Origin of the sequence: Pseudomonas sp. A-1 (assembly GCF_004801855.1) — a bacterium.
In the GTDB taxonomy this organism is placed as follows: domain Bacteria; phylum Pseudomonadota; class Gammaproteobacteria; order Pseudomonadales; family Pseudomonadaceae; genus Geopseudomonas.
This window is the reverse complement of the sequence record NZ_SSTC01000003.1, coordinates 1-54912: the sequence shown is the minus strand read 5'-3', so window position 1 is coordinate 54912 and position 54912 is coordinate 1. Positions and strand designations below refer to the sequence as shown.

Genomic DNA, 54912 nt, shown 5'->3' with positions numbered 1-54912 from the left:
CTCCTACGGCTATGGCCTGTCGGTGACGGCGATCCAGCTGGCCCATGCCTACGCGACCATCGCCAACCACGGGCGCATGGTGCCGCTGAGCCTGGCGCGCGTCGACCAGCCGGCGGCGGTCAGCCAGGTAATCCCCGACGAGGTGGCCAGGACCATGCAGGGCATGCTGCAGCAGGTGGTCGAGGCCCCGGGTGGCGCCCACCGCGCGCAGGTGCCCGGCTATCACGTGGCCGGCAAGAGCGGCACGGCGCGCAAGAACAGCGTGGGCAGCAAGGGCTACAAGCAGAACGCCTATCGCTCCCTGTTCGCCGGGTTCGCGCCGACCAGCAGCCCGCGCTTCGCCGCCGTCGTGGTGATCGACGAGCCGGGCGGCGAGGGCTACTTCGGTGGCCTGGTTTCCGCGCCGGTCTTCAGCAAGGTGATGGCCGGCACCCTGCGCTTGATGAACATAGCCCCGGACAACCTGCCGCCGCTGCCCGAAGCGCAGCAGGCGGTGGCGGTGCCCGGCAATGGAGGACGCGGCTGATGCCGATGAGTCTGCTGAAGATGTTTCCCCAGGCGCGTCGCGACGCGCTGATCCGCGAACTGAGCCTGGACAGTCGGGCGCTGCGCCCGGGCGACCTGTTTCTCGCCATCCCCGGCCATCACAGCGATGGCCGGGCCTATGTCGCCGACGCCATCGCCCGCGGTGCCGCTGCGGTGGCCTACGAGGCCGAGGGCGCGCTCGACATACCCGACTCCGCGGCGACCGTGCTGATCCCGGTGAAGGGCCTGGCCGGCCAGCTGTCGGCCATCGCCGGGCGTTTCTACGGCGATCCCAGCCGCAGCCTCGACCTGATCGGCGTCACCGGTACCAACGGCAAGACCAGCGTCAGCCAGCTGCTGGCCCAGGCCCTCGACCTGCTCGGCCAGCGCTGCGGCCTGATCGGCACCCTCGGCGTCGGCTTCCACGACGACCTGCAGTGCGGCCGCCATACTACTCCCGATCCGCTTGCCGTGCAGGCCGAGCTGGCGCGCCTCAAGCAGGCCGGCGCCCGGGCGGTGGCCATGGAGGTGTCCTCCCACGGCCTCGACCAGGGCCGGGTCGAGGCGCTGGACTTCGACGTGGCGGTGTTCACCAACCTGTCGCGCGACCACCTTGACTACCATGGCGACATGGCTGCCTACGGCGAGGCCAAGGCGCGGCTGTTCGCCTGGCCGGGCCTGTGCACCCGGGTGATCAACCTCGACGACCTGTTCGGTCGCGAGCTGGCCGCTCGCCCGGCACCGTCGCGGCTGATCAGTTACAGCCAGATCGATCCCGCCGCCACCCTCTACTGCACCGAGGCCGAGTTCGGCGAGGCGGGCGTGCGCGCCCGGCTGATCACCGCCCAGGGCGACGGCCTGCTGGTCAGCCCGCTGCTCGGCCGCTTCAACCTGAGCAACCTGCTGGCGGTGGTCGGTGCGCTGATGGGGCTGAATCACCCGCTGGACGAGATCCTGCGCGTGCTGCCGCAGCTCAAGGGCCCGGTCGGACGCATGCAGCGCCTCGGCGGCGGCGCCGGGCCGCTGGTGGTGGTCGACTATGCGCACACTCCGGATGCCCTGGAGAAGGTCCTCGAGGCCTTGCGCCCGCACACCCGTGGCCGCCTGCTGTGCCTGTTCGGCTGCGGCGGCGACCGCGACCGCGGCAAGCGCCCGCTGATGGCTGCGGCCGTCGAGGGGCTGGCCGACGGCGTCTGGGTCACCGACGACAATCCGCGCAGCGAGGATCCGCAGCGGATCGTCGCCGACATCCGCGCCGGCTTCCGCGAGCCGGAGCGGGTGACCTTCGTCGCCGGGCGCGGCGAGGCGATCCGCCGGCTGATCGCCGGCGCGGCGCCGGACGACGTGATCCTGCTGGCCGGCAAGGGCCACGAGGACTACCAGGAAATCGCCGGGGTGCGCCATTCCTTCTCCGATATCGAACAGGCCGCCGCCGCGCTGGCCGAACGCGAGGTGCAGGATGCTTGAAGCCTGGATGCTGAGCACGGTGCTGGGTGTCCTCAGGGGCCGCCTGGCCGGGCCGGATGCCTTCTTCAACGGGGTGAGCATCGACAGCCGCCGGATCGAGCCGGGCCAGCTGTTCGTCGCCCTGTCCGGCGCGCGCTTCGACGGCCACGACTACCTCGAGCAGGTCGCCGCCAAGAGCGCCGCCGCCGCGCTGGTCGAGCGCGAGCAGGAGGAAGTCGAGCTGCCGCAGCTGGTGGTGGCCGACACCCGCCTGGCTCTCGGTCAGCTCGGCGCGCTGAACCGCGCCGCCTTCCGCGGCCGGGTCGCGGCGGTCACCGGCTCCAGCGGCAAGACCACGGTCAAGGAGATGCTCGCCAGCATCCTGCGTGCCGACCACGGCGGCGACGCCGCCGCGGTGCTGGCCACCCGCGGCAACCTCAACAACGACCTCGGCGTGCCGCTGACCCTGCTCGAGCTGGCGCCGCAGCACCGCAGCGCGGTGATCGAACTGGGCGCCAACCATGTCGGCGAGATCGCCTACACGGTCGGCCTGAGCAGGCCGCAGGTGGCGATCATCACCAACGCCGGCAGCGCCCACGTCGGCGAGTTCGGCGGCCCGGAGAAGATCGTCGAGGCCAAGGGCGAGATCCTCGAGGGCCTGGACGCCGACGGCGTGGCCGTGCTCAACCGCGACGATCCGGCCTTCGAGGTGTGGTCCAGGCGCGCCGCCGGGCGCCAGGTGCTGAGCTTCGCCATGCACGCCGTCGCCGACTTCAGCGCCCGCGAACTGGCCCGCGACGCCCGCGGCTGCCCGGCCTTCACCCTGGTCGGCCCGGCCGGCGAGGTGCGCATCCAGCTCAACCTGCTCGGCGAGCACAACGTGGCCAATGCCCTGGCCGCCGCCGCCGCCGCCCACGCCCTGGGTGTCGGGGGCGCGGCGATCCGCGCCGGGCTGGAGGCCCTGCAGCCAGTCAAGGGGCGTGCCTGCGCGCAGCTCGCTCCGTCTGGAATGCGGGTCATCGACGACAGCTACAACGCCAATCCCGCCGCAATCAAGGCGGCGATTGATATACTGGCGGGCTTTTCCGGACGCACCGTCCTGGTGCTGGGCGACATGGGCGAGTTGGGCGCCTGGGCCGAGGCCGGCCACCGCGAGGTGGGCGCCTATGCCCGTGGCAAGGTCGACGCGCTGTACGCCGTGGGCCCGCTGATGAGCCATGCCGTCGCTGCCTTCGGCGAGGGTGCGCGGCATTTTGCCAGTCAGGCTGAACTGATCGCCGTCCTCGCTGCCGAACAGTCTCCGGAAACCACCCTGTTGATCAAAGGCTCGCGCAGCGCGGCGATGGAAAACGTCGTGGCTGCGTTCTGTGCCTGTGCTGGAGAACACTAAATGCTGCTGCTGTTGGCCGAGTTTCTGCAACAGTTCCACAAGGGCTTCGCGGTCTTTCAGTACCTGACCCTGCGCGGAATCCTCGGCGTGCTCACCGCCCTGGCCCTGGCACTGTGGCTGGGGCCGTGGATGATCAAGACCCTGCGCACCCGCCAGATCGGCCAGGCGGTGCGCGACGACGGCCCGCAGTCGCACCTGTCGAAGAAGGGCACGCCGACCATGGGCGGTGCGCTGATCCTCTCCGCCATCGCCATCAGCACCCTGCTGTGGGCCGACCTGTCCAATCGCTACGTGTGGGTGGTGCTCGGCGTCACCCTGCTGTTCGGCGCCATCGGCTGGGTCGACGATTACCGCAAGGTGATCGAGAAGAACTCGCGTGGTCTGCCGAGCCGCTGGAAGTACTTCTGGCAGTCGGTGTTCGGCCTCGCCGCGGCGGTGTTCCTCTATATGACCGCCGCCACCCCGGTGGAGACCACCCTGTTCCTGCCGCTGCTGAAGAACATCGAGATCCCGCTGGGGATCTTCTTCGTCGTGCTGACCTATTTCGTCATCGTCGGCTCGAGCAATGCGGTCAACCTGACCGACGGCCTCGACGGTCTGGCGATCCTGCCCACCGTGCTGGTCGGCGGCGCGCTGGGCATCTTCTGCTACCTGTCGGGCAACGCCAAGTTCGCCGAATACCTGCTGATTCCCTACGTCGCCGGCTCCGGCGAGCTGATCGTGTTCTGCGGCGCGCTGATCGGCGCCGGCCTCGGCTTCCTGTGGTTCAACACCTACCCGGCGCAGGTGTTCATGGGCGACGTCGGTGCCCTGGCGCTCGGTGCCGCACTGGGGACCATCGCAGTGATCGTCCGCCAGGAAGTGGTGCTGTTCATCATGGGCGGGGTGTTCGTCATGGAGACCCTGTCGGTGGTGATCCAGGTCGCCTCGTTCAAGCTCACCGGACGCCGCGTGTTCCGCATGGCACCGATCCACCACCACTTCGAGCTCAAGGGCTGGCCGGAGCCGCGGGTCATCGTGCGCTTCTGGATCATCACCGTGGTGCTGGTGCTGGTCGGCCTGTCCACCCTGAAGCTGAGGTAAGAGAGATGACGCTGATCGCTTCCGACCAGTTCCGCATCGTTGTCGGCCTCGGCAAGAGCGGCATGTCGCTGGTGCGCTTCCTCGCCCGCCAGGGCGTGCCCTTCGCTGTGGTCGACACCCGTACCAATCCGCCGGAACTGGCCACCCTCGAGGCCGAGTACCCGCAGGTCGAGGTACGCTGCGGCGCGCTGGACGTCGACTTCCTCTGCCGCGCCAGCGAGCTGTACGTCAGCCCCGGCCTGCCGCTGGCCACCGCCGCGCTGCAGGAGGCCCGGGCGCGCGGAGTCAGGCTGTCCGGCGACATCGACCTGTTCGTGCGCCACGCCCGGGCGCCGATCGTCGCCATCACCGGTTCCAACGCCAAGAGCACCGTGACCACCCTGGTCGGTGAGATGGCGCAGGCCGCCGGCAAGAAGGTGGCGGTGGGCGGCAACCTCGGCACCCCGGCGCTGGATCTGCTGGCTGACGACATCGAGCTGTACGTGCTGGAGCTGTCCAGCTTCCAGCTGGAGAGCACCGAGCGGCTGAGCGCCGAGGTGGCCACCTGCCTGAATGTCAGCGACGACCACATGGACCGCTACAGCGGCATGGAAAGCTATCACCTGGCCAAGCACCGCATCTTCCGTGGCGCCCGCCAGGTAGTGGTCAACCGCCAGGACCCGCTGTCGCGGCCGCTGATCGCCGACCAGGTGCCGTGCTGGAGCTTCGGCCTCGGCAAGCCGGACTTCAAGTCGTTCGGCATCCTCGAGGAGAACGGCGAGAAGTACCTCGCCTTCCAGTTCAGCAAGCTGATGCCGGTGCGCGAGCTGAAGATCCGCGGCGCGCACAACCAGGCCAACGCCCTGGCCGCGCTGGCCCTCGGCCATGCCGTCGGCCTGCCGCTGGCGCCGATGCTCGACACCCTGCGCCGCTTCACCGGCCTGGCGCACCGCTGCCAGTGGGTGCGCGAGCGTGACGGGGTGACCTTCTACGACGATTCCAAGGCGACCAACGTCGGTGCCGCGCTGGCGGCCATCGATGGCCTGGGCGCCGAGATCGACGGCAAGCTGCTGCTGATCGCCGGCGGCGACGGCAAGGGCGCCGACTTCAACCCGCTGCGTGCCAGCGTGGCGCGCTACTGCCGGGCGGTGGTGCTGCTCGGCCGCGATGCCGAACTGATCGCTGGCGCGCTGACCGGCAGCGACGAGCAGCCGGTGGTGCCGCTGGTGCGTGTCGCCAGTCTCGACGAGGCGGTGCAGCGCTGCGCCGAACTGGCCGAGGCGGGCGACGCCGTGCTGCTGTCGCCGGCCTGCGCCAGCCTGGACATGTTCAGGAACTTCGAGGAGCGCGGCCGTCTGTTCGCCGCGGCCGCGAGGGAGCTGCCCTGATGCGCGCGCTGCTGCGCCTGAGCCCGTCGCCGCTGCGCAGTCGGCGCGGCGTCGACATGGACTTCCCGCTGCTGGCGGGTTGCCTGGCGCTGCTCGGCCTCGGCTTCGTGATGGTCTCCTCGGCGTCCTCCGAGGTGGCCGGTGCCTTGTCGGGCAACTCGCTGTACTTCATGGTCCGCCAGCTGCTGTTCCTCGCCGTCGGCTGCGCGGCCGCCGGCGTGGTCCTGCTGGTGCCGGTGGCGACCTGGCAGAAGAACGGCGGCAAGCTGCTGATCGCCGCCTTCATCCTGCTGGTGCTGGTGCTGGTGCCGGGCATCGGCCGCGAGGTCAACGGCGCGCGGCGCTGGATCGGCTTCGGCGGCATCAACATCCAGCCTTCGGAGCTGGCCAAGCTGTTCACCGTGATCTACCTGGGCGGCTACCTGGTGCGCCGCCAGGCCGACGTGCACAACAGCTGGAAGGGGCTGCTCATGCCCTTGATCGTGCTCGGCCTGATGGCCGGCCTGCTGCTCTCCGAGCCGGACTTCGGCGCCACCGTGGTGCTGGTCGGCTCCGGCATCACCATGCTGTTCCTCGGCGGCGTCAGCCTGCTGCGCTTCCTGCCGATGGTGATCGGTGTGCTGGCGCTCGGCGTGGTGGTGATGACCAGCCAGGCCTACCGTCTCAAGCGCCTGACCAACTTCATCGACCCCTGGGCCGATCAGTTCGGCGCCGGCTACCAGCTCAGCCAGGCGCTGATCGCCTTCGGCCGCGGCGAGTGGCTGGGCGTCGGTCTGGGCAACAGCGTGCAGAAGCAGTTCTACCTGCCGGAGGCGCACACCGACTTCGTGTTCGCCGTGCTCGCCGAGGAGCTGGGCATGATCGGCGCACTGGCCACCGTGGCGCTGTTCGTGCTGGTCACCCTGCGTGCGCTGCACATCGGCCTGCAGGCGGAAAAGGACCAGCAGTATTTCTCGGCCTACGTGGCCTACGGAGTGGCCATCCAGTGGATCGGCCAGTTCCTGATCAACATCGGCGTGAACGTCGGCCTGCTGCCGACCAAGGGCCTGACCCTGCCGTTCCTCAGCTACGGGGGCAGTTCGCTGGTGGTCTGCTGCGTCAGCCTGGCCCTGCTGCTGCGCATCGACTGGGAGCGGCGCAACCTGCTGGGAAATGCAGAGATGGAGTTTACCGAAGAGGATTTTGCCGAGGAGGAACCGCGCCATGCCCGCTAACGTGCTGATCATGGCCGGCGGCACCGGCGGGCACGTGTTCCCGGCGCTGGCCTGCGCCCGCGAGTTCCAGGCGCGTGGCTACAACGTGCACTGGCTGGGCACCCCGCGTGGCATCGAGAACGAACTGGTGCCGCAGGCCGGCCTGCCGCTGCACCGCATCGAGATGAGCGGCCTGCGTGGCAAGGGCCTGCTGTCGCTGCTCAAGGCGCCGCTGCTGCTGGCCAGGGCGCTGTGGCAGGCGCGCCGCGTGCTGCGCGAGCTGCGCCCGGTCTGCGTGCTGGGCATGGGCGGCTTCGTCACCGGCCCCGGTGGCTGGGCCGCGCGCCTGGCCGGCGTGCCGCTGGTGATCCACGAGCAGAACGCCGTGGCCGGCACCGCCAATCGGGCCCTGGTGCCCTTCGCGGCGCGGGTCTGCGAGGCCTTCCCGGATACCTTCGCCGCCAGCGCCAAGCGCCGCACCACCGGCAATCCGGTGCGCCCGGAGCTGTTCCTCGCCGCCTCCCGGCAGAGCCCGGCCGCGCGCCCGGTGCGCCTGCTGGTGCTGGGCGGCAGCCTGGGCGCCGAGCCGCTCAACAAGCTGCTGCCGGCGGCGCTGGCACAGGTGAAGGCCGAGCTGCGCCCGCAGGTGCGCCACCAGGCTGGCCGGCAGCACGCCGAGGTGACCCGTGCGCGCTACGCCGAGGCCGGCGTCGACGCCGAGGTGCTGCCGTTCATCCGCGACATGGCCGCGGCCTATGCCTGGGCCGACCTGGTGATCTGCCGTGCCGGCGCGCTGACCGTCTGCGAGCTGGCCGCCGCCGGCCTGCCGTCGCTGCTCATTCCGCTGCCGCACGCCATCGACGATCACCAGACGCGCAATGCCGAATATCTGGCCAGGGCCGGTGCCGCCGTGCTCTTGCCGCAACATGCCACTGACGCGGCCGCGCTGGCCGCGCAGCTGACCGAGGTCCTGATGCACAGCGAAAAACTCGAAGCCATGGGCGCTACTGCCCGCCGCCTGGCCAAGCCCGAAGCCACCCGCGAGGTGGTCGATATCTGCCTGGAGGTGGCCCATGGCTGATGCCCTGCGCGGCAACAATCCGGCCGAGGTACGGCGCATGCGCCGCATCCGTCGCATCCACTTCGTCGGCATCGGTGGCGTCGGCATGTGCGGCATCGCCGAGGTGCTGCTCAACCTCGGCTACCAGGTGTCCGGCTCCGACCTCAAGGCCTCGCCGGTGACCGCGCGCCTGGAGAGCTTCGGTGCGCAGATCTTCATCGGCCACCGCGCCGAGAACGTCGAGCAGGCCGACGTGCTGGTGGTGTCCAGCGCCATCAACCCGGCCAACCCGGAAGTCGCCCATGCCCTGGAGCGGCGCATCCCGGTGGTGCCGCGTGCCGAGATGCTCGCCGAGCTGATGCGCTACCGCCACGGCATCGCGGTGGCCGGCACCCACGGCAAGACCACCACCACCAGCCTGATCGCCTCGGTGTTCGCCGCCGCCGGCCTCGATCCGACCTTCGTCATCGGTGGCAAGCTGACCGCTGCCGGCACCAACGCCCAGCTCGGCGCCAGCCGCTATCTGGTGGCCGAGGCCGACGAGAGCGACGCCAGCTTCCTGCACCTGCAGCCGATGGTCTCGGTGGTCACCAACATCGACGCCGACCACATGAGCACCTACGGCGGCGACTTCAACAAGCTGAAGAAGACCTTCGTCGACTTCCTGCACAACCTGCCGTTCTACGGCCTGGCGGTGCTCTGCGTCGACGACCCGGTGGTGCGCGAGATCCTGCCGCAGGTCAGCCGGCCGATCGTCACCTACGGCTTTGACGAGGGCGCCGACCTGCGCGCCATCGACGTGCGCCAGCAGGGCATGCGCACCTACTTCACCGTGCTGCGCAAGGACCGCGAGCCGCTCGCCGTGGTGGTCAACATGCCCGGCCGGCACAACGTGCTCAACGCGCTGGCCACCATCGCCATCGCCACCGACGAGGGCATCGGCGACGACGCCATCCTCGCCGGCCTGTCCGGCTTCCAGGGCGTCGGTCGGCGCTTCCAGGTCTACGGCGAGCTGCCGGCCGAAGGCGGCAGCGTGATGCTGGTCGACGACTACGGCCACCACCCGCGCGAGGTTGCCGCGGTGATCAAGGCGGTGCGCGACGGCTGGCCGGAGCGGCGCCTGGTGATGGTCTATCAGCCGCACCGCTACAGCCGCACCCGCGACCTCTACGACGACTTCGTGCAGGTGCTCGGCGAGGCCAGCGTGCTGCTGCTGATGGAGGTCTACCCGGCCGGCGAGGAGCCGATCCCCGGTGCCGACAGCCGCCAGCTGTGCCACAGCATCCGCCAGCGCGGCGTGCTCGACCCGATCTACGTCGAGCGCGGCACCGACCTGGCGCCGCTGCTCAAGCCGCTGCTGCGCCCAAACGACATCCTGCTCTGCCAGGGCGCCGGCGACATCGGCGGCGTCGCTCCGCAACTGATCAACCATCCGCTGTTCGCTGTGCAAGGTGAGTCGAAATGAGTCAGCCATCCAACCTCGATCTCCAGGCCTTCGGTCGTGTCGCCGTCCTCTACGGTGGCCGCAGCGCCGAGCGCGCGGTATCGCTGAAGTCCGGCGCGGCCGTGCTGGAGGCCCTGCAGGGCGCCGGGGTGGACGCCTTCGGCATCGACGTCGGCAGCGACCTGCTGCAGCGCCTGGCCGGCGAGCGCATCGACCGCGCCTTCATCGTCCTGCATGGCCGCGGCGGCGAGGATGGCAGCATGCAGGGCCTGCTCGAGTGCCTGGAGATCCCCTACACCGGCAGCGGCGTGCTGGCCTCGGCGCTGGCGATGGACAAGCTGCGCACCAAGCAGGTGTGGCAGAGCCTCGGCCTGCCGACGCCGCGCCACGCGGTGCTGGCCTCGGCCGCCGACTGCGAGCGCGCCGCCGTCGAGCTGGGCTTCCCGCTGATCGTCAAGCCGGCCCACGAGGGCTCGAGCATCGGCATGGCGCGGGTGGAGAGCCTGGAGGCGCTGCTGGCCGCCTGGCAGGACGCCCGCCGCTACGACCCGCAGGTGCTGGTCGAGCAGTGGATCAGCGGTCCCGAGTTCACCGTGGCCGTGCTGCGTGGCGAAGTGCTGCCGCCGATCCGCCTGGGCACCACCCACAGCTTCTACGACTACGAGGCCAAGTACCTGGCCGACGATACCCGCTACCAGATCCCCTGCGGCCTGGAGGCGGACAAGGAAGAGGAACTCAAGGCGCTCGTCGCACGCGCCTGCGAAGCGGTCGGCACCCGCGGCTGGGCCCGCGCCGACGTGATGCAGGATGCCGACGGGCAGTTCTGGCTGCTGGAGGTCAACACCGTTCCGGGGATGACCGACCACAGCCTGGTCCCGATGGCCGCACGGGCGGCTGGCCTGGATTTCCAGCAGCTGGTGCTGGAAATCCTCGCCGACAGCCTCGAGGCAAGGAGCTGATCCCATGATCGCGCTGCTGCGTCACCAGCGTCCGGGCCCGGCGGGCCCGCTGCGCAAGCCGGTCCCCCGCGGGGCCAGCCGTCTGGTGGTGCGCGAACCCCTGCGCAAGCGCCTGCCGCGCCCGTCGCTGAGCGGCCTCAAGCGGCTGGCATGGCCGCTGCTGCTGCTCGCTCTGGGCGTGGGAGCCCACGACCTCGGCCAGCGCCTGCTGCCCTACGCCGACCAGCCGATCGCCCGGATCAGCGTGCAGGGCGACCTGCACTACGTCAGCCGGGTGGCGGTGGCCAAGCAGGTGGAGCCCTTCGCCGACGCCCGCTTCTTCAGCGTCGACCTGGAGGCGATGCGCAGCGCGCTGGAGCAGATGCCGTGGATCGCCGAGGCCGAGGTGCGCCGGGTGTGGCCCGATCAGGTGCTGATCCGCCTGGAGGAGCAACTGCCGGTGGCCCGCTGGGGCGACGAGGCGCTGCTCAACCACCAGGGGCAGGCCTTCGCCCCGGGCGAGCTGGCCGGCTACGAGCACCTGCCCAAGCTGTGGGGGCCGCAGCGTGCGCAGCAGCAGATCATGCGCCAGTACCAGTTGCTCAGCCAGCTGCTGCGGCCGCTGGACTTCACCGTGACGCGCCTGGAGCTGCGCGAGCGCGGCAGCTGGTACCTCACCACCGGACAGGGGCTGGAGCTGCTGCTCGGCCGCGACCATGTGGTGGAAAAGATGCGCCGTTTCGTCAGCGTCTACGAAAAGGCCCTGAAAGAACACAACGCGAACATTGCGCGCGTCGATCTGCGCTATCCCAACGGCCTGGCCGTGGCGTGGCGCGAGATGCCGGCGGCGCCGGTCCCCGGCGACAGCGCCGGGGCCCTGCAGTGACTTGAGGAGAGAACTGGATCATGGCAAGCGCGCAGAGCGGCAAGATGATCGTCGGTCTGGATATCGGCACCTCCAAGGTGGTGGCGCTGGTCGGCGAGGTGGCGGCCGATGGCCAGCTGGAAATCGTCGGCGTCGGTACCCATCCGTCGCGGGGGCTGAAGAAGGGGGTGGTGGTCAACATCGAGTCCACCGTACAGGCCATCCAGCACGCCATCGACGAGGCGCAGCAGATGGCAGGCTGCCGCATCCACTCGGCCTTCGTCGGGGTGGCCGGCAGCCACATCCGCAGCCTGAACTCCCACGGCATAGTCGCCATCCGCGACCGCGAGGTGAGCCCGGCCGACATCGAGCGGGTGCTGGATGCCGCCCAGGCGGTGGCCATTCCCGCCGACCAGCGGGTGCTGCACACCCTGGCCCAGGACTACGCCATCGACCATCAGGATGGCGTGCGCGAACCGCTGGGCATGTCCGGCGTGCGTCTGGAGGCCAAGGTGCACGTGGTCACCTGCGCGGTCAACGCGGCGCAGAACATCGAGAAGTGCGTGCGCCGCTGCGGCCTCGAGGTGGATGACATCATCCTCGAACAGCTGGCTTCCTCCGACTCGGTGCTGACCGACGACGAGAAGGAGCTGGGCGTGTGTCTGGTGGACATCGGTGGCGGCACCACCGACATCGCCATCTTCACCGAAGGTGCGATCCGTCACACGGCAGTCATCCCGATCGCCGGCGACCAGGTGACCAACGATATCGCCATGGCCCTGCGTACGCCGACTCAGTATGCTGAAGAAATCAAGATTCGCTACGCCTGCGCCCTGGCCAAGCTGGCCGGCGCCGGGCAGACCATCAAGGTTCCCAGCGTCGGCGAGCGGCCGCCGCGCGAGCTGTCGCGCCAGGCGCTGGCCGAGGTGGTCGAGCCGCGCTACGAGGAACTGTTCTGCCTGGTGCAGGGCGAGCTGCGCCGCAGCGGCTACGCCGACCTGCTCCCGGCCGGGATCGTCCTCACCGGCGGCACCGCCAAGATGGAAGGTGCCGTCGAGCTGGCCGAAGAGGTATTCCACATGCCGGTACGCCTGGGCCTGCCGCAAGGCGTCAAGGGCCTCGAGGATGTCGTGCGCAACCCGGCCTATGCGACCGGGGTCGGGCTGCTGCTGTACGGCCTGCGCAAGCAGGGGACTCCGAGCTATGTCGGCCCGGGCAGCAGCAGTGAAGAGAGCAAACCGCCGGTATTCGTGCGCTTCAAGCGCTGGGTACAGGGCAACTTCTGACAGACGGCCGCGCGAGACGGCAACTGTTTGGGCAGAAAAGGGAAAGGAGAGGGAAAATGTTTGAAATGGTCGATAACGTTCAATCGAACGCGGTAATCAAGGTCATCGGCGTCGGCGGCGGTGGCGGCAATGCGGTCAACCACATGCTGCGCTGCAACATCGACGACATCGATTTCATCTGTGCCAACACCGACGCCCAGGCGCTGAAGAAGGTCGACGCCAAGACCATCCTGCAGCTGGGCATGAACGTCACCAAGGGCCTGGGCGCCGGCACCAATCCGGACGTCGGCCGCCAGGCTGCGCTGGAAGACCGCGAGCGCATCGCCGAGGTGCTGGAAGGCGCCAACATGGTGTTCATCACCACTGGCATGGGCGGCGGCACCGGCACCGGTGCAGCGCCGATCATCGCCGAAGTGGCGAAGGAGATGGGCATCCTCACCGTGGCCGTGGTCACCCGCCCGTTCCCCTTCGAGGGCCGTCGCCGCATGCAGATCGCCGACGAGGGCATCCGTGCCCTGTCCGAGCATGTCGACTCGCTGATCACCATCCCCAACGAGAAGCTGCTGACCATCCTCGGCAAGGATGCCAGCCTGCTGTCCGCCTTCGCCAAGGCCGACGACGTGCTGGCCGGCGCCGTGCGCGGCATCTCCGACATCATGCAGCGCCCGGGCCTGATGAACGTCGACTTCGCCGACGTGCGCACCGTGATGAGCGAGATGGGCATGGCGATGATGGGCACCGGCCACGCCAGCGGCCCGAACCGCGCCCGCGAGGCGGCCGAGGCGGCGATCCGCAACCCGCTGCTGGAGGACATCAACCTGCAGGGCGCCCGCGGCATCCTGGTCAACATCACCGCCGGCCTCGACCTGTCGCTGGGCGAGTACACCGAGGTGGGCAGCATCATCGAGCAGTTCACCTCCGAGCACGCCACCGTGAAGATCGGTGCGGTGATCGATCCGGAGATGCGCGACGAGCTGCATGTCACCGTGGTCGCCACCGGCCTCGGCGCGCGCATGGAGAAGCCGACCAAGGTGGTCGACAACACGCCGGTCGCCGCTCCTGCGCCCCAGGCCGCGTCGGTCAATTACCGCGATCTCGAGCGCCCGACCGTGATGCGCGAACCGCGCCCGGCCGCCGGCGGTGCCGCGCCCGCGCCGAAGATCGCCACCCAGGAGGATCTGGATTACCTGGATATTCCGGCGTTCCTGCGTCGCCAGGCCGATTGACGCGCTATATCAGCGGCATAGCCGTGATTGGTGTTCAGTAAGGGCGGGCTCTGCTATCATGCCTGCCATTGCTGAGAACAGTTCACAACTTGTGCAGATACGGCCAAAGCCATGATCAGACAACGCACTTTGAAGAACATCATCCGCGCCACCGGCGTCGGCCTGCATTCGGGGGAGAAGGTCTACCTCACCCTGAAGCCGGCTCCGGTGGATACCGGGATCGTGTTCTGTCGCACCGATCTCGACCCGATGGTGGAAATTCCGGCCCGGGCCGAGAACGTCGGTGATACCACCCTGTCGACCACGCTGGTCAAGGGTGACGTCAAGGTGGATACGGTTGAGCACCTGCTCTCGGCCATGGCTGGCCTGGGTATCGACAACGCCTACATCGAGCTGTCGGCGCCGGAAGTGCCGATCATGGATGGCAGTGCCGGTCCCTTCGTGTTCCTGATCCAGTCCGCCGGACTGCAGGAACAGGAGGCGGCGAAGAAGTTCATCCGCATCAAGCGGCCGGTGACCGTGGAGGAAGACGGCAAGAGCGCCACCTTCCTGCCGTTCGACGGCTTCAAGGTGAGCTTCGAGATCGACTTCGACCATCCGGTGTTCCGCGGCCGTACGCAGACCGCCTGCGTCGACTTCTCCAGTACCTCGTTCGTCAAGGAAGTCAGCCGTGCGCGCACCTTCGGCTTCATGCGCGACATCGAGTTCCTGCGTTCGCAGAACCTGGCGCTCGGCGGCAGCGTCGACAACGCCATCGTGGTCGACGAGTTTCGCGTGCTCAACGAAGACGGCCTGCGCTACGAGGACGAGTTCGTCAAGCACAAGATCCTGGACGCCATCGGCGACCTGTACCTGCTCGGCACCAGCCTGATCGGCGAGTTCCGCGGGCACAAGTCCGGTCACGCCCTGAACAACCGTCTCCTGCGCACCCTGCTCGCCGAGCGGGATGCCTGGGAAGTGGTGACCTTCGAGGATGCCAGCACCGCGCCGATCTCCTACATGCGCCCGGCAGCTGCCGTCTGAGGCAAGACCCTCCCTTTCTCTTGAGGCCACCCCTGCGGTGGCCTTTTTTTCGTCCGCGCCTTTTGCGGTGGGCTCAGTCGTGCGGGGTCGTGTGGCTGGCCAGGCGCTCGAGAGCGGCGCGCAGGCGTGGATCCTCGATGCCGCTGGCGGCGGCGCGCAGGGTGTCCGCGGCGCTGGCGGACAGGGTGGGATTTCGACCGGTGACACGCCTTTCGGCCGGTGCCGGTTGCACCTTGAAATGGATTTTCGCTAAGTTCGCGAACTCCCTGAGGCCCCGCAGCTGACGCAGCAGGCGTTTCTGCTGGTAGCGCAGGTGGGTGGCCCACTGGCCGTCGGTGACGATCAGCAGCAGGCAGTCCTCGCGCCAGGAGGCGACCTTGCAGTGCGCGCGGGCCGCCGGCTGCAGCTGGCTTTCCAGCAGCTGCTGCAGGTGGGCGAGGCGCTGCGCCTCACCGAACAGGCTCTTCAGCGTCCGCGTCTCGCGCAGCAGCGTGGCGGGCGCTCGGGCCGGCAGGGGACGAAAAGTCATGGCAGGACGCCTGGAAACAACCGAGCGGCCATCGTAGCAGAACGGCCGCGCCGATTCTTCTTGCGGGATGTTCCATGCATATCATTTTCATGAGCCGTCGCCACGGTGCGGCGCGCGCACTCACCCTCACTCCCCGCCGCGGCTTGCTGCTGGCCACTCTCCTGCTCGGCTGTACCCTGGCCACCGGAATGGTACTCGGCGCCTGGATCAGACCCGAGGCCCCTGTCGCGGTTCCCGACGAGCCGGTCGCCGCGACGAGCGGTGTGCAGCCCGAGGAACTGATCGAGGCGCGCGCCGTCGCCCAGCGCCAGCTGGACGCGCTCGGCGTGCACCTCGCCGAGCTGCAGGCGCGCCTGACTCGCCTGGATGCGCTGGGCGAACGCCTGGCCGAGCTGGCCAAGCTCGACGCCGACGAGTTCGACTTCTCCCAGCCGGTAGGGCAGGGCGGGCCGGACGAGCCGCTGGACGCCGAGCCGTTCACCGGCAGCGACGTGCTCGGCAGCCTCGACGCCCTGGCCGCCCGCATCGACGGGCGCGAGCAGCAGCTGGAGGTGCTCGAGCAGTTGCTCGCCGAGCGCCGCCTCGACGATGCGCGCCAGGTCGCCGGGCTGCCGGTGGCCAGCGGCTACCAGTCCTCGCCGTTCGGGCTGCGCCGCGACCCCTTCCATGGGCGTGCCCGCCAGCACAAGGGCGTGGATTTCGCCGCCAAGCGCGGTACCGAGATAGTCGCGGTGGCCACCGGGGTGGTCACCTGGTCCGGCCGCAAGTCGGGCTACGGCTGGACCGTCGAGGTCAGTCATGCCGACGGCTATACCACCCTGTACGGCCACAATCAGCGCAATCTGGTGCAGGTCGGCGACCTGGTGCAGCGTGGCCAGGCCATCGCCCTGGTCGGCAGCAGCGGGCGTTCCACCGGCCCGCACCTGCACTTCGAGGTCAAGAAGAACGGTCGCCAGGTCAATCCCGAGACCTACATCGCCCGTGCCGCCAGTGATGAATGAGGCGACTTTTCATGCGGGCATTTCCGGGTAGAATGCCTCCTTCGCTGCCGTGCAGACGGCACTGGGCGCTCCGCTGGGGTGCCCTCCATTTCCACAGATGGAAGACCCTCCCCCTATGTTTGCGCCTTTGTTGAGAAAACTCTTTGGAAGCAAGAACGAGCGTGAAGTCAAGCGCATGACCAAGGCTGTCCAGGCGATCAACGTCCTGGAAGAGCAGATGGTCGCGCTGTCCGACGAGCAGCTCAGGGGCAAGACCGAAGAGTTCAAGGCGCGTTTCGCCCAGGGCGAGAGTCTCGACAAGCTGTTGCCGGAAGCCTTCGCGGTGGCCCGCGAGGCCGGCAAGCGGGTGATGGGCATGCGGCATTTCGACGTGCAGCTGATCGGCGGCATGACCCTGCACGAGGGCAAGATCGCCGAGATGCGCACTGGCGAGGGCAAGACCCTGGTGGGCACCCTGGCGGTGTACCTCAACGCCCTGGCCGGCAAGGGCGTGCACGTGGTCACGGTCAACGATTACCTGGCCCGCCGCGACGCCAACTGGATGCGCCCGCTGTACGAGTTCCTCGGCCTGTCGGTGGGAGTGGTCAGCCCGTTCCAGGATCCGACCGACAAGCGCGCGGCCTATGCCGCCGACATCACCTACGGCACCAACAACGAGTTCGGCTTCGACTACCTGCGCGACAACATGGCCTTCAGCCTGGAGGACAAGTTCCAGCGCGAGCTGAACTTCGCCGTGGTCGACGAGGTGGACTCCATCCTCATCGACGAGGCGCGTACTCCGCTGATCATCTCCGGTCCGGCCGAGGACAGCTCGCGCCTGTACCTGCAGATGAACCAGCTGATCCCGCGGCTCAAGCGTCAGCTGAACTCGGAAGACGGTGAGGTGCAGGAGGAGGGCCACTACAGCATCGACGAGAAGGCCCGCCAGGTCGAACTCACCGAGCAGGGCCACCAGGTCATCGAGGACATGCTCAGCCAGGCCGGCCTGCTGGCCGAGGGCGAGAGCCTGTACTCGGCGCACAACCTCAGCCTGCTGACCCACGTCCATGCGGCGCTGCGTGCGCACACCCTGTTCCACCGCAACGTCGAATACATCGTGCAGGACAACCAGATCCTGCTGATCGACGAGCACACCGGGCGCACCATGCCGGGCCGGCGCCTGTCCGAGGGCCTGCACCAGGCCATCGAGGCCAAGGAGGGGGTGCAGATCCAGGCCGAGAGCCAGACCCTGGCCTCGACCACCTTCCAGAACTACTTCCGCCTGTACGGCAAGCTGGCGGGCATGACCGGCACCGCCGACACCGAGGCCTTCGAGTTCCGGCAGATCTACGGCCTCGACGTGGTGGTGATCCCGACCAACAAGCCGATCGCGCGCAAGGACTTCAACGACCTGGTCTACCTGACCCAGGAGGAGAAGTACGCGGCGGTCATCGAGGACATCAAGCAGTGCCAGGCCGAAGGCCGTCCGGTGCTGGTCGGCACCGCCTCGATCGAGAGTTCCGAGTACGTCTCCCAGCTGCTGGTCAAGGCCGGCATCGAGCACAAAGTGCTCAATGCCAAGTACCACGACAAGGAAGCCGAGATCATCGCCCAGGCCGGTCGCCCCGGCGCGGTGACCATCGCCACCAACATGGCCGGCCGCGGTACCGACATCCTGCTCGGCGGCAACTGGGAGGTGGAGATCGCCGCGCTGGAGAACCCCAGCGACGAGCAGGTGGCGAAGATCAAGGCCGAGTGGCAGAAGCGCCACCAGCAGGTCATCGAGGCCGGCGGCCTGCACGTGATCGCCTCCGAGCGCCACGAGTCGCGGCGCATCGACAACCAGCTGCGCGGCCGCGCCGGCCGCCAGGGCGACCCGGGCTCCAGCCGCTTCTACCTGTCGCTGGAAGACAACCTGATGCGCATCTTTGCCTCCGACCGGGTGAAGAACTTCATGAAGGCCCTCGGCATGCAGTCGGGCGAGGCCATCGAGCACCGCATGGTCACCAACGCCATCGAGAAGGCGCAGCGCAAGGTCGAGGGACGCAACTTCGACATCCGCAAGCAGCTGCTCGAGTTCGACGACGTGGCCAACGAGCAGCGCAAGGTGATCTACCACATGCGCAACAGCCTGCTGGCCGCCGAGAACGTCGGCGAGACCATCGCCGAGTTCCGCGCGGAAGTGCTCGCCCGCACCATCGATGCCCATATCCCGCCGCAGTCGCTGCCCGAGCAGTGGGACATCGCCGGGCTGGAGGCCGCCCTGCAGGCCGACTTCGGCCTGCACCTGCCGGTGCAGCAGTGGCTCGACGAGGACGACAAGCTGTACGAGGAAACCCTGCGCGAGCGCATCCTCGCCGAGCTGGTCAAGGCCTACGAGGAGAAGGAGGAGCTGGCCGGCGCCGAGGCGCTGCGCAGCTTCGAGAAGCAGATCCTCCTGCGCGTGCTGGACGACCTGTGGAAGGAGCACCTGTCGACCATGGATCACCTGCGCCACGGTATCCACCTGCGCGGCTACGCACAGAAGAACCCCAAGCAGGAGTACAAGCGCGAGTCCTTCGCCCTGTTCCAGGAGCTGCTGGAAAGCATCAAGCGCGACGCCATCCGTGTGCTCTGCCACGTGCAGGTGCGCCGCGAGGACCCGGCCGAGGAAGAGGAGCGCCTGCGCCGCGAGGCTGAGGCCCTGGCCGCGCGCATGCAGTTCCAGCACGCCGCCGCGCCGGCGCTCGACCAGCCGCTGGAGACCGCCGACGAGGAAGGCGAGGCGGCCCAGGTGGCGGTGGCCGTGCGTCAGGAGCCCAAGGTCGGCCGCAACGAGCCGTGCCCGTGCGGCTCCGGCAAGAAGTACAAGCACTGCCACGGCCAGATCAGCTGATCGGCTGACGCCGTGCCCGCGCCGCGACCGGCCTTGCCGCTCGCGGCGTTTTTGATACTGTTTCCCCCTTTATCCCGCGCCGCGCGCATCTCAAGGAGTCTGTCCCATGGCTGTCGGTCTTGGCCCCCTGCCCACCCTGCACCCGGTTCCCGGTTTCGAACTCGGCATCGCCTCGGCCGGCATCAAGCGCCCCGGCCGCAAGGACGTGGTGGTGATGCGCTGCGCCGAGGGCTCGACCATCGCCGGCGTGACCACCACCAACGCCTTCTGCGCCGCGCCGGTGCTGATCACCCGCGAGCGCCTGGCGGGCGAGGTGCGCTACCTGCTGACCAACACCGGCAACGCCAACGCCGGCACCGGCCCGGACGGCCTGGTGCGCGCCCGCCGCGCCTGCGCCAAGCTGGCCGAACTGGCCGGGGTGAGCGAGAGCGCCGTGCTGCCGTTCTCCACCGGGGTGATCGGCGAGCCGCTGCCGGTGGAGAAGATCGAGGGCGCGCTGGAGGCTGCGCTGGCCGACCTCAGCGTCGACCACTGGGCGCAGGCTGCCGAAGGCATCATGACCACCGACACCCTGCCCAAGGGCGCCAGCCGCCAGTTCCAGCACGACGGCGTCACCGTCACCGTCACCGGCATCAGCAAGGGCGCCGGCATGATCCGCCCGAACATGGCCACCATGCTCGGCTACATCGCCACCGACGCCAGGGTCGCCCGCGACGTGCTGCAGGACCTGGTACGCGATGCGGCCAACAAGTCGTTCAACCGCATCACCATCGACGGTGACACCTCCACCAACGACTGCTGCATGCTGATCGCCACCGGCCAGGCCGCCCTGCCGGAAATCACCGAGAAGAGCGGCGAGCTGTACGCCAAGCTCAAGCAGGCGGTGTTCGAGGTGTTCATGGAAGTCGCCCAGGCGATCGTCCGCGACGGCGAGGGTGCCACCAAGTTCGTCACCGTGCAGGTCAACGGCGGCGCCAACCACCAGGAGTGCCTGGACGTGGCCTACGCCGTGGCCCACTCGCCGCTGATCAAGACCGCGCTGTTCGCCTCCGACCCCAACTGGGGGCGCATCCTCGCCGCGGTCGGCTACGCCGGCGTGCCCAACCTCGACGTCAGCCTGATCGACGTGTTCCTCGGCGAGGTGTGCATCGCCAGCAAGGGCGGCCGTGCCGCCACCTACACCGAGGAGCAGGGCGCGGCGGTGATGAAGCAGGAGGAAATCGGCATCCGCATCGAGCTGGGCCGCGGCGACTGCAGCGAGACCATCTGGACCACCGACCTGTCCCACGAGTACGTGCGCATCAACGCCGAGTACCGTTCCTGACCTGCAGGAGCGCGCCGCCGCCCGGCGGCGCGCTGCGCGGAGCCATTCCGAGATGAAACGACTGCACGTGGCCGCGGCGGTGATCCGCGGCACCGACGGCCGGGTGCTGATCGCCCGGCGTCCCGAACACAAGCATCAGGGCGGGCTGTGGGAGTTCCCCGGCGGCAAGGTCGAGGCCGGCGAGGCGGTGGAGGTCGCGCTGGCGCGCGAGCTGCACGAGGAGCTGGGCATCGACGTGATGGCCTCGCGCCCGCTGATCCAGGTGCGTCACGACTATCCCGACCTGGCGGTGCTGCTCGACGTCTACGAGGTCGGCGCCTTCACCGGCGAGCCGCACGGGCGCGAGGGCCAGCCGCTGGCCTGGGTGGCGCCGCGCGAGCTGCCCGACTACCAGTTTCCCGAAGCCAACCGGCCGATCGTCGCCGCCGCGCGTCTGCCGGCACACTACCTGATCACGCCCGACGACCTGGAGCCCGCCGAGCTGCTGCGTGGCGTGCGCCGGGCGCTGGCCGACGGCATCCGCCTGCTGCAGCTGCGCGCGCCGAACATGTACAGCCCCGAGTACCGCGACCTGGCCACCGACATCCAGGGTCTGTGCGCCGGCAAGGCGCAGCTGATGCTCAAGGGGCCGCTGGAGTGGCTGGGCGACTTCCCCGCCGCCGGCTGGCACCTGACCGCCGCGCAGCTGCGCAAGTACGCGGCCAACGGCCGGCCGTTCCCCCGCGAGCGCTGGCTGGCGGCATCCTGCCACGATGCCGAGGAGCTGGCGCTGGCGGCGCAGATGGGTGTCGACTTCGTCACCCTGTCGCCCGTGCAGGCGACGCAGACCCATCCCGAGGCCGCGCCGCTGGGCTGGGATTCGGCCGCCGAGCTGATCCGCGGCTTCAACCAGCCGGTGTACCTGCTCGGCGGGGTCGGCCCGGGCGAGCAGGCGCGGGCCTGGCAGGCCGGCGCCCAGGGCGTGGCCGGCATCCGCGCGTTCTGGCCGGATTGAGTGGCGGAGCCGGCAGCCATGTCGGGCGGTTGCGGTAGGGCAACTCGCGCAGCGATTGCCCCCCGTGCGGCCCGCTGACGAGGTGCGTCGGTAGAAAGCCGCTGTGCGGTTTTCCTGCCCTACGGCTGCTGCATTGGCCGGCGCAGCGGCTCCAGCAGGGCGCGCAGGCCGTTGTGGTCGATCTCGTGCATCAGCGCCAGCAGGCGGCCCAGTTCGCCGCGCGGGAAGCCCTCGCGGGCGAACCAGGCCAGATAGTGGCCGGGCAGCTCGCTGATCAGCCGTCCCTGGTACTTGCCGAACGGCATCGGCCGACTGACCAGCAGCAACAGGTCCTCGGGCTTCACGCGTCGCGCTCCGCCGCCTGCCAGAGCACCTCGTCGACCTGCTGGCGGCGGGCGATCAGCCGCGCGCCGACGAACAGCAGGTCGGACAGGCGGTTGAGATAGGCCAGGCACTCGCCGCGCAGCGGCTCCACCGCGTTGAGGTGCTGGCAGCGACGCTCGGCGCTGCGCGCGAAACTGCGGCAGACATGGGCCTGGGCCACCAGGCGCGAGCCGCCGGGCAGGATGAAGTTCTCCAGCGGCCCGACCTCGGTGTTCCAGGCGTCGATGGCCTGCTCCAGGCGCGCCACTTCCGCGACATTCAGCGCCTGGTACTCGGGCATCGCCAGCTCGCCGCCAAGATCGAACAGGCGGTGCTGGCAGGGCGCCAGAGTTTCGATGACTTCCGCCAGCCCGGGCCGCAGGGCTGCCTGCTCGGCCAGTTCGGCGAGCAGCAGGCCGAGCTGGCTGTTGAGGGTATCGACCTCGCCCATGGCCTCGATGCGCGGATGGTCCTTGGTCACCCGGCGGCCGTCGGCCAGGCCGGTCTCGCCGGCATCGCCGGTGCGGGTGTAGATCTTCGACAGACGGTAGCCCATGGTGCTGGTCCTGTTGGCTGCAAGCGCGAGCCGGCAGGGTAGCGGGCCGTCAGTCCTGCGGCAATCCGCGCGCGGCCAGATGGGCGCGCAGGCGGCGGGCGAGATCTTCCAGTCGCGGCAGCCCGAGCCCGCGGCGCTGCGCCTCGCGGCAGGCATGGCCGAGCAGGTAGGCGATCTCGGTGCGCCGCCCGGCGGCGACGTCCTGGTACATCGATGAGTAGTTGGCGGCGGTGGCGGCGATCACCCGCTCCACCTCGGTCTGCAGGCCATCGGTCGCGGCGGCCTGGCCGCATGCGGTCAGCAGCTCGACCAGTTCGCGGCACAGTGCGGCCACTTCCACGGCATGCGCCTGCAGACCGCCGTTGCGGCAGTCGTGCAGCACGGTCAGCGGATTGATCGCGCAGTTCAGCGCCAGCTTGCGCCACAGGCGGGCGAGGATGTCGTCGCTCCAGCTGGCCGGGATGCCGGCCTGGGCCAGTTCTCCCAGCCAGCCGGGGGGGGGCGTGGGCGGCGCCGTGCCGAGCCAGGTATGCCCGCTGCCGGCGAACACCACATGGAAGTCGCGGCGGCGGAAGGCGCCTTCGGTGCTGGAGGCGAAGATGCAGCGTGCCTGCGGCAGCAGCGCCGCGACAGCGTCCTGGCTGCCCAGGCCGTTCTGCAGCAGGATCACTTCGGCGCCGGGAGCCAGGCGCGGGCGCAGGGCGCGCGCAGCCGCGGCTGCGTCATAGGCCTTGCTGGCCAGCAGCAGGCGGCGGATCGGCGCGGGTTCGTCGAGGGGTTGCGCCGGCAGGGCGAGCTGCCGGCAGTGGCCGTCGCGCTCGAAGGTCAGGCCGCCGGCTGCCCGGTACTCGGCGAGCCGCTGGCGATCGCGCAGCAGCAGCTCGACCGGCAGGCCGGCTGCGGCGAGGCGGGCCGCCCACAGGCCGCCGAGGCTGCCGCTGCCGAGCACATGCCAGGTGCTGGTCACGGGCTGGCGGCGGCCGAGCGCTGCAGGCGGCTGCAGGCTATGCGCCCGCTGCCGCGGGCCTCCTCCAGCTGCGCCGCGGCCTGGCGCATCAGTTGTTCGACGCCTACCGGGCAGTCGCGGCTTTCGACGCCGATCATGGCGATGGTGGCCTGCGGAGTGATGAAGCCCTCGCTGGTCTTCAGCGCCTTGCGGTTGAGTCCCTCGTGCAGCCGGCGGAAGCTGCCGTGGCCGCATTCGCGCAGGTCGTCGACCATGGCGACCACGGCGAAGTGGCGGTCGTCGAGGCGTGCCACCGCGTCGAGCGGGCGCAGCATCTGCTGCAGACGGCGGGCGACGTGATAGAGCAGCTCGCGCTGCAGGCCCTCGCCGTGGCCGTTGCCGGGATTCTCCAGGCCGATCAGCAGGTAGCACAGCGCACCACCGCGCGACTCGAGCTGGCGCAGGGCGCTGCCGAGGTGCTGCTGCAGGAAGCGCTGGTTGCCGAGGCCGGTCAGCGGGTCGATCACGTTGCGCTGTTCCAGATGGCTGAGGTTGTGCGCCAGCTGGCGCTTTTCCTGCAGCAGGCGCTGCAGGGTGGCGCACAGGCGTTCGGCGGCCAGAACCCGCGGCAGCAGCTGCTCGCTGACCGTGGACTTGCTGACGAAGTCGTCGACGCCGCGGCCGAAGGCGGCGCCGAGGATGTTCTTGGCGTCGCTGCCGGTGAGCAGGATGACGTAGGTGTAGTGCTCGCCGGACTCGTCGAGCTGGCGGACCTGTGCGGTCATCTGCAGGCCGTCCATCTCCGGCATCATCCAGTCCACCAGCAGCACGTTGGCCGGCCGTTGCTGGAGCGCTTCGAGGGCCTCGCGGGCGCTGCCGGCGATGCGGATGTCGCGATAGCCTGCCTGCTGCAGTACGCGGCAGATCAGGGCGCTGGAAAACCGGGCATCGTCCACCACCATGATGCTGAGATTGGGATTGGGCATGGCCTGGGGCTCGGCTGATCGTCGGGGCGGTGCTTGCGAGCGGCACCGAACGGGAGCTCAGTTATAATGACCCTCCATTTTTTACGTCAAGCCAGGCGCGACGCATCCGTGAACCCGGTCGCGCCGTTCATCGGAGAGTAACCATGCCCTCGTTCGACATCGTGTCCGAGCTGGACAAGCACGAAGTCACCAACGCCGTCGACAATGCCATCAAGGAGCTGGATCGCCGCTACGACCTGCGCGGCAAGGGCAGTTTCGAGTTCAAGGAAAAGACGGTCACCCTGACCGCCGAGGCCGAGTTCATGCTCGAGCAGATGATCGAGATCCTCAAGCTGGCGCTGGTCAAGCGCAAGATCGACATCCAGTGCCTGGAGTACAAGGATCCCTATGCGTCCGGCAAGGTGGTCAAGCAGGAAGTGACCATGCGCGAAGGCATCGACAAGGAGCTGGCCAAGAAGATAGTCGCGCTGATCAAGGATGCCAAGCTCAAGGTCCAGGCCGCCATCCAGGGCGAGCAGGTGCGCGTCACCGGCAAGAAGCGCGACGACCTGCAGGAGGCCATCGCCCTGCTGCGCACCCAGGAGCTGGGCATGCCGCTGCAGTTCAACAACTTCCGCGACTGATCGGCCGCGCTTCCGGTGGTCCGTTGTCCGAGGGCCAGCCGCAGGGCTGGCCCTCGGCGTTTCTGCCGGTCAGGAGCCCTGCGGCGGCTCGCCGGCGGAGGCGGTGGCCGGCTGGCGGCGCTCGCGGCCCCACTGCAGGCCGATCAGCAGCAGGGTGGGGATGCCGATCAGCGCGGTGACCAGGAAGAAGTCGGCGTAGCCGAGCTTCTCGACCAGCACCCCGGAGTAGCCGCCCATCAGGCGCGGCAGCAGCAGCATGATCGAGCTGAGCAGCGCGTACTGGGTGGCGGAGAACTGCAGGTTGGTCAGGCTCGACAGGTAGGCGACGAAGGCCGCGGTGGCCAGGCCGCCGCTGAAGTTGTCCACCGAGATGGTCAGCATCAGCATCTCGAGGTTGGGGCCCATGCCGGAGAGCAGGGCGAACAGCAGGTTGGTCGTCGCCGAGGCCAGGCCGCCGACGAACAGGATCGGCAGGATGCCGAAGCGGGCGATCAGCACGCCGCCGACACCGGCACCGAGCAGGGTCATCACCAGGCCGAACAGCTTGCTGACGCTGGCGATCTGGTCCTTGCTGAAGCCGAGGTCGACGTAGAACACGTTGGCCATCACGCCCATGACGGTGTCCGACATGCGGTAGGTGGCGATCAGGCCGAGGAGGACCAGCGCCTGCCAGCGGTAGCGGTGGATGAAGTCGCTGATCGGGGTGAGCACCGGCGCCAGGCCGCGGCGGCCGAACGGCGACAGGCACAGCAGGGTGAGCACGGTGTACAGGGTGAAGCGCAGGAAGGCGCGGTCGTCGAGCAGCAGGTCGAGCAGGGTCACCTGGCTGCTGAACACTCCGTCCACGCCGCTGTGGTAGAGCTGGGTGAACATCGCCGGCACCGAGATCAGCAGCACGATCAGCACCAGCACCGAGATCAGCTGGTGGCTCAGGCCGTAGCGGCTGGCCGCCTGCTGCAGCGGTGCCGGCAGCGGCGGCTCGCGCATCCACAGGGTGGTGAGCAGGCCGGGCAGCATCAGCAGGGCGAACAGCAGGTAGGTGCTGGCCCAGGCCGGGTACAGGTAGTTGCCGCCGGTCGAGCCGAAGCCCTCGGCGACGAACAGCGCGCCGGCGGTGGCCAGCAGCATGGCCACCCGGTAGCCGGTGGTGTAGCAGGCCGCCAGCGCGGCCTGCTGGGTATCCTCGGCGATCTCCAGGCGGTAGGCGTCGAGGGCGATGTCCAGGGTGGCGGAAGCGAAGGCCACCAGCACGGCGACGGCGATCAGCCAGGCCAGGTGGGTCTGTGGGTCGAACAGCGCCATGCCGGCCAGGCCGACGGCCACCATCAGTTGCGACAGCGCCAGCCAGGAGCGGCGCCGGCCGAGGCGGCCGAGCAGCGGCAGGCGCCACTGGTCGAGCAGTGGCGACCACACCCACTTGAAGGCGTAGGCCAGGCCGATCAGGCTGGCGTAGCCGATGGTCTCGCGCGCCACGCCGGCCTCGCGCAGCCATACCGACAGGGTGGAGAACACCAGCACCATCGGCAGGCCGGCGGCGAAGCCGAGCAGCAGGAGCGCCAGGGCGGAGGGGCTGGCATAGGTGGCGAAGGCTTCGCGCCAAGTTCGACGGGGCATGGAGCGCTGCATGGAGATCCGGGGCAAAACCTGCACTCTAACCGCTCTGGCCAGCGGGATGCCAGCCGTGGCGACGGATGTCGAGGCGTCCGCCGAGCAGCACCACGCCTTCGGCGGCGAGACGGCGGCGCTGCTCGTCGCCGGCGGGCGAGCCGGCCGGCAGGCTCAGGCGTCCGCCGGCAGCCACCACCCGGTGCCAGGGCAGGGCGCTGTCCTGCGGCAGCTGGGCGAGGCAGCGGCCCACCCAGCGGGCCGCGCGGCCCAGGCCGGCCAGGGCGGCGAGCTGGCCGTAGCTGACCACCCGTCCGGGCGGCACCTGGGCCAGCACGGCGTACAGCGCGGCGCGACGCGGGTCGGCAGGGACAGGCATGGGCGGTTCTCGGTGGGGGCGAAGGCATGGAGCATACTCCCAGTCCGGTCCGCCTGCAGCGTCCGCTACCGTACGACGGCCGTGGCTTGCCCGCCAGCCACGGCTCCGGATAATGGCGCGCTTTCCGCTCGTCGACCCTCGTTCCCATGCGCCTGCCGATCCTGCTGCTGTCCGTCATCCTGTCCCTGCTGGTCACTCCGGCCCTGGCCGATACCGTCTGGCTGAAGAACGGCGACCGCCTGAGCGGGCGGATCCAGCTGTTCGATGGCGGCAAGCTGCTGCTCAAGACCGACTACGCCGGCAGCGTGACTCTGGACTGGCGGCAGGTGGCCAGCCTGGAAAGCGACCAGGCCCTGCTGGTCAAGCTGGACGACGGCGAGGGCGAGCACGCCCGCGGCCTGCGTCGCGCCGCCGATGGCCGGGTCGAGCTGGTCAACGGTGCGGCGCGCAGCGTCGAACTCGCTGCGGTGCAGCAGATCCTGCCGCCGCGGCCGCTGGTGGAGGACTGGGTGTGGAGCGGCAGCGCGGACTTCGCCGTCGAGTACGAGCGGGCCGAGAAGGATGTCGAGGAGTTCGACGTCGATCTGCGCACCAAGGCCCGTCACGGCGACTGGCGGCACAATCTCAGCGCCAGCTACGACCGCGAGTCGAAGGACGAGGTGGAGACCGAGGACAGCATCGGCGCCGAGTATGCCCTCGACCGCTTCCTCGACGAGCACTGGTTCTGGCAGGGCAAGTTCGAGTACGAGCGCGACCGCATCGAGGAGGTGGCGATCCAGCGCACCCTGGGCAGCGGTCCCGGCTACCAGTTCTGGGACAACGAGCTGGGCGCCTTCTCGCTGGTGTCGCTGCTCAACCGCCACGACCTGGCCTTCGCCGCCGGCGGCAAGGAACACTTCTACGCGCTGGGCTTCAAGTGGGACTACAACCGCTTCCTGCTGGGCAAGCGCTTCGAGCTGTTCAGCCATGGCGAGCTGGGCGCGCCCTTCGTCGACGCCATCGACTACAAGCTGGAGAGCGACCTGGGGCTGCGCTACAAGCTCAACAGCTGGGCCTCGCTGCACCTCAAGGGCGAGTGGGACCAGCTGCGCGGCGAGCAGGGCGACGTCGACGAGGCGACCTACAGCCTCGGTTTCGGCGTCGGCTGGTAGGGCGGACGCCGGAGCGTCCGCCTGCCGCTGTCGGCCTTACAGGCGGATGCCGCCGTCCAGCTCGAGCACGCGACCGGTGAAGTAGTCGCTCTCGAAGATGAAGGCGGCAGCCTGGGCGATCTCCTCGGGCTGGCCCAGACGCCGGAGCGGGATCGCCGAGGTCATGCGCTCCAGGGCCTCGGGCTTCATGCTGGCGACCATCTCGGTGCCGATGAAGCCGGGGGCGATGGCGCCGACGCGGATGCCGTGGCGCGCCAGCTCCTTGGCCCACACCACGGTCAGCGAGGCCACCCCGGCCTTGGCCGCGGAATAGTTGCTCTGCCCCATGTTGCCGGCGCGCGACACCGAGGAGATGTTGACGATGGCGCCTGCGCACTTGAGTTCGATCATCTTCGCCGCCACCTCGCGGGTGCACAGGAAGGGGCCGGTCAGGTTGACGTCAAGCACTGCCTGCCACTGCGCCAGCGGCAGCTTCTCGATGACGCCGTCCCTGACCTTGAGCAGCATGCCGTCGCGCAGGATGCCGGCGTTGTTGATCAGTCCGTGGATGGCGCCGAAGTCGGCGGCCACCTGCTGCACCATGCCCTCGACCTGCGCCTCGTCGGCGACGTTGCACACGTAGGCGCGCGCCTCGACACCGTTGGCCTGGCAGGCGCTCACTGCCTGGTCCAGTTTTTCCGGGTTGAGGTCGACCAATGCCAGTTTTGCACCGCGGCAGGAAAGGTATTCGGCCATGGCCCGGCCGAGGCCCTGGCCGCCGCCGGTGATGATGATGACCTTGTCTTTGAGTTGCATGAGGGAATCCCCCTGCTTGTATTGTTTGTTGGCCTCGCCGGTGGCTGCGGAGGTTCCGGAGCCCCTGTCCGTTGCGACGGATTCTCTGCGAGGATTCATTCCCTGAGCGTCTTTTGCAGTGCAGCATCGGCGGGCTTGATAGTCAAGAATTTTCTCGGTGGCGGTGCGCGTCCGGATGCGTTTCGGTCGACGGGTGGCGGGCGGCGGGCTTGAATTCGCCTGACGCGGGCGCCATCTCGTGTCACATTGGGCTGTCCCGCCCGTTCCGGAAAACCGATTCGATGCGCCTACTGCTGTCCGCCTTCATCCTCTTCCCACTGCTCGAGCTGGCCGTGCTGATCGCGGTCGGCAGCCACATCGGCGTGCTGGCCACCCTGCTGCTGGTGGTCGCCAGCGCCCTGGCCGGTGGCTTCCTGCTGCGCATCGCCGGACCGGCCACCGCCTGGCGCGCCCGAGCCCGGCTGCTCGCCGGCGAGGCGCCGGAGCAGGAGATGCTCGACGGCCTGCTGCTGGCCCTCGGCGGCTTCCTGCTGCTGCTGCCCGGCTTGATCAGCGACGTTCTCGGCATCCTCTGCCTGCTGCCGTTCACCCGCCACGCGCTGCGCCAGCGTCTGCTGCGCAGCGCCGCCCGCCGTCGCCCGCAGGCCGGCCAAGCGGCGCACGAGCCAGCCCAGTCGCGCCCGCAGGTCATCGAGGGCGAGTGGCAGCGCCACGACGACTGAAATTTTTTTTGTCCTGCCCCTTGAAATGCCCTGGCCGGCCCTCATCTAGCGGTCAGCGCAGGATTGCCGAGCAATCACCGCCCAGACTTTCGCGACGTGCCCCGCGCGTCGCTCCCGGCAACGCCGGAATCTACCAACCCGCCGGTGAACTTCACCGGCAGCTGGAAACAACCTGTTAGGAGAGATCGACAATGAAGCTTCGTCCTCTGCATGACCGCGTCGTGATTCGTCGCAGCGAAGAAGAAACCAAGACCGCAGGCGGCATCGTCCTGCCGGGTTCCGCTGCCGAGAAACCGAATCGCGGTGAAGTCGTCGCTGTCGGCGCCGGTCGCGTTCTGGACAACGGCGAAGTGCGCCCGCTGGCCGTCAAGGTCGGCGACAAGGTGGTGTTCGGCCCGTACTCGGGCAGCAACACCGTCAAGGTCGACGGCGAAGACCTGCTGGTGATGGGCGAGAGCGAAATCCTCGCCGTCCTGGAAGACTGATTTCCCGCCGCTTTTCGCGCATTTCCTGAATTCCATCCGAGGTTTAGAAGAACATGGCTGCTAAAGAAGTCAAATTCGGCGATTCCGCTCGCAAGAAGATGCTGGTCGGCGTGAACATCCTGGCCGACGCCGTCAAGGCCACCCTCGGCCCGAAAGGCCGCAACGTGGTGCTGGACAAGAGCTTCGGCGCTCCGCTGATCACCAAGGACGGCGTGTCCGTGGCCAAGGAAATCGAGCTGAAGGACAAGTTCGAGAACATGGGCGCCCAACTGGTCAAGGACGTGGCCTCCAAGGCCAACGACCAGGCCGGTGACGGCACCACCACCGCCACCGTGCTGGCCCAGGCCATCGTCAACGAGGGCCTGAAGGCCGTCGCCGCCGGCATGAACCCGATGGACCTGAAGCGCGGCATCGACAAGGCGACCATCGCCATCGTCGCCCAGCTGAAGGACCTGGCCAAGCCGTGCACCGACACCAAGGCCATCGCCCAGGTCGGCACCATCTCCGCCAACTCCGACGAGTCCATCGGCAACATCATCGCCGAAGCCATGGACAAGGTCGGCAAGGAAGGCGTGATCACCGTCGAGGAGGGCTCGGGCCTGGAGAACGAGCTGTCGGTCGTCGAAGGCATGCAGTTCGACCGCGGCTACCTGTCGCCGTACTTCGTCAACAAGCCGGACACCATGTCCGCCGAGCTGGAAAACCCGCTGCTGCTGCTGGTCGACAAGAAGATCTCCAACATCCGCGAAATGCTGCCGGTGCTGGAAGCCGTCGCCAAGGCCGGCCGTCCGCTGCTGATCGTCGCCGAGGACGTCGAGGGCGAAGCCCTGGCCACCCTGGTGGTCAACAACATGCGCGGCATCGTCAAGGTCGCCGCCGTCAAGGCTCCGGGCTTCGGCGATCGCCGCAAGGCCATGCTGCAGGACATCGCCATCCTGACCGGCGGCACCGTGATCTCCGAGGAAGTCGGCCTGTCGCTGGAAGGCGCCGGTCTGGAGCACCTGGGCAACGCCAAGCGCGTGGTCCTGAACAAGGAAAACACCACCATCATCGACGGTGCCGGCGCCCAGGCCGACATCGAAGCCCGCGTGGCGCAGATCCGCAAGCAGGTCGAGGAAACCACCTCCGACTACGACCGCGAGAAGCTGCAAGAGCGCCTGGCCAAGCTGGCCGGCGGTGTTGCCGTGATCAAGGTCGGCGCTGCCACCGAAGTCGAGATGAAAGAGAAGAAGGCCCGCGTCGAAGACGCCCTGCACGCCACCCGCGCTGCCGTGGAAGAAGGCGTGGTGCCTGGCGGCGGCGTCGCCCTGGTGCGTTCCCTGCAGGCCATCGAAGGCCTGAAGGGCGACAACGAAGACCAGAACGTCGGTATCGCCCTGCTGCGTCGCGCCGTCGAGGCGCCGCTGCGCCAGATCGTCGCCAATGCCGGCGACGAGCCGAGCGTGGTGGTCGACAAGGTCAAGCAGGGTAGCGGCAACTTCGGCTACAACGCCGCCACCGGCGTGTACGGCGACATGATCGAGATGGGCATCCTCGACCCGGCCAAGGTGACCCGTACTGCCCTGCAGTCGGCTGCCTCCATCGCCGGCCTGATGGTCACCACCGAAGCCATGGTCGCCGACATTCCGGAAGACAAGGCCGCTCCGGCCATGCCGGACATGGGCGGCATGGGTGGCATGGGCGGCATGATGTAAGCCGACCGGCCTTCCGCCCGTAACGAAAACCCCGCGCCTCTGGCGCGGGGTTTTTTATTGCCCGTGAGTCAGCGCCGGGGCGCCGTCTCGAACGGGGGAGCCGGCTGCAGCGCCGCTGCCGGACGGTAGAGCAGCAGGCGATAGCAGCCCAGGCAGATCATCCAGTCGAACAGCGCGGTCCACAGGTTGTGCGACAGGAAGTGCGCGCCCTGCATGACCCGGCCGACGGAGAACAGCGAACCCAGTCCCAGGGCGAACAGCAGGGCGGCGCGGGCCAGGCGTGGCCGGCGGTCGCGCAGGACGAAGTACAGGGCGAACAGGGTGAAGCCGCTGCTGGCGTGGCCGCCCGGCCAGCAGCGGCCGGGGCTGTCGACCACCGGGGCGCGCTCGGCGAGCAGCGGCGTGTAGGTTTCCGCGCCGCCGTAGCGGGTCAGATCCCAGGGGCAATGCACGCCGGTGAGGGTTTTCACCGGGCTGACGATGGCGGTGGACAGCGCCATGGCCAGCACCACATAGCCGAGCGGCCGCCGCCAGGCGGCCCACGGCCGGTGCAGCCAGCTGGCCAGCAGGCCGGCGATGGCCAGCACGCCGATGAGGATCACCCCCTGCTTGGCGCGGTCGTGGAGGACGTTCTCCAGCCAGTAGCTGTGCTTGCCGGCGAAGCCGACGCCCGGCCGGTAGAACAGGTCGGAGATGGCGAAGTCGAGCCGGGTCGGCTCGACCAGCAGGAGCAGGGCGATCAGCGTCGCGGGCAGGACGAGGGCCAGCCCGATGCGCAGCGGGCGCGAGGCGCCCGGAGTCGAGTGGTTCATCGGCGCGCGCTCTCGGTGTGCTGTCCCAGGCCGAACTCCGCCGGCGGCAACTGGCCGTTCCAGGTCAGCAGGCCGTGGCGGAAAGCGTAGCTGGCGGCCTGGTAGTAGGCGATGTCGCGCTCGATCAGCGGATCGTCGAGCGCGGCTGCGCTTTCACGGCTGGCGCCGAGCGCGTCGTCGTGGCGGCGCATCTGCTTCGGCGGGCTGAGGATCGCCAGGTCGGTACCGTCGAACAGGCCGAGGTGCTGGTAGTTGCCGATCAGCACGCGCGGCGGGTTGCTGGCCGGCACGCGCAGGTCGCGGCCGAAGAAGGTCGACTGGTAGTCCAGGCCGAGCAGGCCGAGCAGGGTCGGCGCCAGATCGACCTGGCTGGCCAGTTGGCCGTCCTCGCGCGGCTGGATCCACTTGGGCGCGTGGATGAACAGCGGGATGTGGTAGTTGGCCACCGGCAGGTCTTCCTTGCCGGCGCTGCCGGCGCAGTGGTCGGCGACGAAGACGAACAGCGTGTCGTCGAACCAGGGTTTCTGCCGCGCCTTGGCGAGGAAGTCGCCGATGGCCCAGTCGGTGTATTTCACCGCCCCCTCGCGGCCATCGCCGGAAGTGATGTCGATGCGCCCGTCCGGATAGGTATAGGGGCGGTGGTTGGAGGTGGTCATCAGCTGCAGCAGGAACGGCTTGCCGGCGGCATGGTCGGCGTCGGCGATCTTCATCGCCTGGGCGTAGAGATCCTCGTCGGCCATGCCCCAGGCGTTGGCGAAGTGGATCTCGCTGTCGGGCACGCTGCTCTGGTCGACGATGCGGTAGCCGTTGCCGCCGAAGAAGGCGTTCATGTTGTCGAAGTAGCCGCGTCCGCCGTAGACGAACACGCTGTCGTAGCCGTGGGCCTTGAGCTGCTGGCCGAGGCTGGCGTAGCCGCTCTCGCGACCGATGCGCTTGACGATGGAGCGCCCCGGGGTCGGCGGCACCGACAGGGTGATGGCTTCCAGGCCGCGGTCGGTGCGGGTGCCGGTGGCGTAGAAGTTGCTGAAGGTCAGGCTGTCCTTGCGCAGCCGGTCGAGGTTGGGGGTCAGGCCGCGGCTGTCGCCGAAGCTGCCGAGGTACCTGGCCGACAGGCTCTCGATGGTGACCAGCACCACGTTGAGCCGGGCCGGCGGGCCGGGGTTGTCGATCTGCCGGCGGATATTCAGCGGTTCGCCGGCGTGGAAGCGGGCGTTGGGCGCCTGCAGCTCCTCGCGCAGGATGCTGGCTACCTTGTCCATGCCCAGGGTCGGGTAGAACTGCGGGTAGTCCAGCTCGTTGTTGCGGAAGGCGGCGAAGAACTGGTACGGGCCGTTGCTCGCCAGTTCGCGCTGGTAGGCATTGCCGCCCAGGCCGCGCGGGGACTGCTGGTCGAGCAGCGCGAAACCCAGGCCGCTGCAGGCGACGAGCAGGGCGAAGGCGGCCAGGCGGCGGGGCAATGGCGGCATTTCAGCGTCCAGCGCGCGGCGCAGGCACGGTCGCAGGGCGATGGTCAGGCCGATGGCGAGGACGGCGATGGCACCGAGCAGGCGGAACACCGGATAGGACTCGAGGATGTTGTGCAGCACTTCCTCCGAGTACACCAGGTAGTCGACGGCGATGAAGTTGAAGCGCACGCCGAACTCGTCCCAGAACAGCCATTCGGCCAGCGCGCCGAACAGCATGGCGAACAGGCTGACGGCGAACAGCGCCTGCAGCCACAGGCGGTGGCCGGGGCGGCGCCACAGGGATGGCGGGCACAGCAGCAGGTAGAGGGCCAGCGGCGCGGCGGCGAAGGCGAGGAAGCCGAGGTCGTAGAGCAGGCCGGTGCCGAACAGCGCGGCGACCTGCAGCGGCGCCAGGGCGGCCTCGCTCCAGTGGCCGAGCAGCAGCGCGGCACGGGTCAGGGTGAACAGGGCCAGCCAGCAAGCCAGCAGCAGGAACAGGTAGCGCAGGGGCGCGGAGCGTAGGAGTTGTGGCATGACGGGGTCCGAAGCGGTTGAGCGCGCGCAGACTGCGCGCGCGGACGTCATGCCGACGTGAGCGGCGCATGAAAAATGTGTCAAGGCGGGCGGCGTGCGGTAACTTTCCGGCTCTTAAGATTTCCCTAACCCGCCCGTGCGATCCTGGCGGTAGAGGTGACTGCATGCGTATCCTGCTGGTCGAAGACAATCGCGACATCCTGGCCAACCTGGCCGACTATCTGGAACTCAAGGGCTACAGCGTCGACTGTGCGCAGGACGGCCTGTCGGGGCTGAACCTGGCCAGCAGCGGGCACTACGACCTGCTGGTGCTCGACGTGATGCTGCCCGGCCTGGACGGCTACAGCCTGTGCCGGCGCCTGCGCGAGGAGGGCCGCAGCAGCGTGCCGGTGATCATGCTCACCGCCCGCGACCAGCTCGACGACCGTCTGCAGGGCTTCAAGGCCGGCGCCGACGACTACCTGGTCAAGCCGTTCGCCATGAGCGAGCTGGCCGCGCGCATCGAGGCGGTGCTGCGCCGCAGCCAGGGCGCGGCGCGCCGGCTGCTGCAGGTGGCCGATCTCAGCTACGACCTCGACACCCTCGAGGTGGCCCGCGCCGGCCGGCGCCTCAAGCTCAATCCGCTGGGCCTCAAGCTGCTCGCCCTGCTGATGCAGAGGAGCCCCCACGTGCTGCGCCGCGAGGCGCTGGAAGAAGCGCTGTGGGGCGACGACTGCCCGGACAGCGACAGCCTGCGCAGCCACATCCACCAACTGCGCCAGGTGATCGACAAGCCTTTCCCGGCCCCGCTGCTGCACACCGTGCACGGTGTCGGCTACCGCCTGGCCGAGAGTGTCGATGCGCTTTAAGCCCAGCCTGGCGCAGCGCATCGTCATCGCCTTCGCGCTGATGAGCCTGCTGGTGGCCGGCACCTTCGCCGTGGGCACCGTGGCCACCATCCACGTGGTCGAGGAGCGCCTGCTGTCCGCCCAGCTGGGGCGCGACCTCGACCGTCTGCTGAAGATGGAGACCATGGACGAGTGGCGCGCGCAGCCGCGCCCGGACCAGCAGTTCCACTTCACCGGCGGCGTCGAGGAGTTCGCCCTGCCGGTCGATGTCGCCGCGTTGGGCGAGGGGTTCCACGAGGTCTTCCGCGGCGAGCAGGCCTGGCACGCCATGGTGCGTCAGGTGGACGGCCGCCGCTACGTGCTGCTGCAGGACCAGAGCGACTTCGAGCGGCGCGAGCAACTGATCTATGTGGTGGTGGTGGTGGGCTTCCTGTCCAGCGTGCTGCTGGCCATGGGGCTCGGCTGGCTGCTGGCGCGGCGGGTGATGGCGCCGGTGAGCCGCCTGGCGCGCCAGGTGCGTCATCGCGACCAGTTGCTGGCGCTGGCGCCGCCGCTGGCGCCCGACTACGCGCCCGACGAGGTCGGCCAGCTGGCGGCGGCCTTCGATGGCACCCTCAGCCAGCTGCGTCAGGCGCTCAGCCGCGAGCAGCTGTTCACCAGCGACGTCAGCCACGAACTGCGCACTCCGCTGATGGTGCTGGCCGGCGCCTGCGAGCTGCTGCTGGAGAGTCCGGCGCTGGACGAGCGGGGGCGTCGTCAGGTGCAGCGCATCGCCCGGGCCACGGCCGAGATGCGCGAGCTGGTGCAGACCTTCCTGCAGCTGGCCCGCGCGCAATCCGCCCAGGGCGGCGGCGCACCGCGGGCGAGCCTGCGCGAGGTGGCCGACGAGCTGGTGGCGCAGTGGCGCGAGCCGATCGAGGCCAAGGGCCTGCGGCTGGACTATCGGCCGGGCCCGGAGGCGCCGGCCGGCCACCCCTACAACGCGCCGCTGCTGCGCGCGGTACTGGGCAACCTGCTGCGCAACGCCTGGCACTACACCGACAGCGGGCGGATCTGCCTGAGCCTGTCGACCCATGGCTTCAGCGTCGATGACAGCGGCGCCGGAATACCCGAGGAGATGCGCGCGTCGGTGTTCGAGCCTTTCGTGCGCGGCGACCGCGAGCGTGGCGACGGTCTCGGCCTCGGCCTGTCGCTGGTGCAGCGGATCTGCGCCCAGGAGGGCTGGCGGATCGCCCTGCTGCCGGTCGAGCCCCATGGCTGTCGCTTCGAGGTGGACCTGGATCATGGCGCTTGACGTTTTTTTCACATACTGTTCACCCGCCCTTGATGGCTCGGACCTTAGGGTCACGCGCCATCTTTCCTGTGGATCTCCGCGTATGGAACGACCTCGTCCGGCCGAGCCCGAGCAACTGGCGCACTCGCGCGATCACTCCTGCGCGGCAGGGCAGGGGGGCGCCCTGCGCCGGCGACTGCTGCTCTGGCGCGAGGCGCAGCTGCTCCGCCGGGCGCTGAAACTGGCCGGCGAGCCGAACCTGCTCCTCGACCTGTCGCCCGAGGCTGGCCGCTGCTGGCCGCTGCTGGCCGAGCATGACAACCGGGTCATCCTCGCCGCCGGACCTTCGCAGCAGCGCCTCGATGCCGTGCTGGCCGCCCAGCCTGCCGGGCTGGCGGAGCGAGTCAGGGTCTTCCAGGGGACCGCGGCGGCTCTGCTGCTGCCGGACAACGCGGTCGACTGCATTCTCGGCATCGGCCTGCTGCCGTGCGGCGCCGAGGCGCTGCAACTCCGCCAGCAGTTGCGCGAGCTGCGTCGCGTCACCCGCGACACCCTGATCCTGTCGCTGCCGGCCGGGCGTTTCCCCGCCGGCAAGGCCATCGAGGGCGAGCTGGTGCAGGCCGGCTTTGATATTCTTGGGCGTTATGGCCTTTTGCCAGGTTATTCCACTTCGTGGATATACGTGGTGCGCAAGGACGACTAATTAGAACATGAGCGGAGTGCTCGCGCGGCCAGTGCCCCCGGCTCTCCTGCTTGCCGATCGACGACCCGAGGGTCGCAGTTTCCGTTACGGTGTGAGACATCCATGAAAGTCACGGTTTTCGGTACGGGGTATGTGGGACTGACCCAGGCGGTATGCCTGGCGGAAGTGGGGCACTCGGTCTGCTGCGTGGATATCGACGCGGCGCGCATCGAGCGTCTCAACGCCGGGCAGTCGCCGATCTACGAACCCGGGCTGGCCTCGCTGATCACCAAGAACCTGGCCGCCGGCCGCCTGCAGTTCACCGTCGACGCCGAGCGGGCCGTGCGCTTCGCCCGGCTGATCTTCATCGCCGTCGGCACCCCGCCGCTGGCGGACGGCAGCGCCGACCTGCGCCAGGTGTTCGCGGTGGTCGACAGCATCGCCGCGCACAGCGAGCAGGCCAAGCTGATCGTCAACAAGTCCACCTCGCCGGTGGGCACCGTCGACCGCATCGCCGCGCACCTGCGCGAGGCCGCGGCGGGCAAGCCGTGGGCCGATGACTTCCGGGTCGCCTCCAATCCCGAGTTCCTCAAGGAAGGCTGCGCGGTGGACGACTGCATGCGTCCGGAGCGGATCATCATCGGCACCGACAGCCCCGAGCTGGTCGCCGTGCTGCGCGAGCTGTACCAGCCGTTCAGCCGCAACCACGAGAAGATCATGGTCATGGACGCACGCAGCGCCGAGCTGACCAAGTACGCCGCCAACTGCATGCTGGCGACCAAGATCTCCTTCATCAACGAGATCGCCAACCTGGCCGAACGCCTGGGCGCCGACATCGAGATGGTGCGCCGCGGCATCGGCTCGGACTCGCGCATCGGCTACGACTTCATCTACGCCGGCTGCGGCTTCGGCGGCTCGTGCTTCCCCAAGGACATCCAGGCCCTGCAGCAGATCGCCCAGGGCCTGGGTTACCAGCCGCGCCTGCTGCAGGCGGTCGAGGCGGTCAACGCCGCGCAGAAGCAGCGGCTGTTCGAGAAGGTCAGCGCCCACTACGGCGGCAACCTGCGCGGCAGGACCTTCGCCCTGTGGGGCCTGGCGTTCAAGCCCAACACCGACGACATGCGCGATGCCCCCAGCCGCGAGCTGCTCGCCGCGCTGTGGCAGGCCGGCGCGCAGGTACAGGCCTTCGATCCCGAGGCGATGGACGAGGCGCGGCGCCTGTTCGGCGCGCGTGACGACCTGCGGCTGACCGCCAGCAAGGAGGAAGCGCTGGAGGGCGCCGATGCGCTGCTGATCGTCACCGAGTGGCAGGACTTCCGCGTGCTGGACGAGGAACTGGTCAAGGCCAAGCTCGCCGACCGGGTGATCTTCGACGGCCGCAACCTGTTCGAGCCGGCCACCCTGGCGGCTGCCGGCATCACCTACTACGGCATCGGCCGCGGCTGCAGCGTCGAGGGGGCGGCATGAAGTTCCTGGTCACCGGAGCCGCCGGGTTCATCGGCTTCCATGTCGCCCGCCGGCTGTGCGCCGAAGGCCACGAAGTGGTCGGCATCGACAATCTCAACGACTACTACAGCGTGGCGCTCAAGGAAGCGCGCCTCGCCCGCCTGGCGGAGCTGCCCGGCTTCAGCTTCCAGCGGCTGGACATCGTCGACAAGGCGGGGCTGCTGGCGCTGTTCGAGGCACAGCGCTTCCAGCGCGTCATCCACCTGGCGGCGCAGGCCGGGGTGCGCTATTCGGTGGACCATCCGGAGGTCTACGTCGAGTCCAACCTGAGCGGCTACCTGAACATCCTCGAGGCCTGCCGGCATTTTCCGGTCGAGCACCTGCTCTACGCCTCGAGCAGTTCGGTGTACGGCCTCAACGACAAGCTGCCGTTCGCCACCCGGGATCCGGTGGAGCAGCCGGCCTCGCTGTATGCCGCCAGCAAGCGCGCCAACGAGCTGATGGCCTTCACCTACGCGCACCTGTACGGCGTGCGCGCCACCGGCCTGCGCTTCTTCACCGTCTACGGCCCCTGGGGCCGCCCGGACATGGCGCTGTTCAAGTTCACCGACGCCATCCTCCATGGTCGGCCCATCGACATCTACAACGACGGGCAGATGTCGCGCGACTTCACCTACATCGACGACATCGTCGAGGGCATCCTGCGCCTGCAGGCCCTGCCGCCGGCCGGCGCGGTGCCGAGCAAGGTGTACAACATCGGCCGCGGCGAGCCGGTGCGCCTGCTCGACTTCGTCGAGTGTCTCGAGGCCGCCCTCGGCGTCGAGGCGCAGAAGAACTTCCTGCCCCTGCAGCCCGGCGACGTGCTGCGCACCTGGGCGGATGTCGACGAGCTGGCCGAACTGATCGACTTCCGTCCGGCAACCACGCTGCAGAGCGGCGTGAGCCACTTCGTCAACTGGTATCGGGATTACTACGCGGTATAACAATGACCCAACAGACCATTTCCAACCCGGCCGGCACCGCCGCGTCCGGCGACATCTACGTTTCCGTGGTGATCCCGGCCAAGAACGAGGCCGACAACCTGCCGAGCCTGCTCGGCGAGGTGCGCGCCGCGCTGGCCGACGAAGCCTACGAGGTGATCGTGGTGGACGACGGCAGCACCGACAGCACCGCCGCCGCCCTGCGCGCGCTCAAGCGCGAGGGCTTCGACCAGCTGCGCATCCTCAGCCACACCCACTCGCTGGGGCAGAGCACCTCGATCTACCACGCCGCCCAGGTCGCCCGCGGCCAGTGGCTGGCCACCCTCGACGGCGACGGGCAGAACGATCCGGCCGACCTGCCCGGCATGCTGGCGCTGGTGCGCGGCACCGAGGGGCATGCCGATGCGGTCAAGCTGGTCGCCGGCCACCGCGTCAACCGCCGCGACACCGCCAGCAAGCGCTGGGCCTCGCGCTTCGCCAACCGCCTGCGCAGCCGCCTGCTGCGCGACGAGACGCCGGACACCGGCTGCGGCATCAAGGTGATCGAGCGCGCCGCCTTCCTGCAGCTGCCCTATTTCGACCACATGCACCGCTTCATCCCGGCGCTGATCAAGCGCCACAACGGGCGGATGATCGTCCATCCGGTCAATCACCGTCCGCGCGGCGCCGGCGTCTCCAAGTACGGCAACCTGGATCGCGCGCTGGTCGGCATCCTCGACCTGTTCGGCGTGTGGTGGCTGATCCGGCGCACCCGCCTGGATCTGGCGGCGCACGAGGTCGAGGGCTGACATGGGGCGTGAGACTCTCTGGCTGGTGGTCGGCTTCGCCGGCCAGCTGGCCTTCACCGGCCGCTTCGCCCTGCAGTGGCTGTACAGCGAGTACAAGAAGCGCAGCATCATTCCGGTCGGTTTCTGGTACCTGAGCATCGTCGGCAGCGCGCTGTTGCTGGCCTATGCCATCTACCGCGAGGACCCGGTGTTCATCCTCGGCCAGTCGTTCGGCTTCGTCGTCTACCTGCGCAACCTGCAGCTGATCGCGCGGCACAAGGACAAGGAAAAGGGGGACTGAGCCGATGCGTCTGCCGATCTCGCCGCGGCGCGCCCCGCTGTGGCTGCTGGCCCTGGCGCTGCTCATGCTCGGCGCCGGTCTGGGCCTGCGCCAGCCGCTCAATGTCGACGAGGAGCGCTTCCTCGGCGTCGCCATGGAGATGCTGCAGAGCGGTTCCTGGTTCATCCCGCACCGCGCGGCGGAAATCTATCCGGACAAGCCGCCGCTGTTCATGTGGGCGGTGGCGCTGTTCGTCCGGCTCACCGATGCGCCCATCCTGGCGCTGTTCCTGCCGGCGCTGCTGGCCGGCGCGGTGGCCACCCTGTGCCTGTACGACCTGGGGCGGCGGCTGTGGAATCCGCGCATCGGCGTGATCGCCGCGCTGCTGTTCCTCGCCACCTACCAGACCCACAGCATCCTGCGCGCCGGGCAGATCGACGGCTTCCTCTGCCTGTGGATCATCCTCGGCGTCTACGGCCTGCTCCGCCACCTGCTGCTGGGGCCGGCCTGGGGCTGGTTCTACCTGGGCTGCGCGGCGATGGGGTTCGGCATCATCAGCAAGGGCGTCGGCTTCCTGCCGATCCTGCTGCTGATCCCCTATTTCTACGCCGCGCGCCGGGGCTGGACGGGCGTGGTGGCGATGCCGGGACAGGGGCGGCGCTGGTGGCTGGGCCTGGCAGCGATGCTGGCGGCCATCGCGGTCTGGCTGCTGCCGCTGCTGGTGATGGTCGCGCTGCAGGGCAATGCCGAGAGCGTCGCCTATGTGCAGGAGATCCTCCTCAAGCAGACCGCCAAGCGCTACGCCGACGCCTGGCACCACCGCGAGCCGTTCTGGTACTTCTTCGCCGAGGTGATTCCCAAGTACTGGCTGCCGATGTTCCTCGCCCTGCCGTGGCTGGTGCCGGCCTGGCGCCGCCAGCTGGCCAAGCGCGACGGCCGGGTGCTGGTGCTGCTCGGCTGGGTGGTGCTGGTCCTGCTGTTCTTCTCGCTGAGCAGCGGCAAGCGCAAGCTGTACATCTATCCGGCGCTGCCGGGGCTGGTGCTGCTGGTCGCCCCGCTGGTGCCCTGGCTGCTGCGCCGCTGGTTCGCCCGGCGGCCGCGTGGGCGCCAGGTCTTCGTCGGCCTCGCGCTGGTGTGGTTCGCCCTGTGGTTCGCCCGCGGCTGGATCGAGCCGCTCAAGGAGGGCGCCAATCCCCACGACGCGATCATGGCCCAGGCGGCCGAGCTGAGCGGCGGCGCCGATCTGGTGCTGACCACCTGGCGCGAGGGCCACTGGCTGTATGCGCGCCAGCCGATCGTGCATTTCGGCTTCGCCCGGCCGGAGTCGGTGGATCGGGCGGCCGAGTGGCTGCGCGGCCATCCGCAGGCCTTCGCGCTGATTCCCTCCACGGAGCTGGCGCGCTGCTTCGATCCGGAGCAGGCCCGCCAGCTGGGCGAGACCTCGCGGGAGGTCTGGTACCTGGTGGGTGCCGCGGCGGACAACGGCCAGTGCCGGAGCTCGCAGCCGGCCAAGGCCTATCGCTTCGCCTGGCGCCGGCCGCTGCCATGACCGGCCGCCATTCGTCGCAGCTGATCCGGGAGGGGAATGGCCTCGGCTACGGTTATCTGTGTATCTCCGGTGAGGATGTCAGGAGGTGACCAAGATGAAACCGTATGTGGTTCGCGGCCTTTTCCTGGTGGCGGCGTTCGGAGTGGTCGCGCAGGCCGCGGCCAGCTGGTGGAATCCGGGCGTGACAGTGATCCGCAGCAGCCAGCTGGCCCAGCAGCCGCTCGCCCACAGCATTCCGAGCGAGCGACAGCGGGCACGGAGCAGTACCGATCCGCAGGGGCTGCTGATGCTCTACCAGATCGTGCAGGGCATGCGCGGCTGAATCGGCCGGGCGGCCCGGGCTGGGCGGTGGGCAACCCGCGCCCTGGCTCAGGCCAGGCGCAGGTGGTTGTCCCACAGCCCGGCCGGCAGCTGCAGTGCCTGCATGGCGATGTCCGCCTGGCGGCAGTCGTACAGGCGGCAGCGGCCCTGCCCTGAGCTGACCACGAAGCCCTCGGCGCAGGCGGCGACGCCGGCGCAGTCGGGCAGCGGCGCATCCAGGCGCAGTTCGGCGCTGTCCAGATCCCAGATGAACACCCGGTTGCCGCGCGGCGCGGTGATCGCCAAGAGGCGCAGGCCGCTGTGGATCGCCACGCTGGCGGTGTACTGGTGCATCGCCAGGCGCTGCGCCTCGCCGAGCGGGAACGCCTGGAAGGCCTGGCCGGGACGCTTGATCGCCACCAGCGGCACGGCGTCGCCCGGGTCGCCCTCGTACTGCTGGCCGCTGACCACGGTGCCGTCGCTGGCCACCGCCAGGTGGCGCACGCTGTTCATCGACTCGGGCAGCTGCTCCTTGCTGAGCAGCGTGCCGTCGCGGCGCAGCAGCACCAGGCTCGGCTCCATGGCGTCGAGGTTCATCGCCGCGCGGCTGTCGGCCTCGGTGCGGATGCCGCCGTTGGCCACCACCAGGGTCTCGCCGTCGGGCAGCCACAGCAGCTGGTGCGGGCCGACGCCGTGGCTCGACAGTTCGCCGTGGCGCACCAGGCGCTGGCCGTCCAGACGCCAGACGCCGACCACCCCGCGCCCCGGCTCGCCGGTGTCGTTCTCGGTGCTGTACAGCCACTGTCCGCTGCGGTGGAACACCGCATGGCCCTGGAAGTGCCGGTCGGACGGCGTGGCCACGGTCTGCAGCAGACGGCCGTCGCGGGTGTCGATCAGGTAGCTGTCGCGGCTCGGCCGGCGGCCGACGAACAGCGCCAGCGGCAGCGCCGGGTGCGGTACCACGTCGTGGCAGCGCTCGGCGACCGGGGTGGCGAACTGGCGGCTGCCGTCGAGGCGGTAGCCGACCGCGTAGTGGCGGCCGTCGGCGTCGTTGCGCGCCGACAGCAGCAGCGGCGCCTGGCCGGCGCCGCGGCCGAGGGTCCAGCCGCCGAGGGCGGAGGCGGCGAGCAGGGCGCCGCCGAGGCCGAGGAAGGTGCGTCTGTGCATGCTCAGTCGCCGTCGTGGGCGTTGAAGCCCAGCTGGATGCCCAGCGCCTTGGCCAGCTCGGCCTCGTGCAGACGGTGCAGGGTGCCGAGGCTGTCGTACAGCTGGCCGAGGCTGGCGCGGCCGGCCTCGTCGGCGAGCAGTACGCCGAGCGGCTGGCCGAGGGCGGCGATGCGCTGGCGGGTCTCGTGGTAGGCGGCGTCGATGCGGGTGGCCAGGTCTGCCTGCTCCTTGCCCAGCAGGCCGCGCACGCCTTCGCGCCACAGGCTCTCGGCGCTGGCCAGGCTGGCGTCGATCAGCGCCAGCGAGGCGCCGCTGCGCCAGGCTTCGGCCTGGTAGGGCTGCGGCGGCTTGCCGCCGAGCGGCAGCGGGGTGTTGAGCTTGCGCTTGAGGCCGTCGAGGGCGCCGACCTGGGCGCGCAGCAGCTCGGCGACGGCCTCGCGGCCCTCGGCGTAGCGGGTGTTGGGGAAGCTCTTGAGCTGCGCGGCCAGCCCCTGTTCGCCCAGCCAGCTACCCAGCACCTGGGCCGAGAGGGCCTGCTGGTGGCTGCCGATGGCCAGCAGCAGCGGGCAGTAGCGGCGCTTCTGCTCGAGGTCGGCGAGGTCGATGCCCTGGTCGAACAGCAGGTATTCGTAGGCGCTCAGCCCCTGCACCACCACGCTGGCCTTCTCCAGCTCGGCCTGCCTGAGCTGCGGGGTCTTGTCGAGCAGGGCTTCGACCTGGCGGGCCACCAGGTTCTTCTTGTCCGGCCAGAACTGCACCTGCCAGGCCAGGTTGCCCTCGCCGAGCGGGCCGACGGCCAGCGGCTGCAGGGCGGCCCAGGCGCCGTGGGCGGTGAGGTAGGCCTGGCGGGCGGCGGCCAGGTCCTGCTCGCCGGCGCAGAAGGCGCGGGCGCTGTCGGCCAGCTGGCGGTCGCTGTCGGTCCAGCGGGTGTAGGCGGGCAGCAGCACGCCGTCGGTGAGCGCGGCGCTGGCGGCGGCGAAGGGCTCGGCCTTCGGCTTGGGCGGCTCGCCGTTCGAGCAGCCGGCCAGCAGGGCCAGCAGGGACAGGGAGAGCAGGGCGGGGCGCAGCATCGATTGCTCCTTAGAGGGAATTGAGGAAGGCCAGCAGGGCGGCGCGCTGGCTGGCGTCGAAGGCGATCACCGCCTGGCGGGCGCCTTCGGCCTCGCCGCCGTGCCAGAGGATGGCCTCCAGCAGGTTGCGCGCGCGGCCGTCGTGGAGGAAGCGGGTGTGGCCGTTGACCGTCTCGGTGAGGCCGATGCCCCACAGCGGCGGGGTGCGCCATTCGCGGCCGCTGGCCTGGAATTCGGGGCGATTGTCCGCCAGACCGTCGCCCATGTCATGCAGCAGCAGGTCGCTGTAGGGGCGGATCAGCTGGCCGGCCAGCTCCGGCTCGGCGGCGTCCGCCGCAGTGGTGAAACTCGGCGTGTGGCAGGCCTGGCAGCCGGCCTGGTGGAACAGGCCCTTGCCGGCGAGCACCTGCGGGTCGTCGACCTGGCGCCGCGCCGGCACCGCGAGGTTGCGGGTATAGAACAGCACCTGGGCGAGGATGTGCGCGCTGACTTCCGGTGTGCCGCCGTCGGGCAGCGCCCGGCAGTCCAGCTGGCTCTCGGTGCAGCTGCTGCCGGCGAGCAGCGGGGTGGACAGGCCCATGTCGTTGAAGAAGGCGTCGGCGTTCTGCTGGTTGAGCGACGGCTGGCCGGCCTTCCAGCCGAAGCGGCCGAGGCGGGTGGTCTGGCTGGCATGGTCCCAGACCCGGTTGGGCCGGCCGGAAATGCCGTCGCCGTCGCGATCGTCGGGATCGGCATTGGCGAGGATCGCCGCCTCGGGGATCGCCTCGAGCAGGCCCAGGCCGATCATCGGCGGCGCCACGCGCAGGGAGAACAGGGTGTCGGGATGCAGCGCGCCGTAGCCGAGCTGGCTGAGCTGCAGCTCGGGACGCTGCAGCTCGACACGGCTGCCGTCGCCGAGGGTGACCAGCTCGGTCGAGTAGCGCACTCGCACCCGGCCTTCCGGGGTTGCGCCGGGGATGGCGGTGTCCTGCAGCTGGCCGCCGTAGGCCGGCTCGGGGATCAGCCCCTGGCGCTCGAGCAGGGCCTCCTGGCCAGGCTGGGCGGGGATCGACAGGCGCACCAGGCTGGACACCGCGTTGTCCGCGGCGCTGCCCGGCGGATGGCCGCGGCCGTCCTTGATGTGGCAGTTCTGGCAGGCGTTGGTGTTGAACAGCGGGCCGAGGCCGTCGCGGGCGTCGGTGGAGGCCGGGGCGATCACCCAGGGGTTGCGGAAGAAGCTGTTGCCGACGCTGAAGTCCAGGCGGCGGCTGGGCGAGAGGTTGGCCGAGGGCAGCGAGAAGGCGTTCTGGTCGGCCTTGCGGACCGTGGCGGCGCCGCCGGACAGCGCCTCGCCGGGTTCGGCGGCGCTGAAGCGTGGCGTCTCGGGTTGCTCGCAGCCGGCCAGCAGCAGGCTCAGGGCCAGTGCGCCGAGGGGGCGCAGGACAGGCAGGACGGGCATGGCGGTGAAACTCCCGGGGGGCCGAACGGTGCGATAGTGTAACAGCGCGTTTCGGTGCAAATAAGAGTTTTTTTCATTTGCCCGGCAGCCTGGCGGGCGCCAGGGCTCGGCCGTCGGGGGCTGCCGCGCCGCTACCGTGGCAGGAGGCGGCGGGAGCCGGGGCCTGAGGCCCGCGCTCCCGCCGGAGGCGGCTCAGAACTGGTGGTCGGCGGTATCCGGGTTGAGGTCGCTGATGCCCAGCTTGCCGGCGGCCTGCTCGATGCTGGCGGTCTGCTTGACCAGCGCGGCGATGCCGTCGCGGATGATCTGCTGGCCGGCGGTGTTGTCGGCGGCGATCAGCTGGTCGAAGTGCACGCCGTCCTTCTCGGCGCTGTCCACCAGCTTCTGCAGGGCGGCCTGGGTGGCGTCCAGGTCGGCCTTCAGCGCGCTGTCGGCCGCGGCGTCGGCCTGGGCCACCAGCGAGGACAGGCTCGGGCCGCCCAGCAGGCTGCCGTCGACGCGGCGGTACTCGCCGAGGTAGACGTTGCGGATGCCCAGGGCGTTGAAGAAGTGCGAGTTGTGGGTGTTGTCGCTGAAGCAGTCGTGCTCGTCCTCGGTGGAGTTGGCCTCCAGCGCCACCTTCATGCGCTCGCCGGCCAGCTCGCCCAGCGACAGGCTGCCCATGCCGAACAGCATCTTGCGCAGGCCGTTGTCGGCCGGCTCGGCCTCCAGCCTGGCGCGGTAGTTGTCGGCCACGCCGGCCTGCCACTGGCCGGCCATGTATTCGAGGTCGCTGACCAGCAGGGCGGTGGCGGCCTTGAGGTACTCGCGGCGGCGCTCGTTGTGGCCGCCGGTGGCGCCTTCGCCGACCAGGTAGTCGCTGGCCGGGCGGTTGCCGGCACCCGGCTGGCTGCCGTTGAGGTCCTGGCCCCAGAGCAGGAACTCGATGGCGTGGTAGCCGGTGGCGACGTTGGCTTCCGAGCCGCCCAGTTCGTTGAGGCTGGCCAGCAGCTCGCCGGTGATGGTGCTGGCGTCGAGCTTGTCCTCGCCGACCTGGATTTCGGGGTTGGCGATGAGGTTGGCGGTGGCGCCGGGGTTGCCGAGGGCGTGCTGGTAGTCCTTGGCCACGTAGTCGATCAGGCCCTCGTCCAGCGGCCAGGCGTTGAGCTGGCCTTCCCAGTCGTCGACCACCGGGTTGCCGAAGCGGAACACCTCGCTCTGCATGTAGGGCGTGCGCGCGGCCAGCCAGGCCTCGCGGGCCGCCTTGAGGGTGGCCTCGTTCGGGGTGGTGAGCAGGGCGTCGACCGCCTGCTGCAGGGCCTTGGCAGTGCCGAGGGCGTCGCTGAACACCGCGGAGGCCAGCTCGGCGTAGTGGCCGACCACCGCCTTGGCCGCGGCCGGGTCAACATTCGCGGCCGGTGCGGCGGCCGACACCTGCGGGGCAGCGGTCGGGGCGGCGCTCTGCGCCGGCGCCTCGACTTTCTTGTCCTCGCCGCAGCCGGCGAGGGCGATGGACAGGGCGAGCAGGCTGGTGGCGACCAGGGGGAAACGGGGCATGGGGCGATCCTTGTGTGGGCAGCGGGTGGCAGCTGAGAGATGGTTTCGAAACATAATGCGAAATATTCGCATCGATGGGAAGGGCTGTCGTGCGCCGTCGGGCGATGCCGCGCGGCTGTGCGGCGCCGCGCGCCGTGCCCGGCGGGCTCCCGTTATACTGGCGGCCACTTCACAGGGAGTCCCGCGCATGAGTCCGAGTACCGTCGCCATTCTGGTGGTCATCGTCCTGCTGGCCGGCTACGCCGTGCAGATCTACAACGCCCTGGTGCGCCTCAAGCACGGGGTGGGCAAGGCCTGGTCGAACATCGACGTGCTGCTGCGCCAGCGCCACGAGGAGTTGCCCAAGCTGGTGGAGACCTGCCGGCAGTACATGCAGCACGAGCGCAATACCCTGGAGGCGGTGATCGCCGCGCGCAGCGCGGTGGCAGCGGCGCGCGAGCAGGGCGACGTCGCCGCCCTCGGCCGTGCCGAGAGCGGTCTGCGCGCCGGCCTCGGCCAGCTGTTCGCGCTCGCCGAGAGCTACCCGCAGCTCAAGGCCAACGAGAGCTTCCAGCACCTGCAGCAGCGCATCACCGGGCTGGAGAACGGCATCGCCGACCGCCGCGAGCTGTACAACGAGTCGGTCAACCTCAACAACGTGCGCATCGAGCAGTTCCCCGACGTGCTGGTCGCCCGCCTGTTCGGCTTCGGGGCCGCCGAGCTGCTGCAGTTCAGCGAGGCGGAGAAGGCCGACGTCGACCTCAGGCAGCTGTTCGGCTGATGGCCGTCGATCCGGGCCAACTGCTGGCCCTCGGCATGGCCGGCGCGGCCAGCGTCGGCGGTGGCTGGTGGTGCCTGCGCCGCCTCGGCCAGGCGCGCCTGCTGGAGGACATGCCGACCTCGCGGATCCGCTCGGCGGCGCAGGGCTACGTCGAGCTGTACGGCGTGCTGCGCGACGGCCCGGGCGAGCCGCTCGTGGCCCCGCTGACCGGCATGCCGTGCCGCTGGTGGCGCTATCGCATCGAGGAGTATCGCGAGAACGGCAAGCACAAGTCCTGGCGGGTGGTGGAGTCGGCCAGCAGCGAGGGCTGGCTGGCCCTCGAGGATGCTTCTGGGCAGTGCCTGATCAATCCGCTCGGCGCCGAGGTGCGGCCGCTGCACCGCCAGGTATGGCACGGCGACCAGCGCCACCCGCGCCACGCCCCGGCGCACGGCCTGCTCGGCAGCCTGCTGAACATGGGGCGGCGCTATCGTTATGTCGAGGAGCGCCTGCACGCCGGCGATCCGCTGTACGCCCTCGGCGAGTTCCGCACCAGCGGCGGCGGGCGCCAGGGACTCGACCTGGCCGCGGCCCAGGCGGCGCTGGTGCGCGAGTGGAAGCAGGATTTCCAGGGCCTGCTGGGGCGCTTCGATCGCGATGGCGACGGCCGGCTCAGCGAGCAGGAGTGGCGCCTGGTGCGCCTGGCCGCGCAGCTGGAGGCGGAGGATCGCCACGCCCAGGCCAGCCGGGCGCCGGAGCAGAACCACCTGCGCCGCCCGCCGGAGGGCCTGCCGTTCCTGCTGTCCTGCAGGGGCGAGGACGAGCTGGCGCGCACCTTCCGCTGGCAGGCGCTGGGCGGCGCGCTGCTCTGCCTGGGCGGGGCGCTGGCCGTGACCTGGCTGCTGCGCCAGGGCGGCTGAGGTCGTTCAGCCCAGGCGGCCCAGCGGCCGGCCGGCTGTCCCCTGGGCCGCGCGGCGCAGGGCGTTGCTCAGGTACTGGGTCACCTCGAAGGCCGGCAGCGGCCGGCAGTACAGGTAGCCCTGGCCCTCGTCGCAGCCGTGTGCGAGCAGGTAGGCCTCCTGCTCCGCGGTTTCCACGCCCTCGGCGATCACCTGCATGTCCAGGTTGTGCGCCAGCTGGATGATGGCATGGGCGATGATGGCGTCGTCCTGGTTGCGTGGCAGGTCGCGCACGAAGCTGCGGTCGATCTTGATCTTGTCCAGCGGCAGGCTCTTCAGGTAGCTCAGCGACGAGTAGCCGGTGCCGAAGTCGTCGACCGCCAGCAGCACCTTGGCCAGGCGCAGGCTGTTGAGCTGCTGGGCGGCCTGGGCGACGTTGGTCATCAGCCCGGTCTCGGTCACTTCCAGCTCGAGGCTGTAGGGCTGCAGGCCGTAGCGCTGGATCAGGCCGAGCACCTGGCGCGGCAGTTTCTCGCTGCGCAGCTGCGCGGTGGACAGGTTGATCGCCATGCGCAGCCCTTCCAGGCCCTGGGCGTGCCAATCGCGCAACTGGCGGCAGGCCCGCTCCAGCACCCAGTCGCCGATCTCGAGGATCAGCCCGCTCTGCTCGGCCAGCGGGATGAACTGGTCCGGTGGCACGAAGCCCAGCTGCGGATGGCGCCAGCGCAGCAGCGCCTCGACGCCGACCACCCGCTGCGCGGCCCCGGCGACCTGCGGCTGGTAGTACAGCTCCAGCTGCTCGCTGTGCAGGGCCTGGCGCAGGTCCTGCTCGAGCTGGCGGCGTCGGCGGATCTCGCGGTCGAGGCTGGCGATGAAGAACTGGTAGCGCTGGCGGTTGCCCTGCTTGGCCAGGGTCAGGGTCTGCTCGGCGCGCTGCAGCAGGCGCTCGCCGTCGTCGCCGTCATCGGGATACAGGGTGATGCCGATGGTGGCGCCGAGACGGATCTGCTGGTCGCCGATGGTCTGCGGGCTGGACAGCGCATCGAGCACCTGCTGGGCCAGTTCGGCGACCTCGTAGCCGTGCTGGAAGGCGATCTGCACCAGGGCGAACTGGTCGCCGCCCAGGCGCGCCAGGCCGGCCAGCCGGCTGTCGAGGGCGCGCAGGCGCTCGGCGACGGTGACCAGCAGGCGGTCGCCGGCCTGGTAGCCGTATTTCTCGTTGAGGCTGTTGAAGTCGTCGAGCCCCAGGCACAGCACCGCTACGCGTCCCTGGCTGCGATTGGCCTCGCGCAGCAGGCGGCCGAGCTGCTGCTGCAGCAGCGGCCGGCCGGGCAGGCCGGTGAGCTGGTCGAACTGGCTCATGCGCTGCAGGTTGCTCTCCGCCTCGCGGCGCCGGCTCTGGTGGTGGGCGATGGCGGCGAGCAGCTGGTTGGCGCGCGCGACCCACTGGCCGAGTTCGTCGCGTTCGTGGCCGCGCAGCGGCGGCAGCTGGTGCTCGCCCGGGCGCTCCGGGTCAATGCGCGTCAGGTTGCCGAGCAGGCGCGCCAGCGGCAGGGTCAGCTGGCGGCGGCACAGCCAGAACAGCGCCAGGCCCAACAGCAGGATGAACACCAGGCTGCTGGCGAGCTGGAAGCGCACGCCGGCGACGAAGCGCTCGGCCAGGTGGCTGCTGTCGAGGGTGAGGGTCAGCTCGCCGCAGGACTCCTGCCTGAGCGTCGGGCAATGCAGGCGCAGGCTGAAGGGCTGCGGCGGGCCGAACAGCTCCGCGGCTAAGCCGGGCGCGGCAGGTGCCGGCTGGGTGCGCTGGTCGCCGGCCAGCGGGGTGCCATGTCCGTCGCGCAGGCTGGCGCGCAGCACGCCCGGGTGTTGCAGCAGGCCGGCCACCAGCTGTTCGGCGAGGCGGCGATCCTCGCGGAAGCTGGCCAGGGCCGCGCCCTCGCGGAACATGCCGAGCAGTTGCCGGCCCTCGGTGCGGATGGCCTGGCGGCTCAGCTGCAGGTCGTGGGCGATCTGCGCGCTGCTGAACAGCAGGCCGAGCGCGACTGCCGCCAGCAGGATGAAGCCGAGCAGGCGCTGCGAGAGGCTCTTCTGGACGTCTGGCGGCACGGGAGGACGTTTCCTTGTTTGGCGCTTCCGGTTGCGCGAAGCCGCACAGAGTATTCGGATTTGCCGCGCGAGCGTCAAAGGGGGCGGGGCCGGCGGCGTGCCGGGCAAAAACGCAGAAGCCCGGCCGGGGCCGGGCTTCTGCGTGATGGTCAGGCGACTCAGGCGGCGTAGTTGGCGGCCACGAAGTCCCAGTTGACCAGGTTCCAGAACGCCTCGACGTACTTCGGACGCAGGTTGCGGTAGTCGATGTAGTAGGCGTGTTCCCAGACGTCGCAGGTCAGCAGCGGGGTGTCGCCGCTGGTCAGCGGGCAGCCGGCGCCGATGGTGCTGGCCAGGGCCAGGGAGCCGTCGGCCTTCTTCACCAGCCAGGCCCAGCCGGAACCGAAGGTGCCGATGGCGACCTTGGTGAACTCGGCCTTGAAGTTGTCGAAGGAGCCGAAGGTGGCGTTGATGGCGTCGGCCAGGGCGCCGGTGGGCTGGCCACCGCCGTTGGGCTTCAGGCCGTTCCAGTAGAAGGTGTGGTTCCACACCTGGGCCGCGTTGTTGAAGATGCCACCGGTGGAGGTCTTGACGATCTCTTCCAGGGTCTTGCCTTCGAATTCGGTACCCGGGATCAGGTTGTTCAGGTTGACCACGTAGGTGTTGTGGTGCTTGCCGTAGTGGTATTCCAGGGTCTCGGCGGAAATGTGCGGCTCGAGGGCGTTCTTCTCGTAAGGCAGCGGCGGCAGTTCGAAAGCCATGGTTTCTCTCCCTATCATCATCAGGTATGTGCGAGCGCAAGGTGCGCGCGACCCGGCTCGTGGGCCGGTCTGGCAGCTCCCCTGCAGCGGAGCTGCCGCAGCGCTATGGCGCGCCGTCGGCCCCGAATCATAGCACCCACCCCCTGCCTTATCCACGCAGCAGCCGTGGGGTTATGCGGCCCAGAGCGGCCGCGCCAGCTGCACCGCCATCGCCAGCATCATGCTCGCCACGCCGAGGTCGATCAGCCGCCAGGTGGTCGGTCGCGCCAGCCAGGGCGCCAGGCGGGCGGCGCCGAGGGCGAGGGTGGCGAACCACAGCAGCGAGGCGCTGGCGGCGCCGAGGGCGTAGGCGCCGGGGACTGCCTGCTGGGCGCCGAGCGAGCCGATCAGCAGCACGGTGTCGAGGTAGACGTGCGGGTTGAGCAGGGTCACGGCGAGGGCGGCGAGCAGCACCGCGCGGCGCGAGCGCGGCAGGGCGTCGCCGGCGCCGGCCAGGCCCTGGCTGGTCCAGGCGCGGCGCAGCGCCTGGCTGGCGTACCAAAGCAGGAAGGCGATGCCGCCCCAGCGGGCGACGGCCAGCAGCAGCGGGCTCTGTGCCAGCAGGCTGGCCAGGCCGAACACCCCGGCGGTGATCAGCAGGGCGTCGCACAGCACGCAGAGCGCGGCCACCGTCAGGTGGTGCTCGCGGCGCAGGCTCTGGGCGAGGACGAAGGCGTTCTGCGCGCCGATGGCCACGATCAGGCCGGCCGTGACCAGCAGGCCGTTGCTGTAACTCTGCCACATCTCGGGAACTCCGCCAGGGTAGACAAGGATGTGGCCACTCTAGGCAGCGCGGATGTATAAGAGAAACGAATACTGCTGATCAGGCATTAGGTAAATCGATATGTTCGACTACAAGCTGCTCGCTGCCCTGGCCACCGTGGTGGAGCAGGCCGGCTTCGAGCGCGCCGCGCAGCGTCTGGGGCTGTCGCAGTCGGCGGTGTCGCAGCGCATCAAGCTGCTGGAGATGCGCCTCGGCCAGCCGGTGCTGGTGCGCAGCACGCCGCCGCAGCCGACCGAGCTGGGCCAGCGGCTGCTCAACCACGTGCAGCAGGTGCGCCTGCTCGAGGGCGACCTGCAGCAGCTGGTGCCGGCGCTGGACGAGGAGGGCGGGGCGGAGCGCCTGCGCGTGGCGCTGAGCGCCGACAGTCTGGCGACCTGGTGGGCGGAGGCGGTCAGCGACTACTGCAGCGAGTCCGGCGTGCTCCTCGACCTGCTGGTGGAGGACCAGGCGGTGGGCCTCAAGCGCATGCGCGCCGGCGAGGTGGCCGCCTGCCTGTGTTCCAGCCCCCGGCCGGTGGCCGGCGCGCGCGCCCTGGCGCTGGGGGCGATGCGCTACCGGGCGATGGCCAGCCCGGCGTTCATCGCCCGTCATCTGGCCGGCGGGGTCAGCGGCGAGCGGCTGGCGCGGGTGCCGGCCATCGTCTTCGGCCCGGACGACCGTCTGCAGCACCGCTTCCTGGCCGCACTCGGCGTGGAGGGCGGCTTCCTCCACCATCTGTGCCCGTCGTCGGAAGGCTTCGTGCGCATGGCCGAGGCGGGGCTCGGCTGGGGGCTGATCCCCGAGCTGCAGGTGGCCGAACAGCTGGCCAGCGGACGCTTGCGGGAGGTGCTGCCGGAGCGGCCGGTCGACGTGCCGCTGTACTGGCACAGTTGGCGTCTGGGCGGCGAGCGCCTGGACAGCCTCACCCGCCATGTCGAGCGCACGGCGCGGCGCTGGCTGGTGGCCCTGCCGGGCGCCTGAGGCGCCGGGGGTCAGACGTAGATGCGCTGGCCGCGGTAGATGCGCACCTGGCGCTCCTCGGTCGGGCCCGGTGCGTCGGCTTCCGGCGTCGGAATCTGGCCACGGTACAGCGGACGCTTGCGGGCCGCTTCCTCGCCTTCCGGCGTGCCGGCCAGTTCGGCCAGCTGCGCGCCGAGGCGGCGGGTTTCCATCGAGTCGCTGCGCTCGCAGGCGGCGAGCAGGGCGCTGATCACGTCGCTCTGGCTGAGGTGGATGTCGGTCCCCAGTTCCTCGCGCAGGCGGCGGCGCAGCTTCTGCATGCAATCGAGGGTGGCCTTGTTCAGTTCCATGGGGGTCTCCTTGACGCGGTCCGGGGTTTCCCGGGATCAAGCAAGCCCCATACCAGAATTCCCGAGCGCAACTCTGCGCTTTGCCGCCGCCGGCCGGGCCGGACAAGCTTCGTTGCGGTGCAACATGCACCGTAAGCGAGCGTCAGCCGGTGGCTGCCGGGGCGCCGTATAATGGGCGAGCCGATTTCCCTTTCCCCACAGGTTGTGCCGGTATGCGTAACGATGCCCTCGACGAGCTGGACGAACTTCCCAGCCTGACCCCCGATGTCCGGATGCCCCCGGACAGCCGGCGCGAAGCGTCGGCCCGCGCCGAGGCGCGTGCACCGCAGCTGGCCGCGGCCGCGCCGCGCGGGCGCG

At 69.6% G+C, this 54912-nt stretch carries 52 protein-coding genes (1 of these 52 only partly in view); 34 read left to right on the top strand and 18 right to left on the bottom strand.

Annotated elements, in window-relative coordinates; all coding sequences use genetic code 11:
- The 13 genes from E5198_RS01340 to lpxC form a co-directional block, all read left to right on the top strand.
- Positions 1 to 526: the 3' portion of a penicillin-binding protein 2 gene (locus tag E5198_RS01340; protein ID WP_136488220.1), read on the top strand. Its footprint begins 1211 nt before the window's first position; the window shows 526 of its 1737 coding nt (coding positions 1212-1737); its start codon lies beyond the left edge, outside the window; the stop codon is at positions 524 to 526.
- Entirely contained in the window at positions 526 to 1992 is a 1467-nt protein-coding gene (locus tag E5198_RS01335; protein ID WP_136488219.1) for a UDP-N-acetylmuramoyl-L-alanyl-D-glutamate--2,6-diaminopimelate ligase, read from the top strand. Before E5198_RS01340 ends, E5198_RS01335 begins: the two co-directional genes overlap by 1 nt.
- A complete protein-coding gene (gene murF / locus E5198_RS01330; protein ID WP_136488218.1) occupies positions 1985 to 3361 on the top strand; it encodes a UDP-N-acetylmuramoyl-tripeptide--D-alanyl-D-alanine ligase in 1377 nt (458 codons plus the stop codon). The genes E5198_RS01335 and murF overlap by 8 nt, the downstream gene beginning before the upstream one ends.
- Positions 3362 to 4444 carry a phospho-N-acetylmuramoyl-pentapeptide-transferase gene (gene mraY / locus E5198_RS01325; protein ID WP_136488217.1) on the top strand — a complete coding sequence of 361 codons (1083 nt, stop codon included), beginning with the start codon at positions 3362 to 3364 and terminating at the stop codon, positions 4442 to 4444.
- Between the two features lie 5 nt (positions 4445 to 4449).
- Complete coding sequence (gene murD / locus E5198_RS01320; protein ID WP_136488216.1) at positions 4450 to 5811, top strand: UDP-N-acetylmuramoyl-L-alanine--D-glutamate ligase; 1362 nt, start codon at positions 4450 to 4452, stop codon at positions 5809 to 5811.
- The gene (ftsW, locus tag E5198_RS01315) at positions 5811 to 7025 is read left to right on the top strand and encodes a putative lipid II flippase FtsW (protein WP_136488215.1); all 1215 of its coding nucleotides are present in this window, start codon (positions 5811 to 5813) and stop codon (positions 7023 to 7025) included. The genes murD and ftsW overlap by 1 nt, the downstream gene beginning before the upstream one ends.
- Positions 7015 to 8085: an undecaprenyldiphospho-muramoylpentapeptide beta-N-acetylglucosaminyltransferase gene (gene murG / locus E5198_RS01310; RefSeq protein ID WP_136488214.1), complete on the top strand. Its 1071-nt coding sequence runs from the start codon at positions 7015 to 7017 to the stop codon at positions 8083 to 8085. Before ftsW ends, murG begins: the two co-directional genes overlap by 11 nt.
- A complete protein-coding gene (gene murC / locus E5198_RS01305) occupies positions 8078 to 9529 on the top strand; it encodes a UDP-N-acetylmuramate--L-alanine ligase (RefSeq protein ID WP_136488213.1) in 1452 nt (483 codons plus the stop codon). The genes murG and murC overlap by 8 nt, the downstream gene beginning before the upstream one ends.
- Positions 9526 to 10467 (top strand): D-alanine--D-alanine ligase, encoded by a 942-nt coding sequence (locus tag E5198_RS01300; protein WP_136488212.1) that lies wholly within the window; start codon positions 9526 to 9528, stop codon positions 10465 to 10467. The genes murC and E5198_RS01300 overlap by 4 nt, the downstream gene beginning before the upstream one ends.
- Positions 10468 to 10471: 4 nt before the next feature.
- A complete protein-coding gene (locus E5198_RS01295) occupies positions 10472 to 11332 on the top strand; it encodes a cell division protein FtsQ/DivIB (RefSeq protein WP_136488211.1) in 861 nt (286 codons plus the stop codon).
- Between the two features lie 20 nt (positions 11333 to 11352).
- Positions 11353 to 12597, top strand: a complete 1245-nt coding sequence (gene ftsA, locus E5198_RS01290) for a cell division protein FtsA (RefSeq protein ID WP_136488210.1) — start codon at positions 11353 to 11355, stop codon at positions 12595 to 12597.
- A gap of 56 nt (positions 12598 to 12653) precedes the next feature.
- On the top strand, positions 12654 to 13823 hold the full coding sequence (ftsZ, locus tag E5198_RS01285) for a cell division protein FtsZ (protein WP_136488209.1): 1170 nt from the start codon (positions 12654 to 12656) through the stop codon (positions 13821 to 13823).
- A gap of 111 nt (positions 13824 to 13934) precedes the next feature.
- Positions 13935 to 14846 carry a UDP-3-O-acyl-N-acetylglucosamine deacetylase gene (gene lpxC / locus E5198_RS01280; RefSeq protein ID WP_136488208.1) on the top strand — a complete coding sequence of 304 codons (912 nt, stop codon included), beginning with the start codon at positions 13935 to 13937 and terminating at the stop codon, positions 14844 to 14846.
- Between the two features lie 73 nt (positions 14847 to 14919).
- Here lpxC and E5198_RS01275 read toward each other — a convergent pair whose 3' ends face one another.
- Entirely contained in the window at positions 14920 to 15375 is a 456-nt protein-coding gene (locus E5198_RS01275) for a DciA family protein (protein ID WP_136488207.1), read from the bottom strand.
- Between the two features lie 74 nt (positions 15376 to 15449).
- Here E5198_RS01275 and E5198_RS01270 point away from each other — a divergent pair, with 74 nt between their 5' ends.
- From E5198_RS01270 to E5198_RS01255, 4 genes are all read left to right on the top strand, one after another.
- A complete protein-coding gene (locus E5198_RS01270) occupies positions 15450 to 16376 on the top strand; it encodes a M23 family metallopeptidase (protein ID WP_136488206.1) in 927 nt (308 codons plus the stop codon).
- A 115-nt stretch (positions 16377 to 16491) separates the two neighbouring features.
- Complete coding sequence (secA, locus tag E5198_RS01265) at positions 16492 to 19230, top strand: preprotein translocase subunit SecA (RefSeq protein ID WP_136488205.1); 2739 nt, start codon at positions 16492 to 16494, stop codon at positions 19228 to 19230.
- 106 nt (positions 19231 to 19336) lie between these two features.
- Entirely contained in the window at positions 19337 to 20554 is a 1218-nt protein-coding gene (gene argJ / locus E5198_RS01260) for a bifunctional glutamate N-acetyltransferase/amino-acid acetyltransferase ArgJ (protein WP_136488204.1), read from the top strand.
- Positions 20555 to 20606: 52 nt separating this feature from the next.
- The gene (locus E5198_RS01255) at positions 20607 to 21548 is read left to right on the top strand and encodes a Nudix family hydrolase (protein ID WP_136488203.1); all 942 of its coding nucleotides are present in this window, start codon (positions 20607 to 20609) and stop codon (positions 21546 to 21548) included.
- 119 nt (positions 21549 to 21667) lie between these two features.
- On the opposite strand, the gene E5198_RS01250 is transcribed toward E5198_RS01255, so the two are convergent.
- The 4 genes from E5198_RS01250 to E5198_RS21875 are packed head-to-tail and all read right to left on the bottom strand — an operon-like array spanning position 21668 to position 24399.
- Positions 21668 to 21892, bottom strand: coding sequence for a DUF3820 family protein (locus tag E5198_RS01250; protein WP_136488202.1), 225 nt, complete (start codon positions 21890 to 21892; stop codon positions 21668 to 21670).
- Entirely contained in the window at positions 21889 to 22467 is a 579-nt protein-coding gene (locus tag E5198_RS01245; RefSeq protein WP_136488201.1) for a cob(I)yrinic acid a,c-diamide adenosyltransferase, read from the bottom strand. The genes E5198_RS01250 and E5198_RS01245 overlap by 4 nt, the downstream gene beginning before the upstream one ends.
- 49 nt (positions 22468 to 22516) lie before the next feature.
- Positions 22517 to 23434 carry a putative 2-dehydropantoate 2-reductase gene (locus E5198_RS01240; RefSeq protein WP_136488200.1) on the bottom strand — a complete coding sequence of 306 codons (918 nt, stop codon included), beginning with the start codon at positions 23432 to 23434 and terminating at the stop codon, positions 22517 to 22519.
- Positions 23431 to 24399, bottom strand: coding sequence for a response regulator (locus E5198_RS21875; protein WP_136488199.1), 969 nt, complete (start codon positions 24397 to 24399; stop codon positions 23431 to 23433). Before E5198_RS21875 ends, E5198_RS01240 begins: the two co-directional genes overlap by 4 nt.
- A gap of 143 nt (positions 24400 to 24542) precedes the next feature.
- Between E5198_RS21875 and E5198_RS01230 the strand changes: the two genes are divergently transcribed.
- Positions 24543 to 25022 carry a YajQ family cyclic di-GMP-binding protein gene (locus E5198_RS01230; RefSeq protein ID WP_136488198.1) on the top strand — a complete coding sequence of 160 codons (480 nt, stop codon included), beginning with the start codon at positions 24543 to 24545 and terminating at the stop codon, positions 25020 to 25022.
- A 69-nt stretch (positions 25023 to 25091) separates the two neighbouring features.
- Here E5198_RS01230 and E5198_RS01225 read toward each other — a convergent pair whose 3' ends face one another.
- Together E5198_RS01225 and E5198_RS01220 are read right to left on the bottom strand one after the other, a co-directional pair.
- Positions 25092 to 26636: an AmpG family muropeptide MFS transporter gene (locus E5198_RS01225; RefSeq protein WP_136488197.1), complete on the bottom strand. Its 1545-nt coding sequence runs from the start codon at positions 26634 to 26636 to the stop codon at positions 25092 to 25094.
- Positions 26637 to 26673: 37 nt separating this feature from the next.
- The gene (locus E5198_RS01220) at positions 26674 to 27006 is read right to left on the bottom strand and encodes an MGMT family protein (RefSeq protein WP_136488196.1); all 333 of its coding nucleotides are present in this window, start codon (positions 27004 to 27006) and stop codon (positions 26674 to 26676) included.
- A gap of 146 nt (positions 27007 to 27152) precedes the next feature.
- On the opposite strand from E5198_RS01220, the gene E5198_RS01215 reads away from it, so the two are divergent.
- Complete coding sequence (locus E5198_RS01215) at positions 27153 to 28157, top strand: DUF481 domain-containing protein (protein ID WP_136488195.1); 1005 nt, start codon at positions 27153 to 27155, stop codon at positions 28155 to 28157.
- Between the two features lie 36 nt (positions 28158 to 28193).
- Here E5198_RS01215 and E5198_RS01210 read toward each other — a convergent pair whose 3' ends face one another.
- A complete protein-coding gene (locus tag E5198_RS01210; RefSeq protein WP_136488194.1) occupies positions 28194 to 28952 on the bottom strand; it encodes an SDR family oxidoreductase in 759 nt (252 codons plus the stop codon).
- Between the two features lie 281 nt (positions 28953 to 29233).
- Here E5198_RS01210 and E5198_RS01205 point away from each other — a divergent pair, with 281 nt between their 5' ends.
- The 3 genes from E5198_RS01205 (at position 29234) to groL (ending at position 31853) form a co-directional block, all read left to right on the top strand.
- On the top strand, positions 29234 to 29674 hold the full coding sequence (locus tag E5198_RS01205; protein ID WP_136488193.1) for an FxsA family protein: 441 nt from the start codon (positions 29234 to 29236) through the stop codon (positions 29672 to 29674).
- 191 nt (positions 29675 to 29865) lie between these two features.
- On the top strand, positions 29866 to 30159 hold the full coding sequence (locus E5198_RS01200; RefSeq protein WP_090211254.1) for a co-chaperone GroES: 294 nt from the start codon (positions 29866 to 29868) through the stop codon (positions 30157 to 30159).
- 53 nt (positions 30160 to 30212) lie between these two features.
- The gene (groL, locus tag E5198_RS01195; protein WP_136488192.1) at positions 30213 to 31853 is read left to right on the top strand and encodes a chaperonin GroEL; all 1641 of its coding nucleotides are present in this window, start codon (positions 30213 to 30215) and stop codon (positions 31851 to 31853) included.
- A gap of 68 nt (positions 31854 to 31921) precedes the next feature.
- Here groL and E5198_RS01190 read toward each other — a convergent pair whose 3' ends face one another.
- The gene (locus E5198_RS01190) at positions 31922 to 32665 is read right to left on the bottom strand and encodes a phosphatase PAP2 family protein (RefSeq protein WP_136488191.1); all 744 of its coding nucleotides are present in this window, start codon (positions 32663 to 32665) and stop codon (positions 31922 to 31924) included.
- Complete coding sequence (locus E5198_RS01185) at positions 32662 to 34644, bottom strand: LTA synthase family protein (protein ID WP_136488190.1); 1983 nt, start codon at positions 34642 to 34644, stop codon at positions 32662 to 32664. Before E5198_RS01185 ends, E5198_RS01190 begins: the two co-directional genes overlap by 4 nt.
- A 164-nt stretch (positions 34645 to 34808) precedes the next feature.
- On the opposite strand from E5198_RS01185, the gene E5198_RS01180 reads away from it, so the two are divergent.
- The 9 genes from E5198_RS01180 to E5198_RS01140 all read left to right on the top strand — a co-directional run bounded on the left by E5198_RS01180 (position 34809) and on the right by E5198_RS01140 (position 42770).
- Positions 34809 to 35492 carry a response regulator transcription factor gene (locus E5198_RS01180; RefSeq protein ID WP_136488189.1) on the top strand — a complete coding sequence of 228 codons (684 nt, stop codon included), beginning with the start codon at positions 34809 to 34811 and terminating at the stop codon, positions 35490 to 35492.
- On the top strand, positions 35482 to 36765 hold the full coding sequence (locus tag E5198_RS01175; protein ID WP_136488188.1) for a HAMP domain-containing sensor histidine kinase: 1284 nt from the start codon (positions 35482 to 35484) through the stop codon (positions 36763 to 36765). Before E5198_RS01180 ends, E5198_RS01175 begins: the two co-directional genes overlap by 11 nt.
- A gap of 82 nt (positions 36766 to 36847) precedes the next feature.
- Positions 36848 to 37447, top strand: a complete 600-nt coding sequence (locus E5198_RS01170) for an SAM-dependent methyltransferase (protein ID WP_136488187.1) — start codon at positions 36848 to 36850, stop codon at positions 37445 to 37447.
- A gap of 102 nt (positions 37448 to 37549) precedes the next feature.
- Complete coding sequence (locus tag E5198_RS01165) at positions 37550 to 38893, top strand: UDP-glucose/GDP-mannose dehydrogenase family protein (protein WP_136488186.1); 1344 nt, start codon at positions 37550 to 37552, stop codon at positions 38891 to 38893.
- The gene (locus E5198_RS01160) at positions 38890 to 39855 is read left to right on the top strand and encodes an NAD-dependent epimerase (RefSeq protein WP_136488185.1); all 966 of its coding nucleotides are present in this window, start codon (positions 38890 to 38892) and stop codon (positions 39853 to 39855) included. The genes E5198_RS01165 and E5198_RS01160 overlap by 4 nt, the downstream gene beginning before the upstream one ends.
- A 2-nt stretch (positions 39856 to 39857) precedes the next feature.
- Positions 39858 to 40640, top strand: coding sequence for a glycosyltransferase family 2 protein (locus E5198_RS01155; RefSeq protein ID WP_136488184.1), 783 nt, complete (start codon positions 39858 to 39860; stop codon positions 40638 to 40640).
- A gap of 1 nt (position 40641) precedes the next feature.
- A complete protein-coding gene (locus tag E5198_RS01150; protein ID WP_136488183.1) occupies positions 40642 to 40920 on the top strand; it encodes a lipid-A-disaccharide synthase N-terminal domain-containing protein in 279 nt (92 codons plus the stop codon).
- Positions 40921 to 40924: 4 nt separating this feature from the next.
- On the top strand, positions 40925 to 42448 hold the full coding sequence (locus tag E5198_RS01145; RefSeq protein ID WP_136488182.1) for a glycosyltransferase family 39 protein: 1524 nt from the start codon (positions 40925 to 40927) through the stop codon (positions 42446 to 42448).
- Between the two features lie 85 nt (positions 42449 to 42533).
- Positions 42534 to 42770 (top strand): hypothetical protein, encoded by a 237-nt coding sequence (locus E5198_RS01140; protein WP_136488181.1) that lies wholly within the window; start codon positions 42534 to 42536, stop codon positions 42768 to 42770.
- Positions 42771 to 42817: 47 nt separating this feature from the next.
- On the opposite strand, the gene E5198_RS01135 is transcribed toward E5198_RS01140, so the two are convergent.
- The 4 genes from E5198_RS01135 to E5198_RS01120 all read right to left on the bottom strand — a co-directional run bounded on the left by E5198_RS01135 (position 42818) and on the right by E5198_RS01120 (position 47959).
- On the bottom strand, positions 42818 to 43915 hold the full coding sequence (locus E5198_RS01135; protein WP_136488180.1) for a DUF1513 domain-containing protein: 1098 nt from the start codon (positions 43913 to 43915) through the stop codon (positions 42818 to 42820).
- 2 nt (positions 43916 to 43917) lie between these two features.
- The gene (locus tag E5198_RS01130) at positions 43918 to 44985 is read right to left on the bottom strand and encodes an imelysin family protein (protein ID WP_136488179.1); all 1068 of its coding nucleotides are present in this window, start codon (positions 44983 to 44985) and stop codon (positions 43918 to 43920) included.
- A gap of 10 nt (positions 44986 to 44995) precedes the next feature.
- Positions 44996 to 46423 (bottom strand): di-heme oxidoredictase family protein, encoded by a 1428-nt coding sequence (locus E5198_RS01125; RefSeq protein WP_136488178.1) that lies wholly within the window; start codon positions 46421 to 46423, stop codon positions 44996 to 44998.
- Between the two features lie 192 nt (positions 46424 to 46615).
- The gene (locus tag E5198_RS01120; protein WP_136488177.1) at positions 46616 to 47959 is read right to left on the bottom strand and encodes an imelysin family protein; all 1344 of its coding nucleotides are present in this window, start codon (positions 47957 to 47959) and stop codon (positions 46616 to 46618) included.
- A 187-nt stretch (positions 47960 to 48146) separates the two neighbouring features.
- Between E5198_RS01120 and E5198_RS01115 the strand changes: the two genes are divergently transcribed.
- Both E5198_RS01115 and E5198_RS01110 read left to right on the top strand, forming a co-directional pair.
- The gene (locus E5198_RS01115; RefSeq protein ID WP_136488176.1) at positions 48147 to 48719 is read left to right on the top strand and encodes a LemA family protein; all 573 of its coding nucleotides are present in this window, start codon (positions 48147 to 48149) and stop codon (positions 48717 to 48719) included.
- Positions 48719 to 49618 carry a GIDE domain-containing protein gene (locus E5198_RS01110; RefSeq protein ID WP_136488175.1) on the top strand — a complete coding sequence of 300 codons (900 nt, stop codon included), beginning with the start codon at positions 48719 to 48721 and terminating at the stop codon, positions 49616 to 49618. The genes E5198_RS01115 and E5198_RS01110 overlap by 1 nt, the downstream gene beginning before the upstream one ends.
- Before the next feature lie 6 nt (positions 49619 to 49624).
- Here E5198_RS01110 and E5198_RS01105 read toward each other — a convergent pair whose 3' ends face one another.
- The 3 genes from E5198_RS01105 to E5198_RS01095 form a co-directional block, all read right to left on the bottom strand.
- Positions 49625 to 51703 carry a bifunctional diguanylate cyclase/phosphodiesterase gene (locus tag E5198_RS01105; RefSeq protein ID WP_136488174.1) on the bottom strand — a complete coding sequence of 693 codons (2079 nt, stop codon included), beginning with the start codon at positions 51701 to 51703 and terminating at the stop codon, positions 49625 to 49627.
- Positions 51704 to 51861: 158 nt separating this feature from the next.
- A complete protein-coding gene (gene sodB, locus E5198_RS01100; protein WP_136488173.1) occupies positions 51862 to 52443 on the bottom strand; it encodes a superoxide dismutase [Fe] in 582 nt (193 codons plus the stop codon).
- 171 nt (positions 52444 to 52614) lie between these two features.
- Complete coding sequence (locus E5198_RS01095) at positions 52615 to 53226, bottom strand: LysE/ArgO family amino acid transporter (protein WP_136488172.1); 612 nt, start codon at positions 53224 to 53226, stop codon at positions 52615 to 52617.
- A 100-nt stretch (positions 53227 to 53326) separates the two neighbouring features.
- Between E5198_RS01095 and E5198_RS01090 the strand changes: the two genes are divergently transcribed.
- Positions 53327 to 54226: a LysR family transcriptional regulator ArgP gene (locus E5198_RS01090; protein ID WP_136488171.1), complete on the top strand. Its 900-nt coding sequence runs from the start codon at positions 53327 to 53329 to the stop codon at positions 54224 to 54226.
- A gap of 11 nt (positions 54227 to 54237) precedes the next feature.
- Here E5198_RS01090 and E5198_RS01085 read toward each other — a convergent pair whose 3' ends face one another.
- Positions 54238 to 54555 carry a hypothetical protein gene (locus tag E5198_RS01085; protein WP_136488170.1) on the bottom strand — a complete coding sequence of 106 codons (318 nt, stop codon included), beginning with the start codon at positions 54553 to 54555 and terminating at the stop codon, positions 54238 to 54240.
- Positions 54556 to 54912 lie beyond the last annotated feature (357 nt).

What these genes read in the sequence shown, in the direction of transcription:
- E5198_RS01335 (WP_136488219.1), top strand. Translation starts at nt 526, where the DNA reads ATGCCGATGAGTCTGCTGAAGATGTTTCCCCAGGCGCGTCGCGACGCG.
- murF (WP_136488218.1), top strand. Translation starts at nt 1,985, where the DNA reads ATGCTTGAAGCCTGGATGCTGAGCACGGTGCTGGGTGTCCTCAGGGGC.
- mraY (WP_136488217.1), top strand. Translation starts at nt 3,362, where the DNA reads ATGCTGCTGCTGTTGGCCGAGTTTCTGCAACAGTTCCACAAGGGCTTC.
- murD (WP_136488216.1), top strand. Translation starts at nt 4,450, where the DNA reads ATGACGCTGATCGCTTCCGACCAGTTCCGCATCGTTGTCGGCCTCGGC.
- ftsW (WP_136488215.1), top strand. Translation starts at nt 5,811, where the DNA reads ATGCGCGCGCTGCTGCGCCTGAGCCCGTCGCCGCTGCGCAGTCGGCGC.
- murG (WP_136488214.1), top strand. Translation starts at nt 7,015, where the DNA reads ATGCCCGCTAACGTGCTGATCATGGCCGGCGGCACCGGCGGGCACGTG.
- murC (WP_136488213.1), top strand. Translation starts at nt 8,078, where the DNA reads ATGGCTGATGCCCTGCGCGGCAACAATCCGGCCGAGGTACGGCGCATG.
- E5198_RS01300 (WP_136488212.1), top strand. Translation starts at nt 9,526, where the DNA reads ATGAGTCAGCCATCCAACCTCGATCTCCAGGCCTTCGGTCGTGTCGCC.
- E5198_RS01295 (WP_136488211.1), top strand. Translation starts at nt 10,472, where the DNA reads ATGATCGCGCTGCTGCGTCACCAGCGTCCGGGCCCGGCGGGCCCGCTG.
- ftsA (WP_136488210.1), top strand. Translation starts at nt 11,353, where the DNA reads ATGGCAAGCGCGCAGAGCGGCAAGATGATCGTCGGTCTGGATATCGGC.
- ftsZ (WP_136488209.1), top strand. Translation starts at nt 12,654, where the DNA reads ATGTTTGAAATGGTCGATAACGTTCAATCGAACGCGGTAATCAAGGTC.
- lpxC (WP_136488208.1), top strand. Translation starts at nt 13,935, where the DNA reads ATGATCAGACAACGCACTTTGAAGAACATCATCCGCGCCACCGGCGTC.
- E5198_RS01275 (WP_136488207.1), bottom strand. Translation starts at nt 15,375, where the DNA reads ATGACTTTTCGTCCCCTGCCGGCCCGAGCGCCCGCCACGCTGCTGCGC.
- E5198_RS01270 (WP_136488206.1), top strand. Translation starts at nt 15,450, where the DNA reads ATGCATATCATTTTCATGAGCCGTCGCCACGGTGCGGCGCGCGCACTC.
- secA (WP_136488205.1), top strand. Translation starts at nt 16,492, where the DNA reads ATGTTTGCGCCTTTGTTGAGAAAACTCTTTGGAAGCAAGAACGAGCGT.
- argJ (WP_136488204.1), top strand. Translation starts at nt 19,337, where the DNA reads ATGGCTGTCGGTCTTGGCCCCCTGCCCACCCTGCACCCGGTTCCCGGT.
- E5198_RS01255 (WP_136488203.1), top strand. Translation starts at nt 20,607, where the DNA reads ATGAAACGACTGCACGTGGCCGCGGCGGTGATCCGCGGCACCGACGGC.
- E5198_RS01245 (WP_136488201.1), bottom strand. Translation starts at nt 22,467, where the DNA reads ATGGGCTACCGTCTGTCGAAGATCTACACCCGCACCGGCGATGCCGGC.
- E5198_RS21875 (WP_136488199.1), bottom strand. Translation starts at nt 24,399, where the DNA reads ATGCCCAATCCCAATCTCAGCATCATGGTGGTGGACGATGCCCGGTTT.
- E5198_RS01230 (WP_136488198.1), top strand. Translation starts at nt 24,543, where the DNA reads ATGCCCTCGTTCGACATCGTGTCCGAGCTGGACAAGCACGAAGTCACC.
- E5198_RS01225 (WP_136488197.1), bottom strand. Translation starts at nt 26,636, where the DNA reads ATGCCCCGTCGAACTTGGCGCGAAGCCTTCGCCACCTATGCCAGCCCC.
- E5198_RS01220 (WP_136488196.1), bottom strand. Translation starts at nt 27,006, where the DNA reads ATGCCTGTCCCTGCCGACCCGCGTCGCGCCGCGCTGTACGCCGTGCTG.
- E5198_RS01215 (WP_136488195.1), top strand. Translation starts at nt 27,153, where the DNA reads ATGCGCCTGCCGATCCTGCTGCTGTCCGTCATCCTGTCCCTGCTGGTC.
- E5198_RS01210 (WP_136488194.1), bottom strand. Translation starts at nt 28,952, where the DNA reads ATGCAACTCAAAGACAAGGTCATCATCATCACCGGCGGCGGCCAGGGC.
- E5198_RS01205 (WP_136488193.1), top strand. Translation starts at nt 29,234, where the DNA reads ATGCGCCTACTGCTGTCCGCCTTCATCCTCTTCCCACTGCTCGAGCTG.
- E5198_RS01200 (WP_090211254.1), top strand. Translation starts at nt 29,866, where the DNA reads ATGAAGCTTCGTCCTCTGCATGACCGCGTCGTGATTCGTCGCAGCGAA.
- groL (WP_136488192.1), top strand. Translation starts at nt 30,213, where the DNA reads ATGGCTGCTAAAGAAGTCAAATTCGGCGATTCCGCTCGCAAGAAGATG.
- E5198_RS01190 (WP_136488191.1), bottom strand. Translation starts at nt 32,665, where the DNA reads ATGAACCACTCGACTCCGGGCGCCTCGCGCCCGCTGCGCATCGGGCTG.
- E5198_RS01185 (WP_136488190.1), bottom strand. Translation starts at nt 34,644, where the DNA reads ATGCCACAACTCCTACGCTCCGCGCCCCTGCGCTACCTGTTCCTGCTG.
- E5198_RS01180 (WP_136488189.1), top strand. Translation starts at nt 34,809, where the DNA reads ATGCGTATCCTGCTGGTCGAAGACAATCGCGACATCCTGGCCAACCTG.
- E5198_RS01175 (WP_136488188.1), top strand. Translation starts at nt 35,482, where the DNA reads ATGCGCTTTAAGCCCAGCCTGGCGCAGCGCATCGTCATCGCCTTCGCG.
- E5198_RS01170 (WP_136488187.1), top strand. Translation starts at nt 36,848, where the DNA reads ATGGAACGACCTCGTCCGGCCGAGCCCGAGCAACTGGCGCACTCGCGC.
- E5198_RS01165 (WP_136488186.1), top strand. Translation starts at nt 37,550, where the DNA reads ATGAAAGTCACGGTTTTCGGTACGGGGTATGTGGGACTGACCCAGGCG.
- E5198_RS01160 (WP_136488185.1), top strand. Translation starts at nt 38,890, where the DNA reads ATGAAGTTCCTGGTCACCGGAGCCGCCGGGTTCATCGGCTTCCATGTC.
- E5198_RS01155 (WP_136488184.1), top strand. Translation starts at nt 39,858, where the DNA reads ATGACCCAACAGACCATTTCCAACCCGGCCGGCACCGCCGCGTCCGGC.
- E5198_RS01150 (WP_136488183.1), top strand. Translation starts at nt 40,642, where the DNA reads ATGGGGCGTGAGACTCTCTGGCTGGTGGTCGGCTTCGCCGGCCAGCTG.
- E5198_RS01145 (WP_136488182.1), top strand. Translation starts at nt 40,925, where the DNA reads ATGCGTCTGCCGATCTCGCCGCGGCGCGCCCCGCTGTGGCTGCTGGCC.
- E5198_RS01135 (WP_136488180.1), bottom strand. Translation starts at nt 43,915, where the DNA reads ATGCACAGACGCACCTTCCTCGGCCTCGGCGGCGCCCTGCTCGCCGCC.
- E5198_RS01130 (WP_136488179.1), bottom strand. Translation starts at nt 44,985, where the DNA reads ATGCTGCGCCCCGCCCTGCTCTCCCTGTCCCTGCTGGCCCTGCTGGCC.
- E5198_RS01125 (WP_136488178.1), bottom strand. Translation starts at nt 46,423, where the DNA reads ATGCCCGTCCTGCCTGTCCTGCGCCCCCTCGGCGCACTGGCCCTGAGC.
- E5198_RS01120 (WP_136488177.1), bottom strand. Translation starts at nt 47,959, where the DNA reads ATGCCCCGTTTCCCCCTGGTCGCCACCAGCCTGCTCGCCCTGTCCATC.
- E5198_RS01115 (WP_136488176.1), top strand. Translation starts at nt 48,147, where the DNA reads ATGAGTCCGAGTACCGTCGCCATTCTGGTGGTCATCGTCCTGCTGGCC.
- E5198_RS01110 (WP_136488175.1), top strand. Translation starts at nt 48,719, where the DNA reads ATGGCCGTCGATCCGGGCCAACTGCTGGCCCTCGGCATGGCCGGCGCG.
- sodB (WP_136488173.1), bottom strand. Translation starts at nt 52,443, where the DNA reads ATGGCTTTCGAACTGCCGCCGCTGCCTTACGAGAAGAACGCCCTCGAG.
- E5198_RS01095 (WP_136488172.1), bottom strand. Translation starts at nt 53,226, where the DNA reads ATGTGGCAGAGTTACAGCAACGGCCTGCTGGTCACGGCCGGCCTGATC.
- E5198_RS01090 (WP_136488171.1), top strand. Translation starts at nt 53,327, where the DNA reads ATGTTCGACTACAAGCTGCTCGCTGCCCTGGCCACCGTGGTGGAGCAG.
- E5198_RS01085 (WP_136488170.1), bottom strand. Translation starts at nt 54,555, where the DNA reads ATGGAACTGAACAAGGCCACCCTCGATTGCATGCAGAAGCTGCGCCGC.